The organism is Halomonas sp. AOP30-A1-24 (assembly GCF_052378165.1).
Taxonomy (GTDB): Bacteria; Pseudomonadota; Gammaproteobacteria; order Pseudomonadales; family Halomonadaceae; genus Vreelandella; species Vreelandella citrativorans.
On record NZ_JBQSXL010000030.1, the window covers coordinates 1 to 41,064 of the forward strand.

Below are 41,064 nucleotides of genomic sequence, written 5' to 3' on the forward strand. Positions count from 1 at the left end.
CTAACGCGGGCATGTCGGCTCCCTACTTGATGCAATGGGTTAATGTAGCGTGCCATACGTTCGCTTGCTAGCGCTAGACGTTGGTTGTAGAAGGGCGGTTTTGCTTTGACACGTCTGTGTTGGGTCTTTTAATCTTCAAGCGCTTGTTACCGGTAACAGTTGGTGTTCAAGCTGTAGATATCCAGTCAATCCGCTACCTGCCAGGCACCCTGACAACGGTGGTTTTGTGCCCTCGCACATCAGGCCTTTTCGGAGAAATTATCTAATGAGCCCTACTTCTTATCGTATTTTGGTGATGGGTGCCTCCGGCTGCGGCAAATCCCACATTGGCCAGCAGCTAGCAGCCGCCATGAATGCCACGTTTATTGACGGTGACGATTATCACCCGCCTGCTAACGTAGCCAAAATGGCGGGCGGGACGCCGCTTAATGATGATGATCGTCAGGAGTGGCTTGAGAAGCTGTCGTCACTGTTTGCCCACTACCAGGCTCGAAATGAAACCGCTGTGATTGCGTGTTCGGGCTTAAAGCGGCGTTATCGGGATTGTTTGCGCAAGGGCGATTCAGCACTGCAAATTCTGTACCTGGAGGGGAGCGCTGAGCTATTACGCGAGCGCCTGGCCACCAGAGAAGGGCACTTCTTTAAAGGAGATAACATGCTGGCCAGCCAGCTTGCTGATTTACAACCGCCGGGTGATGATGAGGCCGTTAGCCTGTCCATTGCGCTCTCTCCAGAGGAGATTGTGAGCCGATTTACTGGCACACTCGATGCGCGGCTACCTTCGCCATCCAGCTAATCGTTGTTACAGAGGCAGTATCCCGTTTGAAGAAAAAACGCCCAACGCTACAAACTATTGCTGACCAGGTCGGGGCAACCAAAATGACGGTGAGTCGTTGCCTAAGAGACCCGGAAACTGTTTCAGAAGGCTTGCGCGAGCGTATTCTTAGCGTGGCCGAGCAGGTCGGCTATATTCCCAACCGAGCGCCGGATCTACTTTCGCGTGCTACCAGCCACTCTATTGGAGTGCTGGTTCCTTCGCTGACGAACCAGGTCTTTGCTGATGTCATCGTGGGGATTGAGAAACGTACCGAGCCTGCCGGTTATCATCTTATGCTGTCTCACTATGGGTATAGCCCGGCCGTTGAAGAGCGAAGCTTGGCATCGGTGCTGTCTTACAACGTGGATGGGGTGATTCTTTCGGACCATCATCACACTCCCCGCACGCTGCGAATGCTGGAAACCGCCGGTATTCCTGTGGTGGAAATCATGGACACCCATCATAAGCCGTTACAGCAGGCGGTAGGCTACGACAACGTTGCCGCAGCGTTTGATATGGTGAGTGAAATGATTCGCTATGGTCGGCAGCAGATTATTTATCTGGCTGTGCGGCTGGATGAGCGCACGCTGCAACGTGAGCAGGGCTACCGCCAGGCGATGGAACAGCACGGCCTTACGCCGGTAACGCTGCATAGCAGTCAACGCTCCTCTTACAGCGTAGGCGCAGCGCTTCTAGAGCAAATTTTAAACGACTACCCTCATACGGATGGCGTATTCTGCACTAACGATGACGTGGCCGTGGGGGCGTATTTTGAGTGTCAGCGCCGCGGTATTAACGTGCCTGGGCAGATGGCGATTGCGGGTTTCCACGGCCACGACGTGGGGCAGGCAATGACGCCAAAGCTTGCGAGTGTCATCACTCCACGCCAAGCCATTGGGGAGGCTGCCGCGCAAGCACTGCTGGCCAGGATTCAGGGCGAAGCGGTGGCTGATCATACGGTCGACTTGGGCTATCGCATCGAAACAGGCGCCACGCTATAGCCGGTTTTGATCGGACTATTACCGAGAGAAGCCGCACTGGTGATAAGCGCGCTGGCTGGTTAAAGTAACCATTTTCGTTTGTATCGAGGCTACCGTGCATATCTCCGAGCTCAATATTTATCCGGTCAAATCCTTAAAGGGTATCAGTCTTACCCACAGTGAACTGCTGCCCACTGGCCTTGCGTGGGACCGCCGCTGGATGCTGGTTGATACGCAGCAGCGCTTTGTGACCCAACGCCAGCGGCCTGCGCTAGCCACGGTAGAAGTGGCCTTAACCACCGATGCCTTGGTACTTTCACACCCCCATGTTGAGCCACTTTCGATACCGCTTGCAGAACCGAATGGCAACCTGCGTATCGTTCAGGTCTGGAATGATCACTGTAAGGCGTGGCCTGAAAGCAGCGACGTTTCAAGCTGGCTGGAAGCTGCTTTAGGTGAACAGGGCAGTGGCCTAAGCCTGGTCCGCTTCGCCACGCAGTTTAAACGTCCGGTAGAAACGGCGTTTTTAAACGGGGATGACGCCGACACGCTTTTTGCGGATGGCTACCCTTTTTTGATTGCTTCAACCGGCTCACTCAACGCGCTCAACCGTGCCCTTGAGGAGAGTGGTTGCCAGGCTATTCCCATGAACCGTTTTCGGCCCAGTATTGTGGTCGAAACCGACAAGCCATGGGCTGAAGATGGTTGGCAAGCGCTACAGGCTAGTAATGGCGCATTTGAACTTATTCTGCGTAAGCCGTGTAAACGTTGCAAAATTACCACGGTAGACCAGCAAACGGCCCAGATACCTGAGCCTGCCGAGCCGCTTAAAACGTTAATAGGCCTGAATACTCAGCCTGAATTAAAAGGCGCTTATTTTGGGCAGAATGCGACACTGCATGCTGGTGCAGGAAGCATTATTCGCGTGGGGGATACGCTGGTGGCTGAGGCGCGTGGCGCTTGAGACGCAGCAGTCGGGTGAGTAGTTTGATCGGACTCGCGCACGAGCTGATTTTTAACGCCGTATGGTCGAGCGCAGGCAGCTTTCGTACACAGCCTGGTGCGGCCTGGGAAGCGCTCATCATCTGAGTTCGGCACTGTGCTAAAAATCAGCTACGCTGAACGGGGTGGTCAGTTGCTCTATACGAGTGGCCATTCAACCTTTTTTGACCATATCAGTATCCACTGATCAATCAGGTCTTTCGCTATCACTGATAAGGAGTTTTTCATGGATCGTAAAGCTAGCGCACGTTGGGAAGGTGGACTGAAGGATGGAAAAGGCACCGTTTCAACCGAAAGTGGCGTTCTCAGTGCTAATTACTCCTTCAAACAGCGTTTTGAAGACGAAAAGGGCACCAATCCGGAAGAGCTGATTGGCGCTGCGCATGCCAGCTGCTTTTCAATGGCGCTTTCCAATATTTTAGGCGAGGCCGGTTATACCGCTGATGCTATTGATACCACTGCCAGCGTTACGCTGAAGCAGGATTCAGCAGGCTTTAGCATTTCCAACATTCATCTGGATGTCACCGCTGAAGTAAGTGGTGCCGATGAAGAGAGCTTCAAAGAGGCCGCCCAAAAAGCCAAAGAAAATTGTCCCGTATCAAAAGTGCTCAATGCAGAGATAAGCATGACGGCCCAGTTAAAAGGCTAGTGCTTTAGTGATAGGCGCTACGTTTAAAACACGTAGCGCTTTTTTAATGGCCAATATTTTATAATGAATGTTAAAGTGCAGTAGTTATAAGCCACTAAAGATTTAGTGCATGCCGTTTAGCGTGTAGGTTGCTATAGCGAATAGGTAAAGAGAGTGCGCTTTTTAAGGTGTTTGAAAAATAAAGAAAGCTTGATACTGTTGGTTTGAGTCCAGCGCTTGGCGTATATGTGTAAAGGGGAAGCGTTTTTTTATATTGTAGGAAGTGCGGGTGTTAAATGCACGCTATGCTTTAATTTGTATATAAAAAAGCCTTAGCAGAAGCTAAGGCTTTTAGAGCTAGTGTACTTAGAGCTAGTATACGAAGGCTGCTTTACGCTTCTGCTTCGTCACGCTCAAATTCAGCGGCTTCTTCAAGCGCTTCTTTTGAAGCGTTAACGCGGACATCATACTCGTTACCTTCCGCATCCCAGATCAGTTCGAGTGAATCCCACTCGATGGCGACATCTTTTTCACCCATGCCAAGGAAGCCGCCAACACCGATGATCACAGCGGTCACTTGACCACTCTCATCAATAATCAGGTCGTGTATAGTACCGATGTTCTCGTCATCTTCGACGGTGCTTTTAACATGATGGCCCTTAAGGGAGTCTGAGTAGAAAACGTTTTCTGGCACACTTGTCAGGTAGGTTGCTTCAACTTCAACGGTCGTTGATGTTGTTTCTTCGGCGCTTACGTTACCTGCTGCTAGCATGAAAGCAGGAACCATTAGTGTACCAATGACGGCTGATTTGATCATCTTCATTTCTCTTGCTCCTTGATAAGGCTCAGTATCTTACGTTGATGTCTAAATCAAATAGTTAGAACTAACGATTCAGAACGATCCAGTTTATGAACCAGGCAGTGATACTTGAATCGCTGCCTTTCCTTAAAATGCAGAATATACATTAGGTGTCAAAGGCTTGATGATCAGTTGCAAAGTATGCTTTAAGCCTTGTTTGCAATTAAAAAGCCTTGTTACGGTTGTGTGAAGCTCCGTGTTTGACACAATATCAATGTAGTCGCTGTGCTCTGTTTTTCAATAGTATTGTTAACATATTTTTTAAATATCGGATTTTTAAAGACTGTTGGCAAGGCTTTACAATCAATGGCAGGTTCGTTGTGCTAGTTAACGGAAGTTGTGTCAGGGGGCATGGAAGCCTGCCTCTTTCGAGAAGACTTCTCTGGGGTATGTATGCCGCTTTGATAGGGGTTAAGTAGCAGTTTTCGTAAAGCCTAGCGGGCAGGGTCCAGTACGCCGCCTAGCGAAGCATTACGCCTAAACCAGCCAGCAATGCTGGAGCGAGGTTGGTGGGTGGGAAGCACCTCGTGAGGAACGGTTTCTGACAAAAAGCAGGCAAACGTTCCGGCTTCCGGTACAACACGGGCAACTTCCTGACTGGCATCATCAGGGTGATAGATCACCATTTCGCCGCCGCCATCACTTGGCCATTGAGGATTTAAATAGCCGACGGTAGAAATTACTCGGTTGGCGCGGCCGCGAAAGCTGTCCAAATGGCGCTGGTAAAAAGCGCCCGCCGGATAATGGGCAAAATGCGCTTCATACTCAAAAAGGCCTAAAAACAGCGCTTGGTTAAGCGACTGCTGTAGCTCGCTCATTGCATCAAGATAGTGGCGTTGGGCTTCACTTTGACGATCCAGCCAGTGAATAGCATCGCCGCGAATATCCTTGCGCAAATGATGCTGCTGACCTCGGCCAATCCCGGCTTCTTCAAGCGCATCATGCTCGGCCATGTGCGAAAGCTCACGGTGTAAGGCGTGGCAAAGATCAAGATTGATCGCCGCGCGCCCCACATACCAGCCTTGCTCCACCAGCGCATCAACAATCGCTACTTGTGCAGCGGGCGTTAGCACGGGCGACGTGGTGAAGTTTGAAAGCATCATTTGCGTATACTCTTGGGCATCGCCGGATGGTGGTCAGCGGACAGTTGGCTGGTACGTTCAGGGCTAGTACGCTCAGGATAGTGCCGTAGTATACCCGGGGGTTGTTGATATAAGTCGATGGGCATGCCAAATCCTTCGGCTAACAACTCGACCAGCATCATCGCTGAAAGCCCCCAGATCACATGGCCATCCACGTGGTAACTAGGTACGTAGTGAGGTACGCCATCGACAGGAATGACATCCGTATGGGTACGCTGGTCCTCTAAAAAGTGGCTAAGAGGGACTTCAAAGATGGCGTCTAATTCACCGAGGTCTGCGACCAAAGGCAGGTCCGGTGGAATAATGCCCACCCACGGTGTTACCCGGAGGCCATGCAGCGAAATCACATCTGAAAGTCGGCCTAGCGGCTCGACCACTGCTGGATCAAGAGCGATCTCTTCCTGAGCTTCGCGCAGCGCCGTGGCGTAAAGATCTGTATCTTCCGGCTCGCGCTTGCCGCCGGGAAACGCAACCTGACCGCTATGGGTAGTTAAGTGGCTTGCCCTGCGTGTAAACAGCAAGGTAGGCGATGCGCGATCAACCACAGGAATCAGCACAGCGGCTTCGCGCATCTGACATTGATCTAGCCTTTGTGGGTTGAGCTGTTGCAGCCGTTTGCGTAGATTCTCTAACATGGGGTATCCCGTCACTTTGTCCCTTTTTACCCAGCAGTGGTTATGTGCGTCAAGCATCGATAACGTGTGCCATTTAGCCGTAGGAATATGCCATGAATTTTTGCAGCCAGTGCGGCGATAACGTACGTTTCGCGGTCCCCGAAGGTGATGATCGGCCGCGCTACCTATGCGATGCCTGCGGTACTATTCACTACCAGAATCCGCGCATTGTCGCTGGAACGCTACCCGTCAGTGGCTCCAAAGTCTTGTTATGTAAACGTGCCATTTCACCTCGTAAAGGCTACTGGACGCTGCCTGCCGGGTATATGGAAAACGCGGAAACGACGCAACAGGCTGCCGCCCGCGAAACCCGTGAGGAAGCGCATGCCGAGGTGCTCCTGGGCGACCTTTATACCCTGATTGATTTACCGCATATTAATCAGGTGTATATGATTTTTCGCGCAGAGCTTGTCGGTGGCTTTAGCGCCGGTGTTGAAAGCCTTGAGGTCGCCTTGTTTGATGAGCATGAAATCCCCTGGGATGAGATAGCCTTTCCGACCATTGAGCGGACGTTGCATCATTTCTACCGGGACCGGCTGGACCATCACTTTCCGCTACATACGGGCACGATCACATCTGAGGATCGTGAACGTTACTTCGGTAGTGCTTAAGCGAGCAAACCCTAAAGCTCGGCAAGCTGCCAAACATCATAAGCGACTTCTTCATAAGGGTGGGCAAGCTTAAGCGCGGCGATAGCCGCGTGGATGCAGGTGTCTTGGCAAACGAGCTCCACCTTAACCTCTTCGACGTGCTCGAGTGTTCCGACTGCGCCGATATGCGGGTCAGCACCCGAAAGCGGGCGAAACTGACCGGTGCCACGGGTTTGAAAGCAACAGGCTTCATAGTTGCCGATTCGCCCGGCGCCTGTCTCGAAAACGGCTTCTTTAACGCTTTCGGCATCGTCAATGGGCACAAAAAACGCAAGCTTATACATGCCATACTCCTGTTAAAACGTGACTTTAAAAAAATGGCACTTAAAACACAGCCTGGTGACATAGTAGTGAACAACAGTAGTGAACAATAGTAGCGAACAGACGGCTTCTGGTCGCATGATTAGCTTTGTATGATGACGCTTTTGTGAATATGGTTATTGTCACGTTATCAATGAAAGGCAGGACGCCAACCGATGGATAAATTTGAGGTGAAGTTGGACCAAGCGGCCAGAGCCGCCTGGATGTCGTATGTGGGCGGCCTAACGCAGGATGAAATCGCAAGCCAGTTGGGGGTTTCCCGACCAGGCGTACAGCGTCTGTTGGCGTTTGCGCGCCAGGAAGGGTTGGTGAAGGTGCATATTGACCATCCTATTTCGAGCTGCATGACGCTGGGCCACACGCTACGTGAACATTTTGGGCTGACCTTTTGCGATGTAGTGCCCGCTGAGACGGCATCTGCGGAAAGCGCCACGTACTACCTGGGCGTTGCCGGGGCAGAGCGCATCGGCAAGTTGGTTGAGCGTAGCGAGCCGTTGACGTTATCACTGGGTAGTGGACGCTCTGTGCGGGCGGCGGTAGAAGCGCTTGATCGAACGGAGCGGCCCCAGCACCGGTTTGTGTCGCTGGTGGGGAATGTCGCCCGGGATGGCTCGGCCAACCGCTACGACGCGGTGATGCTCTTGGCGGATAAAACCGGTGGCGAACGATTTCTACTCCCCGCGCCGGTGGTGGCCGAATCGATTGACGAGAAAAACGCAATGCTTTCCCAGCGCCTGTTTCAGGCTATCGCCAATGTGGCTCGGACGTCGGAAGCCGCGTTTATTGGGGTAGGGCGAATCGACCGCCAGGCGACGTTGTTCCAGGACCACTTTATCAGTGAGCGCGAGCTTGATGAATTGTTGGGTTTGGAGGCCGTGGGGGAGCTGCTCGGCTGGCCGTTAAATAGCCAAGGCGAAGTCATTGACTGCTCCATTACTCGGCGTGTGACAAGCTTGCCGCTTGAGCATTTTGGCAAGCATCTTATGGTCGCGATTGCCGGTGGCTACGATAAAGCGTTAGGCATTCATGCGGCACTACAAGGCGGCTGGTTAAAAGGCTTAATCACCGACGAAGTGGCGGCACGGCGCATTGTTGAGCGGCTACCTTCCCGCCAAGCGTAATGCGTTAAAAAGAGGCGTAATCATAAAGTCTAAGCCGCAGGGCTTTGATTTTTTTTCCTCTACGTACGATCATTTGTTCGAAACATGATCAAAATGATCAGGCGATAATAATGCCAACATTAGCCAAAGGAGAGTTATATGCGACTCGCGCGTCACTTGCCCGTCACCACCTTAGCAGCGGCCATTGCCGTGGCAGGCCATGCTCAGGCACAAACTGAAATCACGGTCGCCACCGTTAATAATAACGACATGGTGATCATGCAGAGCTTGACCGATGCGTTTGAAGAGGCGCATCCCGATATCACCCTGGACTGGGTCGTGCTGGAGGAGAACGTTCTTCGTCAGCGCATGACCACCGATATTGCCACGGGCGGCGGCCAGTTTGATGTTATGACGATTGGCGCTTATGAAGCACCGATCTGGGCGGAGCGCGAGTGGCTTGAACCCTTGAATGACCTGCCTGATGAGTACGCCGTAGACGACTTGTTGACCTCCGTACGCGACGGGCTAAGCCTTGACGGCACGCCCTACGCGCTGCCGTTTTATGCGGAAAGCTCGATGATGTACTACCGCAAAGACCTCTTCGAGGAGGCCGGGATTGAAATGCCCGAACAGCCGACCTGGAGCGAGGTACGCGATTGGGCCGAGCAGCTCCACGGTGCGCAGGAAGGAGTGGCGGGTATCTGCCTACGTGGCAAACCCGGTTGGGGTGAAAACATGGCCTTCGTCACTACGCTGGTCAATACCTACGGTGGCCGCTGGTTTGATGAAGAGTGGAACCCCGAAATCAATTCTGAGCCCTGGATGAATGCCATTGAGTTCTATGTGGACCTGCTGGGTAACTACGGTCCTCCTGGCGCCAGCTCCAACGGCTTTAATGAAAACCTGGCGCTGTTCTCACGCGGTAACTGTGCGATGTGGGTCGACGCTACCTCCGCCGCGGGCACGCTTTATGATGGTGACGAGTCGAGCGTCGCCGACAACCTCGGTTTTGCCCCGGCGCCCGTGGCTGAAACGCCAAAAGGCTCGCACTGGTTATGGACCTGGGCACTGGCAATTCCTGCCTCCTCCGAGCATAAGGATGCTGCTAAGCAGTTTATCACCTGGGCGACATCACAAGAGTACATTGAGCTGGTGGGCGAAACCCAAGGGTGGACCAACGTACCGCCGGGCACTCGCGCATCCACCTACGCTAATGAGCAGTACACGGAGGCGGCGCCTTTCGCTGATTTTGTGCTGAACGCGATTCAAAATGCCGACCCGACCGACTCCACGCTAGAGCCGAACCCGTATACCGGCGTGCAAATTGTCAATATTCCCGAGTTCCAAGCGATTGGCACCCAGGTAGGGCAGAGCATTGCCGCTGCGTTAACCGGTGACACCACGGTAGAGCAAGCGCTAAACAGCGCTCAGCGCGCCACTGAGCGCACTATGCAGCGAGCGGGTTACAACGACTAATAAGTAAAAGCGCCTACCCGTTACGCGGGTAGGCGTGTTGTAACGGTTTCTCGTTGGTTTTTTCGCGCAGGTATTCCCATGACTAAAACACGTGCTTCTGGCCGTACGGTTGGCGGGCTAAGAACGTTATCGCTTCAAGCTCCCGCTGTGACGCTGCTGTTGTTATGGATGATCATACCGTTAGGCATGACGATATGGTTCTCCTTCCAGTACTACAACCTGCTGATGCCGGGCATGAGTGGCTTTGCCGGGGTTGAAAACTACGAGTATTTGCTAACCGACCCCGCACTTTGGAAGGCAATGGGCAATACCTTGCTGCTGGTAGGCTGGGTATTGGCGATTACCGTAGTGGGCGGCACGCTGCTGGCCGTTCTTTTTCAACAAGACTTTGCCGGGCGCGGTATTGCCCGAGTGCTGGCAATTTCACCCTTTTTTGTGATGCCCACCGTGAGTGCGCTGGTGTGGAAGAACATGATGATGCACCCCTCCAACGGAGTGTTGGCATGGTTGGCAAACTCACTTGGTTTGCCTGCCGTGGATTGGTTTTCAACGCTCCCGTTAACCTCCATCGTGATTATTGTGGCGTGGCAGTGGCTACCCTTTGCGCTGTTGATTCTGCTCACCGCCATGCAGTCCCTGGATGAAGACCAGGTGGAAGCCGCACGAATGGATGGTGCTGGGCCTATCGCGATCTTCTTCTTTATAACGCTTCCTCATCTTAAGCGAGCCATCAGCGTGGTGATCATGATTGAGATGATCTTCCTGCTGACTATTTTTGCTGAAATTTTTGTGACCACCTCGGGCGGGCCTGGGCTTGCGACCACCAATTTGGCTTATCTGATCTACATGCGGGCGCTGCTTGATTTTGATGTGGGTGTTGCCTCTGCAGGCGGGGTAATCGCGATTATTCTTGCCAACATCGTGGCGATTTTCCTGGTGCGGATGGTTGCGAAAAACCTTGAAGATTAGCGCTTTGGGCACTTGGAGAATATAAATGTCATTATTACGTTCCACTACGCCAGCGCAAAATGTGTCGGGGGCGGGCACTGCCCGCGGGTCAGCCGGCATGAAAACGCTCGTGATTACGCTGGTGGGCTGGTCGGTAGCGCTGGTGATTTTCTTCCCGATTTTATGGATGATACTCACCGGGTTTAAAACCGAAGCGGCTGCAATTGCCGACCCAAGCTTTATCTTTACGCCCACGCTTGAAAGCTACGAAGCCGTGCAGGCGCGCTCAGGCTACGCACGCTTTGCGCTCAACAGTGTTGCCGTCGCCTTTGGCTCGACGTTTCTGGCGCTGTTAATTGCTATTCCTTCTGCCTATGCCATGGCCTTTCTGCCCACTAAACGCACCAAGGGCACGTTGCTCTGGATGCTCTCTACCAAGATGCTGCCGCCTGTTGGCGTGTTGGTACCGATCTATCTTATTTTCCGCGATGTCGGACTGCTGGACACCCGCACTGGGCTGATCATTATTTACACGCTAATGAACCTGCCGATTGTGGTGTGGATGCTTTACACCTTCTTTAAGGACATGCCCAAGGACATCCTTGAAGCTGGGCGAATGGACGGTGCCTCGACGCTGCAAGAAGTGTTCTTCCTGCTCTTGCCGCTCACTCTGCCAGGCATTGCCTCTACCGGTTTGCTCTCGGTTATCTTGAGCTGGAACGAAGCGTTCTGGAGTCTCAATCTCACCTCTTCCAAGGCGGCACCGTTAACCGCTTATATCGCCTCGTTCTCAAGTCCTGAAGGGCTGTTCTGGGCCAAGCTCTCGGCGGCTTCTACCATGGCCATCGCCCCTATCCTCATTCTTGGCTGGATGACCCAAAAACAAATGGTGCGTGGCCTGACCTTTGGCGCCGTCAAGTAAAGGAGTTTTGCATGGCAACCTTACAACTTAACAATATTACCAAGCGCTTTGGCGACACCGCGGTCATCAAAGGGATCAACCTTGAAGTCAACGACCGCGAGTTTGTGGTGTTTGTGGGGCCTTCCGGCTGCGGAAAATCAACGCTGATGCGCATTATCGCGGGGCTTGAGAGCGCCACTGATGGCGATATCGTGATTGATGGCCAGCGAATGAACGATGTGGGGCCTGCCGACCGTGGCTTGGCGATGGTGTTTCAAAGCTATGCCCTGTACCCGCACATGACGGTAGAGGGCAATATGGGCTTTAGCATGCGCTTGGCCGGTGTGCCCAAAGAGGAGCGCCGCGCCAAGGTGCTGGAAACCGCTAAAATACTTCAGCTTGAGCCGCTGCTTGACCGCAAGCCCAAGGCGCTTTCCGGGGGGCAGCGTCAGCGCGTGGCGATTGGTCGAGCCATCGTGCGTAACCCGAGTATTTTCCTGTTTGATGAGCCGCTTTCCAACCTGGATGCCGCGCTGCGCGTACAGATGCGTATTGAGCTTGCCCGCCTGCACGAAAAACTCAACGCCACCATGATTTACGTGACCCACGACCAGATTGAAGCCATGACCATGGCCGACAAAATTGTCGTCTTGCATGACGGCGTGGTCGAACAGGTCGGTTCACCCATGGCGCTCTACCATCACCCGGCCAACCGCTTTGTGGCCGGGTTTATTGGCTCGCCAAAAATGAATTTCTTTGATGTTGAATTAATCAGCACCTCGCCGGAAGGTGTTCAGGTTCGCTTGCCAGGTGGTGGCGAGTGCACGGTGCCCGTCAACGCCCAAGCGCTTGAAAACGCGTCTTCTGAAAACACACCTATCGAAAGCCAGCCAGCCCTTGAATTGGGCATTCGTCCCGAGCACTTGGTGCTTGATGAGGCGGGTGCACTCAGTGGCCAAATTGAAGTGCTTGAGCGCTTGGGTGGGCAAACCTCGCTGTATGTCCGTATGGGTGATCTGTTGGTCACGCTGATGACGGATGGGGATGTGGCCTATCGCGTTCACGAGACCATACGCTTTGGCTTCGCCCCTGAGCGGGCACACTTGTTTGCGGCCGATGGCCGCGCGTTGCCCAGTCTTGCTCAGCATCCGCTGGCCGGGCTTACGCGACACGATAACCGCACATCAGGTGACGCTGAGGCGCTGGCATGAAGGCGGTTATATTTGATTGCGATGGCGTGTTGGTCGATAGCGAAGCACTGGCGGAAGGTGTGCTGGAGGAGTATCTCGGTAGGTGGCTACCCGATTTGAACATTGCCGAGCGGCTTGGCCAGGCGTTGGGAATGACCACCGGCGATATTCTTAAGCATCTGGAGCAGCACAGCGTGTATACGCTACCTGATAACGCCACTGAGCAGGTGGACTCGACTATTGAGGCGCGCCTGGCGCGTGAGCTTACCCCTGTCGCGGGCGCGCACGATGCCGTGCTGGCAATTCCCTTGGCCAAGGCGGTGGTATCCAACAGCCGCCGTCAGCGGGTTGTAGCGTCACTTGCGTGCACTCAGCTGGCCGATGCCTTTGGCAAGGACACGCCTATTTTTACGGCGGACCAGGTAGCCAACCCCAAGCCAGACCCCGCGCTTTATCTGCTGGCCGCCACGCAGCTGGGCTATCTCCCCGGTAATTGCCTGGTCATCGAAGACAGCGTGGCGGGTGTCACCGCCGCTCACGCGGCCGGTATGTGTGTCATTGGTTTTGTCGGTGCCAGCCACGTGGATGCCGAACAGCCAGCACGGCTTTTACACGCAGGCGCCTGGCGTATTTTGGAGCACATGCAGGGGCTGAACGCGCTGGTGAATGAGTGGCAAGTACGCGTTGCTAGCTAAGCAGGCGGCTGTTAGCACTCAACAACACTCAAATAAGACGGGGCGATAATGAAACTGACCGATAAAGTGGCGGTGATTACCGGGGGCGCACGGGGCATCGGCTTGGCGATTGCGAAACGCTATTTGGAAGAGGGAGCCAGGGTGGTAGTGGCAGATATTGATGCCGCGGCCATTGAGGAAGCCCTTGCCGTGCTACGCCAGCAGGCCCGTGGGCAGGAGACATTAGGGGTCGTGCTTAATGTCTGCCAGCGCGCCTCTATTGATGCCATGGTGGAAAAGGTCGTGGCGCATTTTGGCGGTATCGATATTTTGGTCAATAACGCCGCAGTTTTTGATTTGGCACCGGTGCTTGAAGTGACCGAGGAGAGTTTTGATAAGCAGTTTGCGGTGAACACCAAGGGGCTTTTCTTTACGCTACAGGCGGTTGCTCAATGGATGGTGGAGCAGGGGCGGGGAGGCAAAATTATCAATATGGCCTCCCAAGCGGGCCGACGCGGCGAGGCATTAGTGAGCGTTTACTGCGCCAGTAAAGCCGCCGTGATCAGCCTGACGCAATCCTCTGGGCTGGACTTGATCAAGCACGCGATCAACGTTAACGGTATTGCCCCGGGCGTCGTCGATACCCCGATGTGGGAAGCGGTGGATGCGCTGTTTGCCCGCTATGAAAACCGCCCCTTGGGTGAGAAAAAGCGCTTGGTCAGTGAAGCCGTGCCCTTTGGCCGCATGGGCTTGCCGGAGGATCACACCGGTGCTGCGGTCTTTTTGGCCAGTGCCGACAGCGATTACGTTGTTGCTCAGACGCTCAATGTGGATGGCGGTAACTGGATGAGCTGAGGTGGTTATGACACCCGAACTTGATAGCCTGGCCCGCCAAATTATTGGTTCAGCCGAAGGCGCTTCGCGCTATCTGGTTGCGCTCGCAGGGCCGCCCGGCGCAGGCAAGTCCTATCGTAGCGCTCTGCTTTGCGAGGCCATTAATCAGTTGCTTCCAGGCCAGGCGGGGCTCGTGCCGATGGACGGCTACCATTTCGACAATGCCGTGCTGGGCAAGCAGCAACTGCCGATAAAAGGCGCGCCTCATACCTTCGATGTGGACGGGTTGCGCAGCGCCCTTGAGCGTATTCGCCAGGCGCAGCATCCGGTCGCGGTGCCCGTCTTTGATCGGCCATTGGATTTAGCACGGGCGGGAGGGCGGCTCATCACCCTTGAGCAGCGCATTGTGATTGTCGAGGGCAACTACTTGCTGCTCGACCGATCCCCATGGCGTGAGTTACGCCCGCTGTTTGACTGGACGCTGTTTCTGGATGTCGACGATGAAATATTGGTGGACCGGCTAATCCAGCGCTGGCTGGAAATGGGCCAGGACCACGCGGGGGCGCTGGAGCGCACCCACCGAAAAGATATGCTCAACGCGCAACTCGTCAAACGCTGCTCCTTACCTCCCGATCAACACTGGCACTAATGCCAATGCGCTGCTTCATCCTCTTTTTAACCGTTTTCAAACTTACCCATCGCGCCAAGCAGGTTTTGGCTGGAGAGTACCCATGACCCGACTTAATAATCACAATCTGGGCAATTTAAACGGCGATGTTGCCATACCATGCTATGAGCGTGCGAAGCTAACGCCTGGCATTGTGCATGTCGGCGTGGGCGGTTTTCATCGGGCTCATCAGGCCATGTACCTTGATGAGCTGATGCAGCAAGGGCTGGCGCTTGATTGGGGTATCGTGGGCGTTGGCGTTATGCAGGGTGATAAACGCATGCAGCAGGCGCTTGCCGCGCAGGATTACCTTTACACTCTGGTGGTGAAGCATCCTAACGGGCAGTACGCGCCTCGGGTTATCGGCAGCATGGTCAAGTACCTGTTTGCCCCGGAAGACGCAGAGGCGGTCATTGAGCAGATGGCCGACCCGGCCATTCGGATTGTGTCACTCACCGTGACGGAAGGAGGCTATAACTTTCATCCGGTGACGGGCGAATTTAATCTGGAAAATCCCCAGGTGCGTGAGGATCTTGCGCATCCTGAAAAGCCCTCCACCAGTTTTGGCCTGATTGTCGAGGCGCTGGTACGCCGCCGTGAGCGCGGTATTGCTCCGTTTACCGTCATGTCGTGTGACAACATTCAGGGCAATGGCGACGTGGCCAAGCGTATGTTCACCGCCTATGCCCGTGCCCGTGATAGCCAACTGGGCGAGTGGCTTGCGTCAGAAGTTGCGTTTCCCAACGCCATGGTCGACCGCATCACTCCCGTTACCGCACAGGCGGATATTAACGAACTGTCTCAGCGCTTTGGGGTAGAAGACGCTTGGCCGGTGGTATGCGAGCCGTTTACGCAGTGGGTACTGGAAGATCACTTCCCGCTGGGCCGTCCGCCGTTTGAGCAGGTCGGCGTGCAGGTGGTCGAAGATGTCGAGCCCTACGAGTTAATGAAGCTGCGGCTTTTAAATGCCAGCCATCAGGCGCTCACCTACTTTGGCTATTTAGCGGGCTATCGCTATGCCCACGAAGTTTGCCAGGACCCCTTGTTTGTGGATTTTCTGCTCGGCTATATGCGTGAAGAGGGCTCGCCCACGCTGGCGCCTGTGCCCGGTGTCGACCTGGAGGCTTACCGCTTAACGCTGATTGAACGGTTTGCCAACCCCGAAATTAAGGATACGCTAGCGCGGCTGTGTGCCGAAAGTTCAGACCGTATTCCCAAGTGGCTGGTGCCGGTGATCCATCATCAGCTGGCACACGGAGGCGAGATCAAGCGCAGCGCAGCGGTAGTGGCCAGCTGGGCACGCTACGCTGAAGGGGTTGATGAGCAGGGCGAGCCCATCGAGATTGTAGATCGCTTAAAGGAAACGCTGACCGCAATCGCCGCTGAAAACCGTACCCGGCCCAGTGCGTTTATCGACAATCGTGAGCTGTTCGGCGACCTGGTCGAACATCCGCGCTTTTATGAGGCTTATGTCCAAACGCTTAATTCGCTGCATAAGCGCGGCGCACGGGCTACGCTTGAGGCGCTTGTGGCATCCAAAGGAACGCTGTGATGTATATTGGTGTGGATTGCGGTACCCAGAGTACCAAGGTCGTAGTGGTTGATGTGGAGCGCGGCGTTATCCTGGGCGAGGCAAGCCGCCCGCATCGGCTGGATGAAGGTGAAAATGGCCGCCGTGAACAGGCGCCCTCTGAATGGTTGGCCGCTTTAAAAGGTGCCTTTTTTAGTGCCCTGGAGCGCGCTGGGGTCAATGCCTCGCAGGTTCGCGGTATCGGTGTGTCAGGTCAGCAGCATGGCATGGTGGCGTTGGATGCCGATGGCGTGCCGGTTTACCCCGCCAAACTATGGTGCGATACCGAAACCAGCGCCCAAAACAGTGACCTTGTCGCCCGCTTGGGCGGTGAAGCAGGGTGCCTGGAGAAGCTGGGGCTGGTGCTACAGACCGGCTATACCGCCTCTAAAATCGCTTGGCTGCGCGAGCATCAGCCGGACGCCTACCAGCGCATCGATAGTCTGTTATTGCCCCACGATTACCTGAATTTTTGGCTGACAGGCGAGCGTGTGACCGAAGCGGGCGATGCCTCGGGCACTGGCTATTTTGATACCCGCACGCGGCGCTGGCAACTGGAGGTGTTTGCTGAAATAGCCCCTGAGCTTGACCCGCAACGCGTACTACCACGCTTGTTGGAAGCTCATGAACCGGCAGGGATGGTGCGCCCACTGATTGCCTGCGAGCTGGGGCTTGGCGATAACGTGGTGGTCTCTTCAGGCGGCGGCGACAACATGCTAGGGGCGATTGGTACCGGCAACATCACCCCAGGCCTGATAACCCTTAGCCTGGGCACCTCGGGCACCGTTTGCGCTTCTTCACCTGAGCCTATTCACTGCGATAACGCCATGGTGGCTAATTTCTGCTCAAGTGCTGGCGGGTGGTTGCCGCTTATCTGCACCATGAACGTGACTTCGGCTACCACGCGGATACGTGAACTGTTTGGTTTGGATTTAACAACGTTTAGCGACCTGGTGGCCAGCGCTCCGGTAGGTGCTGAGGGCGTTACCGTGCTGCCGTTTTTCAACGGCGAGCGCGTACCCATGCTGCCGGAGGCGTCGGCTGATTTTTTGGGCTTGAACAGTATCAATACCCACCAGGCAAACCTGTGCCGTGCGGTGGTTGAAGGGGCTACCTTCGGACTGCGCTATGGGCTTGAATTACTGGGCGATTTAACCGCAGGCGCCAGCCAAATCCGGCTGATCGGCGGCGGGGCTAATAGCCCGGTATGGCGGCAGATGGTGGCCGATATTACGGGCACGGAAGTGATATGCCCTGAGATTACCGATGCCGCTGCGCTAGGTGCGGCCATTCAAGCTGCATGGTGTGATCAACGTGCACAGGGCGTAACGCTTGACGCGTTATGTAACCGCCTCGTTCATCTTGATGCGCAATCGCTTGCTGAGCCGAACCTTGCACGCGTTGAGGCGTATCAAGAGGTCTATGCGCGCTATACACAAGCACTAAAGCAGCGCCATCAAAACGTATAGCGGCTTAAACATTTTCAAAAAATCGACGTACACAGGGGTTAGCAGGCACACTGGGGGAATACTATCCAGCGGAGACGGCGATGGATGCTACCCTGCGAAGGTTGCTCGACGCCCAAGCGATACGGCCAACCGGTGAATTAACGCCGCTTGGCGGTGGAGACAGTGCGGCGGTATATGCACTTGAAACCTGCCAGGGGCAGGTGGTCGTCAAGCATGACAAGGCCGAGCGCTTGCGCGGAGAAGCGGAAGGGCTACGTGCCCTTAGAGGAGCCTGCAAAACGCTTATTGTGCCGGACGTGCTAGGCCTGGATGAAGAGTGGTTGCTGCTTGAGTCGTTAAACACCCAACCCAGCGGGCCCACCAGTGACACCCTCTTGGGCGAAGGGCTGCGTGAGCTGCATAGCGCCATTGGCGAAGCCCACGGCTGGCATGAGGATAATGCCTGTGGGCAAACGCCACAATCCAATACGCTGCATAAGGATGGGCGCGTTTTTCAGCGCGAGCGGCGCCTATTCCCGCTTAGTGATGCCTGCTTTCAACACGGTTTGATTGATCATGCACTACGCGCCCGCATTGAACACATTGCTTATCAGCTTGAAGAGTGGCTGCCAGAGGCGCCCGCAAGCCTTTTGCATGGCGACTTATGGTCGGGCAACGTATTGATCACTACCCGTGGCTCTGCCTTGATCGACCCTGCCGTTTATCGTCATTATCCCGATGTGGATATTGCCATGCTGACGCTGTTTGGTTCGCCGGGCAGCGGCTTTTTTGATGCCTACTGGGAGAGCAGTGCCCCGGCTGATTGGCCGAGGCGTGAGGCGCTGTTTCAGCTGTACCCGCTGCTTAACCATTTACTGCTTTTTGGAGCGACCTATCGCACCGGTATTGAGCAGCGCGTAGCTCTACTTGAAACCTGCGCTCACTAAGCTGAAAGCGAAGTGGCGGTAGTAGCAGTAATAGATGTAGCAAAAGAAGTAGTAATAGAAGAATTACCCACTAAAGTACAAACAATAAAATATAAACAAAGGGGCAGGGCGATAGCGTGAAGAATAGCAGAGAAGCAGTGCTGAAAATCCTGGCGTCATGCTTTGGTCCAGGCTAACCGGATGAGGCTTGACAAGCTCTTTGTTCATACAATTTGCTAGACTTCAAGTCTAGCATACATACATGAATGTAACTATAATGCCATCTTCCATAAATAGTTTACTAATAGCATTCCCATCGTTGACACCTAGAGGCACCACCATGCGACTGGCAAACTGGGCAGTCAATGCCCCTTTACGACCCTTATTACTAGCCGTTTTCACTGCGTCTATTGCGCTGCCTGCTCAGGCGGCAGACCTGATAACGGTCGCGCGTGAAGCGCTGAGCAATAACGCCACGCTAAATTCAGCTCGTGCTCAGTACTCTGGGGTCGAAGCCGGTCGGGATGTTGCGAGAGGCGCGCTGCTGCCGCAGGTGAATGCATCAGGCAATGTGGCGCACCATGAACAATTTGAAAGTCAGTCAACGCGCACCACACCGGGCGCCGGAGGGGGAGCTGGTGTTGGAGGGGGAGATGATCGCTATAACAGCGTATCGCTGACCCTGGAAGCCACTCAAATGCTGTTTGATGAAGTGGCGCGCCAGCAATTCAATCAGGCTGATCGCGAAATCGACCAGCAGTTCTACCTGTTGGCTGCGACCGAACAACAGCTGCTTTTTGATGTTGTTAACGCCTATTTCGATATCCTTCGTGCGCATGATGTACTGACCACCCGACAGGCCCAGGAGCGTGCTATTGAACGCCAGCTGGAGCAGGCCAGTGAGCAGTTTGAAGTGGGTTTGATTGCCATTACTGACGTCGAAGAAGCACGCTCAAGCTATGATCAGTCGCGTGCTAATCGGCTCGCCGCTGAGAGCAACCTGCAGGTGGCTTTTGAGGTGCTTGAGCAGTTAACCGGTCAGCGTTACCCGAACATCAACGCGCTAGGCGATGCGATGCCGGTGGTGAAGCCTTCAAGCAATCGTGACTACTGGGTTGAACAAGCGATTGAGCTTAATCCTCAAGTCCTTGCTCAGCAGGCGGGCATCGAAATTTCACGCGTGGGTGTTGATATTGCCCGTGCCGGTCGCCTGCCCACGTTCCAGGCATTCGCCAACTATCAACATGCCGATAATGATCGCGATGCGGTTAGCGGTTATGACGCCTCCGGTCAGGTCGGGATATCGGCCAATCTGCCTATTTATACCGGTGGCAGTACCAGTGCGAGTATCCGCCAAGGCACTTACCAGTTGGAAAGTACGCAGTACGAGTTTGAGTCTCAGCGCCGTACTACGATCCAGCAAGTACGCTCGCTCTACACCCAGGTCAGCAATAACGTTGAAACGGTAGAAGCGCGTCAGCAAACTATCGTATCAGCGCGCAGTGCGCTGGAAGCCACGCAGGTAGGGTATGAAGTCGGCACACGTAATATCGTCGATGTGCTGAATGCCGAGCAGAATTATTACGACGCCATTGCTGATTATGCTGAGTCACGTTACGACTATGTCGTTAACTTCCTTGGGTTGCGCCAGCAGGCAGGGTTGTTGGATGTACCGGCGATCGAAGAAGTGAATGCCTGGCTAACGGATGATCAGGTGACCTTTGCAATACCTGATACCGATGGTGGCAGCTATGAGCGTGCCATGAATATTGGTGCGCCACCGACGCTGGATCGTTGATCACAACGAACCGTCAGCGCTTTTAAACTATGGTTTTTAAAACATGGTTTTTAAAACATGGCTTTATGAGTCGTCTGCATTCGAATAAAGCGCCATTGGACACCAGGGCAGCCGCCAGCGCCGTCAATCAACGTTTTGAAAAGATCAAGGGAACCCACGCATGAGAAAAATGATTCACTCACGCCGAGCGAGTCTAGTAACGCTGATTGCCGCGCTAGTGTTGACGGCCTGTGGCCAGGACCAATCGCAAGAGCAGCAGGCCGAGCAACCAGAGGCTCCTCCTCATAAGGTGGAAGTGACGGAAGCCGTACGTCAGGATATTCCGTTAAATAAATCGTACCCTTCGTTACTGCGTAGCGATAGTGAAGTGACGCTGGTGGCACGTGTTAACGGTTATCTTGAAGAGCGCCACTTCCAGCCTGGCCAATTGGTGGAAGAGGGTGATTCGCTGTATACCATTGAGCCTGATCTTTACCAGTCAACGGTTAACCAGCGTGAAGCTGACCTGCAAAGTGCTCGTGCCGAGTTATCCCGTGCCCAGCGTGATGCTCAGCGTTTTGAGCAGTTGCTCAACCAAAACTCTGTTAGCCGCCAGCAGTATGACCAGGCGCAGGCAGACCAGCGTGTGGCACAAGCCAATGTTGCCCAAGCTGAGGCTGCACTACGCAGTGCTAACCTGGACCTTGGCTATTCAAATGTAACGGCCCCTGTGTCAGGCATGATCAGCTTGAGCCAGGTTAACGTTGGCAACCTGGTTACGCCAGGAACCGAGCTTGCCACTATCACCCCGCTGGACCCGCTTGAAGTGCGTTTTCAACTACCTCAGCGTGATGCCTTTGAGCTACGCCGCCAGTTGCGTGAAGAGGGCGACTCGTCCATTACCGCGCTGTTAAGCGTGCCCGGCGTAAGCGGTGCCAGCGGGTCTGAACTTGAAGGTCAGCTCGACTTCCTGGGCTCCCGCGTGGATGCCGGTACCAGTACCGTTCAGGCGTCTGCCAGCTTTGCTAATCCGGATGGCGCTATCTTGCCCGGCCAATTTGTGCGCGTACGCCTTGATGGTCTGCGCCGTTTTAACGTAATGGCTGTACCTGAAATTGCGGTCACCCAAGGCTTAATGGGCCCTCGCGTATTTGTCCTGGATGAAAATGACCAGGCGCGCGAGCGTACGGTGCAATTAGGCGAAGTCGCTGGCCCTTGGCAGATCATTGTTGACGGCCTTGAAGAGGGCGACCGTGTGATTGTGGGCGACCCAGCAGGCATTGAGCCTGGTATGGCCATTGACCCACAGCCGTTTGATGGCGACGCCAATGAAGTAGTTGAGCGTGTTGAAGAGGCTGACGCTCAGGAGCAACAAGAGCAAGCCGCTGCCGCTTCCCAAATGACAGAGGGTGCTGGTGATGTGCCTGCAGGGGAAGAGGAAGAGGGTACTCAATAATGAATTTCTCCAACTTCTTTATCAGCCGGCCGATTTTCGCCACGGTACTTGCGATTATCCTCACGCTGATAGGTGCCATGGCCATGCGGATACTGCCCATTGAGCAGTATCCAAGTGTGGTGCCGCCCACCGTATCCGTACAGGCTCAATTCCCAGGCGCTGACGCTGAGACGGTCGCCCAGACGGTCGCTGCACCGCTGGCTGAGGCGATTAACGGCGTAGAGAACATGCTTTACATGACCTCTAACAGCGCTGATAACGGCATTATGAGCTTGAGTGTGGCGTTTGATATCGGCACTGATGGTGATATCAACACTATTAACGTGAATAACCGTGTTCAGGGGGCGCTTTCTCAGCTGCCCGAGCAGGTTCAGGCTCAGGGCGTTAACGTTTCACTGCGCTCTGACTCGATCCTTATGTTGATCGCCCTAACGTCCCCGAACGGCGATTACAACAACGTGTATATGCAGAACTACGCCACGCTTAATATCCTCGATGACCTACGCCAAGTGCCTGGCGTAGGTAATGCCGAGGTGCTGGGGGGTGGTGAGTTTGCCATGCGTATCTGGATGGACCCTGACAAGCTGGCGCAATACGACCTCACGCCGAGTGAGGTAGCTAATGCTATCCGTTCACAAAATACCGAAATCCCTGCCGGTAATTTAGCCGCCACGCCGCAAGGTAGCCCGCGCGCTTATACGTATACCATCACTGCCGGTGGTCGTTTATCGGATACGGATGATTTCCGTAATATCTATTTGCGCACTAACCCTGATGGCTCATCGCTACGCCTGGAAGATGTGGCACGCATTGAGTTGGGCGCATCATTCTACGGCATTGATGCACAGCTTAATGGTTCAACGATGACGCCGATCATCATCAACCAGCAGCCGGGCGCCAATGCGCTGGCCACGGCTGATGCCGTGCGTGAAACCATGGCAGATCTGTCCAACCGTTTCCCGCCAGGGCTTGAGTATGTTACGCCGTACGACACCACGCAGTTTATCGATGCGTCGGTAGAAACGGTATTGCATACCTTTATTGAAGCTTTCCTGATCGTTATCGTGATCCTGTTTATCTTCCTGCAGAACTGGCGCTTTACCGTGATTGCCATGTCGGTGGTGCCGGTGTCGGTGATTGGTACCTTTGCAGGCTTTTACCTGTTTGATTTTTCTATCAACCTGCTAACGCTATTCGCCCTGGTGCTCTCAATCGGGATAGTGGTGGATGATGCGATATTGGTGGTGGAGAACGTTGAGCGTGTATTAGGCGAAGATGACGAGGTTACCGTTAGAGAAGCAACGATTCGTGCCATGCGCGAGGTTGGCGGGCCAGTTATTGCCACCTCACTGATCATGGCCGCTGTTTTCGTACCGGTTGCGTTTATGGGCGGCTTTACTGGGCAGATCTATCAGCAGTTCGCGATTACTGTCGCGATCTCGGTAGCGCTGTCAGCGCTAATGGCGTTGACGTTTACACCGGCGCTGTCTGCCATCTTCATCAAGCATAATTTGCACCATTCGCGCCAGTCAGCTTTCAAGCGGGCGATTACTACACCTCTGCGTCTATTTGATCGCTTGTTTGCAGGTATCACCGCGGTTTATATGTGGTTTGTGGTGCGCCTGGTACGCTTTTGGGTGCTCGCCTTGGCGCTAACGATCGCAACCGGTGCCGGCTCCTACTGGTTGTACGCCAATACGCCCTCAACATTGGTGCCGGAAACCGACCAGGGCATCGTGCTGGTCAGCGTGTCGCTACCCGATGCCGCCTCGCTTGACCGTACCGAGAACTACATGGCAAAGCTTAGCTCCGCTATTGAGGATATTCCCGGGGTGCAATACTCCTCGGCAATAGCGGGCTACGATATTCTTGCAGGCTCGGTCAATACGGCGCGCGGGATTATCTTTGTCAATATGGTGCCCTGGGGAGACCGTGATCTAACGGCAGCGAGCCTGGTGGGGCAAATTATGCAGCTGGGGGCCAGTATTGATGGCGGTACTGCCATGGCCTTTAACGTACCGCCGATTATGGGGCTTTCTACCACCGGCGGGTTCACCGGCTATCTGCAGTCGTTTGACGGCGCCTCACCTCGCGAGCTTTACGAAGCCTCACTACAGATTATGGGCGCGGCGAATCAGCACCCAGCGTTAAATCAGGTCTTTACCACCTTTAACGTGAACGTGCCTTCCTATCGAGCTGAAATCGACCAGCAGAAAGCGCTTAGCTATGGCGTGGCACTGGAGAATATCAACTCGGCGTTATCCAACACCTTTGGTAATGGCTTTGTGAACTTCTTTAGTTACCAAAACCGTAACTTCCAGGTGTACCTGCAAAACGAGGATCAATTCCGTAAAACGCCTGACGACTTAAATAGTGTCTTCGTGCGAGGGGGCAATGGTGAGCGTATCCCGCTCTCTGAGTTTGTCACGCTGGAGCGTCAGGTAGGTCCATCGGTCGTATCACGCTTTGGCGTGTACACCGGTGCGCAGTTCCAGGGCGGCGCGGCGCCTGGCTATAGCTCTACCCAAGCCATTGAAGCCATGAATGAAGTCGTCATGGATACGCTCGGGCCTAACTGGGGCATGGGCTGGACCGGTACGGCTTACCAGGAAGCAAACATGGGTAATACAGCGATGCTTGCCATTGTGTTTGGTATCTTGATGGTCTTCCTGATCCTGGCGGCCCAGTATGAAAGCTGGTCGTTGCCCCTGGCGGTACTTACCGCAACGCCGTTTGCCTTCCTGGGCGGGATTGGAGGCATCGCGTTGCGAGGCCTGGATACCAGTGTGTATGTGCAGATTGGTATGTTGGTGGTCGTGGGGCTTGCGGCGAAGAACGCTATCTTGATCGTAGAGTTTGCCGAACTGCAGCGTAAAGAGCAGGGCAAAACGATTCGAGAAGCTGCGATTACGGCCGCTGAGCTGCGTTTCCGTCCTATCGTCATGACATCGCTTGCGTTTATCTTTGGTACCTTGCCACTGGCCTTGGCGACCGGCGCCAGTGATGTAAGTAGCCACCATATCGGGACAACCGTTGCGGTGGGCATGGCCTCTGTGGCCGTTTTGGGAAGCGTGTTTATTCCCAGCTTCTACGCCATGATTGCCACGGTGTCCGACTGGCTCTATCGTAAACGTCATCCGAATCACGATAACCAGAAACCGGCACTGGAGCACGACCAGTCGTAACCGCGTTTCACCACTAATGAGCGGGCACTACCGAAAGGGAGTGCCCGTTTTTTTATGCTGTAATGATTCGCATCAAGGCAGCCAAGGGCAAAAAAGAATAGTTTGGACTATGCTAAAAGAGACCACACGTTTTTAGCCTGGACCCATCATATACGCCCAGGCGGAAACTGCACCGGACGAAATGTCTGGAGGAGGACACGCCATGCAACCTGTTATTTCTGCTGCGCTACAGTTTCCAACCATTGTGTTTACGTTTCTAATGGGGCTGTTAGCGCTGTATTGGATGTTGGTGCTGCTTCGAATAGCCCCTCTTGAGTTATTTGAGCGCGACAGCCTGCGCGATGATCACATGGCCAGTACGCTGGTGTCGTTAGGGTTTGCAGGTGTGCCGGCGACGCTTGCGCTGACGTTTCTTGTCGTGATTGCGGGGAGTTTGGCATTAGTGGTAGAGCTTTTAGTGTTGCGTTGGCTATCGCTGGGCATGTTGCGCGTGCCGGTAGGCGTGCTGATCCTGTGGGTATCCTTTGCTGTTGCTTCACCCATTGCCGCCGTCTTATGCCATCGCTTACACCGGGGCTTGCATCGCTATCAGCCCTTTACGCGGCGCTGCCTGTTGGGTTCGACGGTTATCGTGTCCGGGCGTCAGGGCGATGGATTTGCCATGGCAGTGATTGAAGATGAGCCTAATAGCCATGTCAGGCTGCACTGTAAAGAAGGGGATTGCCCACAAGAGGGCGAGCGTCGCGTTCTGGTGAAATACCTCGCTGGTGAGAGCGCTTATCGCAGCGTAATGGAACAAACCTATCTGGATACTCGGGTACGTTTAAATAAGTTGCGTCTTCGCTATCACCACCAGGGTGAAGGCTACTCAACCTAACGTTATCAGCGATTAACGTTCACTACTCGCACCCGCGCCGCCACTGTCTTGTTAGCCATTGTCTTGTTAGTCATTGCCTTATGGATGACGTGTCAGTGGCGGTGTGGCTTTATCCATCGGTGTTGAATGCTTGCCACTAATCACCACAATGGTGGGGTATCCCAGTAGAGGCAGGTTGCTGCATTGCAGCGAATGGCGTGGATTAGCGTTGCATAATGCGTATCAATGTATCAATCAGTTCGCCGCCGCGTTGGTGTATGGAGAACGCATCCGGTGTGCGTAGCCAGTCGTGGAAAAGGCCTCCCAGTGCCGACTGCAACATGCGCGTCGCCACCTCTGGCGTTACATCTTCACGCAGCAACTGCTGATGCTCCGCTTCTTTGAACACAATCAGCATTTCTGAATAACACTCTTCACCAATATCATCCTGCATGGCAAGTGGGTTGATATCGCTAAAAAACTCGCAGCGGTGGAGCAAAATGGAAAGAATCCGCTGGTGAGAAGGTTGCTCAAGACGCGCCAGACCTGCATGGCAGGCAAGCCGGATGGCTTCCATCGGGGAGATAGTTTCATCGGCCTTGCTGACAGCTTCCATTAGCGACTGGAACGGCATGCGTACGCGCTCCACCAGTGCCATAAACAGGTCGCCCTTGTTTTTAAAATGCCAGTAGACCGCGCCACGGGTTAATCCCGCATGGCGAGCAACCTGCTCAAGAGACGTGCGTGCAACACCCTTTGCAAAAAATACCTCTTCGGCCGCATCCAGCAATGCTTCTCGGGTAGCAGCGGCTTCCGCTTTGGTCTTTCTCGCCATGGAAACGCAACCTCATTAATGACACAAGATGAACATATTTTATCCGATATGGTGTAATTTTTACATTCAAAACTGTATGGATAGATGATTAAACGCATGGCTTGTGTTATCAAAACCTCATGTCTCGAAACCGCTGGGGCTCACTGCGTGCGGTAGGCGCATCGCCATGCCCTCATTAATGCCATTTGCTTAGTGGTTATCACGCTGAAAAAAAGGAGACTCAGGATGGCGCGAGCACCTTTTCAACTTGCCGGGCACACCATACTGCCTGGCCAACGTTCCCAAATTGATGTGCCGGTGGCGCGTCTTTATACCCATACACCCCTGCATATTACGGTCGAAGTGGTACACGGACGTAAAGAGGGGCCCGTTATATTGGTGTGTGGTGGCATTCACGGGGATGAGATCAATGGCGTTGAAATTGTACGTCGCTTATTACGCTCAAAGGCCATCAAAAGCCTAAGAGGTACCTTGATTGCCGTGCCGGTGGTTAACGTTTTTGGCTTCCTGCAGCAAACGCGCTACCTGCCTGACCGGCGCGATCTCAACCGCTGTTTCCCGGGCAGTGAAAATGGCTCTCTCGGGGGGCGAATCGCGGCGCTATTTTGCGAGCAGATTGTCGATCAGGCGACGCATATTATTGATCTTCACACCGGCGCAATTCATCGCACGAACCTTCCCCAAATACGCGCGCAGTTAAGTCCTGGCAGTGAAACCGAGCGCATGGCCGATGCCTTCGGCGCGCCGGTGATTCTGAATGCAGAGCTGCGCGAAGGTAGCCTGCGTCACTATGCACAAACACGTGGCATTCCGGTACTGACTTATGAGGCGGGGGAAGCGCTGCGCTTTGATGAGTGGGCCATTGCCCCCGGTGTACGCGGTGTACTGCGTGTAATGCGCCGCCTGGATATGCTGACCGGCGAACAACGCCGCCGCTCGCCAGCGCCTGCCGAGCTTGCCAATGGGTCCAGTTGGGCGCGTGCACCTATCGACGGTATTTTAAGGCCCAAAGTGCGCCTGGGCGCGCGTGTCGCCAAGGGGGAAGTGCTCGGTATAGTGGCCGACCCATTTGGCAATCAAGAAAGCGAGGTCAAGTCGATGGCCGATGGCATTGTGATTGGCATGAGCCGTCTGCCGTTAGCCAATGAAGGTGAGGCGCTTTATCACATTGCTCGTTTTGATGAGATAGAAGAGGCCGAAACGGCGATTGAGAGCTTTCAATCAAGCCTGACACCGCCCCCGGACGCGCTCTATTAAATGTTTGATAAGCGCCATAAAAAAAGCTTATTAGCGCAATAGCCAAGCAGTACATGAGATAGCTGGCGGGAAGCAGTTCCTTTGACTATACCTATGAGAGAGTAGTTATCCTAAATTAAAAATAATAAGTACAAATGTATGATTTGTTTTTATAAAGCGGTGCCTTGAGTGCCGCGCGAGCCGTGACATGGAGAAAAAGCGATGACGAGCGATAAACCCAAGTATACGACGACAGGGGCTGGCATTCCGGTATCCAGCGATGAACACTCTCTTTCGGTAGGCCCGGATGGCCCGATTGTACTGCACGATCATTTTCTGATGGAGCAAATGGCGGCTTTCAACCGCGAGATGATCCCCGACCGCCAACCACATGCCAAGGGTAGCGGCGCTTTTGGCCACTTTGAAGTCACCCATGATATCAGTAAGTACACCAAAGCCAAGTTTCTGAAAAAAGGCACAAAAACAGACGTACTCATTCGCTTCTCAACGGTCGCAGGGGAAAGCGGCAGCCCGGATACTTGGCGTGATCCACGCGGGTTTGCGGTGAAGTTCTATACCGAAGAGGGCAACTTCGACATGGTGGGTAACAATACCCCTGTGTTCTTTGTCCGCGATCCGATGAAGTTCCAACACTTTATCCACTCGCAAAAACGCCGCGCCGATAACGGCCTGCGTGACCACGATATGCAGTGGGATTTCTGGACGCTGGTGCCGGAGTCCGCCCACCAGGTGGCCTGGCTAATGGGCGACCGCGGTGTGCCCGCTACGTGGCGGCACATGAACGGTTACTCCAGCCATACCTATATGTGGGTGAACGATGAAGGTGAGCGGTTCTGGGTGAAGTACCACTTCAAAACCGACCAGGGCATCAAGTGCATGACCCAGGAGCAGGCCGACCAGATGGCTGGTAGCGATGCGGATTACCACCGCCGTGACCTGTTTGAAGCCATCAAACGCGGCGAGTATCCCACTTGGACACTGCAGATGCAGATCATGCCCTTCGAGGACGCCAAAACGTATCGCTATAACCCCTTTGATCTTACCAAAGTGTGGCCTCACAGTGACTACCCGCTGATGGAAGTGGGCAAGCTAACCCTTAATGAAAACCCCTCCGACTTCCATAGCCAAATCAATCAGGCCGCCTTCGAGCCTAACAATATGGTGCCGGGCACTGGGCTTTCACCCGACAAGATGCTGCTGGCGCGCTCAATTTCCTATGCCGATGCGCACCGGGCTCGCTTGGGTGTGAACTACAAGCATATCCCGGTCAATACACCCAAGAGCCCGGTCAATAGCTATACCCAGGGCGGGGCGATGCGGGTGCATAACGCAACGGACCCGGTATATGCGCCGAACAGCAAAGGCGGCCCTAAAGCCGATGGCGAGCGCTTCCCGGAAGATGCCGTATGGGCGACCAGCGGTGAGCTTGTACGTACTGCCTACACGCTGCGTAAAGACGATGACGACTGGAGCCAACCGCATACGTTGGTGCGTGAAGTAATGGATGACGCCGCACGTGACCGGCTGGTATCCAACGTGGTGGGGCACTTGTCGGGTGGCGTAACAGAGCCAGTACTGGAGCGTGCCTTCGAGTACTGGCGTAATATCGACCAAGAAGTTGGTGAGCGTATCGAAAAAGGCGTACGCGGCAACTAAACCCGCAAACGTGGATTAATCGCCGTCCACCACAGCCCGCTACGTTAAGACGTGGCGGGCTGTTCTTGTTCTGGCATCGGCGCTTGTGATGGCTCGTTAACTAACCCGATAGCATCATCAAACAAGCGTAACCCGGCGCCTTCTTTATGTGCGTGCTCCGATAGAAGACGCCGAAAACGCCGACCGCCAGGGCAACCCTGAAAAAGCCCCAACAGATGGCGGGTAATATGGTTAAGTTTCGCGCCTTCATCCAACCGCTGCTGAATATACGGGCGAAATGCCCGGGCCGCCTCAACCCGGCTAGCGGCTGGGCCGGGCACGCCATAAAGCAACGTATCTACCTCAGCCAGTAACCAGGGGTTTTGGTACGCTTCACGGCCAATCATCACGCTATCCACACGCTCAAGCTGTGCCTGACACTCTTCAAGCGTTTTAATCCCACCGTTGATACCGATATGCAGCTCAGGGCGGTCCTGCTTTAAACGATGCACACGCGGATAATTGAGCGGCGGCACGTCGCGGTTCTCTTTGGGCGATAGGCCTTTCAGCCACGCCTTGCGCGCATGCACGGTAAAAATTTCACAACCGGCATCTGCGACTATGTCGATAAAGCGCGCCAAGTCGGCGTCTTCATCCTGCTCATCAATCCCGATACGGCACTTCACCGTAACCGGAATCGAGACGGCCGCCTGCATAGCGCGCACGGCATCGGCGACTTTTTCCGGGTAGCCCATCAGGCAAGCGCCAATCATGTTGTTCTGCACCCGGTCGCTTGGGCAACCTACATTCAGGTTAACCTCGTCATACCCCCACGCCTCAGCAATCGCCGCGCACTCGGCAAGCTCCCCGGCATCGCTACCACCAAGCTGTAAGGCAATGGGATGCTCCACATCGCTATAGCCCAAAAACCGCTCACGCGGTGAGCCATGCAAAATAGCGCCCGTCGTCACCATCTCGGTATACAGCAGCGCCCGCTTGGTTAACGTACGTGCGAATGCCCGGTAATCGCGGGTTGTCCAGTCCATCATGGGCGCGACGGAGAAAGTTCTATCCAGCGCAGGGCGGGCGGTGCCAGACTTCATGCGGGTTTGCTGTGTTGTGCTATCATTCATAACTGTTCATATTTACAGTGGTTTGACCACGTTTTAAGCAAATTAGTGTCACAAATTTGGCACCACATGGCACTTTTATTTGTCACATTTTCGAGGCTGTAATGGCGACGATCGTGAAGCGTCCAAAAAGGGACGGCAGTTTCTCATACCTGGCGCGTATTCGCATTGCGCGTACGGGTCAACCTGACTACTCAGAGTCCAAAACATTCCCTAAAAAGGCAATGGCCGTTGAGTGGGCGAAGCGTCGGGAACTGGAGTTGGCCGCGCCAGGTGGTGTGCTGGCTGCTAAATGGAAGGGCGTTACTTTACACGATGCCATTGAGCGGTACCTACATGAATTTGCTGACGGTGCTGGCCGTAGCAAGCGGGCCACCATTGAGCAGCTGCAGCGTTTCCCCATTGCTCGCGTCAAAATTACCGAGCTTAGTAGCGAGCAGATTATTGACCATGCGCAAATGCGGCGGCGTAGCGGCGTTAAGCCTTCAACTACGTCGCAAGATATCACTTGGCTGGGCATCATTTTGAAAACGGCGGTCGCTGCCTGGCGTATGCCGGTAGATCTTAATGAGTTTGAATCGGCGAAGCTGCTTTTGCGTAGTAAAGGCTTGATCAGCCGCCCGGACTCGCGGGATCGTCGGCCAACGCTTGAGGAGATCGAGCAGGTTCGCGCTTATTTCCAGCGTTCGCAGAAGATCCGGCCGAGCGCGATTATTCCTATGGAAGACATTATGGACTTTGCTATCGCCTCAGCGCGTCGCCAGGGGGAGATTACCCGGCTCTCATGGGACGATCTGGATGTAAGCGCCATGACGTGCTGGGTTCGTGATGCTAAGCACCCACGCAAAAAGTGGGGTAACCACAAGCGCTTCAAACTGACAAAAGAAGCGATGGCCATTATCCAACGACAACCGCGCTTGCTGGGTGAGCCGCGTATTTTTCCATACAGTAGTAAATCTATAGGTACTCGTTGGCAAGCCGCGACAGCATCCAAAGGCATTGAAGATTTAACTTTTCATGACCTACGCCATGAGGCGACATCCAGACTATTCGAGGCAGGGTATGAAATTGTAGAGGTGCAGCAGTTCACGCTCCATGAGAGTTGGGATGTGTTGAAGCGGTACACGCACTTAAGGCCAGAAACGCTGCAGCTACGTTAGTCTTATACCGTTATTTTAAGATGGGTAAAAACCGCCTAAAAAGGCGGCTTACTTAGTCAGGGTACCCGTTCCTCTCGCACTTTTTTACCCGGGCGCGGCAATCGCCCAGCTGTTTCTCCAGCTCCTTGATACGCCTTACCAATACATCTTCTGGGGGTAATTGGTTGCTTTCCAAGGCGCGTATTGAGGCACTTAGGCGTTTGATCTCCTCGGGGTGGAGTGCACGCTGACTAGCCACTTCGAGGAGACGCTCAATATTTCTGTTCATGTCAGGTTTCCTCTTGATGGGAATACGGGAGGCTATCCACAGCGGGCGTGTAGATATGATCAGTTCCGTTCCACTTCTCTAATGGCTCCGTCGGCATGCCCAGAGCATTGTTCACCTGACGTAGCGCGCAATGGATATTGAAGCGCTCACGTGGGTGCTCACAGCTTGCCAGTTGTCGGGCAAGAGTCAGGCTCTGCTCCTGCAGGATCAGAAAGTAGCGAAATTTAGGCGTGTCCTTGATGAGTTTACGCACCTGCTCAATAGGTTGCACTTCGGTAGCCTGCTGTTGCAGCAGCTCGATAGCCTGGCGTTCGCGCTGGATAAAGTAGCGCCGAACGCGACGGCCCATGGCGTTGTTTTCGATCATGGCGAGTTCTTTGGCCATATCGAGAGTTAAGTGGTACTCAATGCGACCCTGTTGGCCGAAGTTTTCAGCGTAAGTGATTGATTCTAGGGCTTCCCCGTTTTGGGAGGAGGTTTTATGACCTATTCCAGGCTGCATGTTATGCGAGATGAAGTCTAAACCTTCTTCAAATTCGTACTGTTCGATACGTTCTTTAATCCAAGTCGTGAAGCGTCGCCCCACTTCCAAGAAGGCGTGCAGGTCGCGGGCGTTGCAAAGCAGCTGCTGATCATTGGCTTGGAAAACGGGGATAAGGCTTTGGTCCATGGTTGGCTCCGTAGGGCGATGCGGATGAAGGGAAGTTAAGGAAATGGTGCAGGCAGGTGGGGCAGAGGTAAAGGCCAGCCGGCTACAGGTTTAGCCGGCGCAACCCTCAATCATTCACTAGCTTCCACTGCTCTAGCGCCTCGGCCCGCTTCTTATCGATGTACTGCGCCAGGTCGATTGCACTCACCAGCCATGGGCTTTTCTGAGAATCCCCAGCACGATAAGCCGGTACCGGCAGGGCCTGCGCACCGGCCCGAAAGGCAGCGGTGCGGGGGCTGATGCCGAAGAAGCGCGGGGCAACCTCTTCTAGCGGTAGCTCGGTACGGCCGTTGAACTCAGCCAGTAATCCAAAATAGGTATTCATTGTGGCCTCCCTTGCTGTTGCTTCCAGGTGAAAAAGCGTTTCTGAATACGGTGGAACGTAGCCGCCGCGACTGAGTTATGGTCTAGTTCGGCTCGGCTCTTAATCTGGCAAGCAGCGCAGATCCAATCCCGGGCGTCTTCGGCATTGTGGGTGCCATCGGGTAGGGCGTTTTCCTCAATGCCAAACTTGGCGCGCCGGCGGCGGTCCAGGTAGAGCTGAAACATGGCATCCTGACAGAGCATCGCGGCTTGCCGGGCAAGCTGGCCGCCCTTGATCTGTTCAGCGCACATGCCGCCCCCTACGCTCGCGAAGGCTTTGGCATTCCACGCACGTCGTCGCCCAAGGCAATGCATTGCGGCGGGGCTTGGGGATCTCGTTACCGCAGTCCTCGCAGTCCTCGCAGTCCGGGTCATGGTTTGGAATGCGCAGGGAAAGCCGACTGCTAAGCGCGGCTTCCATGCGGCGCTCCATCAGTTCGGCGGCGATGTCGGCGTTGTCTGCCATGGTTACTGCTCCTCTTTTTCAATGGCAGCAAAGCGCTGCATGAACTGACTGCCGCCCATGACGTAATCGTGGGGCTCTTCAAGGGAGTGAATACTCCACTCGATCACGGTCAGCGCGTCGGCTTGCAGCTCGCGGTCGATCACGCGCAGGCACGTCGGGTCGAGCGGCCAGGCGGCGCCGTTGTAGAGTGAGAGCAGGATGCGCCGGCAGTGGTGGCTCTGGCCGGTGTCGCCTCTTGCAACCGCCGCCAGGCGATCCCAGGCCTCAGGGCCTTTGAGCTCAAGCTCACTGGTCTTCTGGTCGGCTTCTTTCTCGGCGGCGATCATGGCTTCCAATGCCTGGCGGTTGCGCTCACGAATACGCTGAACCACCAGGGGCATACTGGGTTGAGTGGTCATCACAGGCTCCTTCATGCTTGAAACACCCAGCACTTCACGCTGCCGCCATGTAAGCGGACGCGGGAGTTCACGGTGCGGTTGGAATCGATAAACTTGCGGGTCTTGCTGCTTTTCAGATAACGCTTCAGCTCGCGCACCTCCGGGGTGCGCAGCTTGTATTCGGCGCAGGTGCGCTCGAAGTCCTTCAGGTTGATCGCGATCAGGTCGCTGCCCTTGCCGTAGTGGTTCAGCATCGGGTCGTCGCGTAGGCCCTCGATATAATCAAAGGCCTCCCAGAATTCGGCGACCAAGGGGTGGTCAGCATTGATGGATTGTTGCCGTTCACGGGCCATGCTCACTATGTGGCCCAAGGCGGTATCCAGCGTTTGTTCATCAAACAGGCCCAGCCCTTCCGGCCCCAGGCACTCCACCAAGGCCATTAACTGGCCGTGACACTTGGCGATACGCAGCACCTTAATATCCGGGTCATCAGCAAGCTGGTCGGCATAGTGCCGGGCGCGCTGAGTGATCAACGCCATCAACGCGGCTTCACGCTGGGCAACCTGCAGGCTGAATTGGCTAACCTGCTCGATCTCGGTGCGCTCCAACGCCTCGGCCAGTATCTTGGTCTCCTTGTTCTGGCCTTCCCGGGTAAAGTGCAGGTGGCAGATACGCGTTTGAATCGCCTCGCCTGCCTGCACTGGCGCGTTCTGGCTGATGACGATGCTGCCGCGAAAGGGCGGCTCGTAGGTGTCGTTACCGCTGTTCTTCACGCCCCGGGCGCGGATCGAACGGCCGTTAAACGCCGTTTTCAGCTCGTCCCAATCGAACTGCTTCTGCTTGGCGCCGCCTTCCTGCTCGCGGTCGGATTCGATCAACACCACCGGCAGGTTGCTCACCTGGGCAAAGTTGCGAGAGCGCGCTGGCATGGTCGCCTTGCTGGGGTCGAAGCCCTCATAGTCGCGCCGGCCGCACAGCTTCCACAGGAACTCGATCAGCGTGGATTTACCCGCGCCGGCTTCGCCCACAATCTCCAAAAATGGAAAGCTGCCCATTTCGGCGCGGATCTGCTCGGCCAGCAGGCTGCCCAGCCAGTAGCTGAGTGCCACCACGCCCTTGGTGCCAAAGGCGCCCAGTAGCCGCTTCGTCCACTCGGTGCTGAATGCCTTGCGGTCCGCATTGATGGAAAGCGACACCGACTGGCTAAGGGTCTTTAACTGGCGGCGGGGGCCAAGCTCGAAGAAGTCCTCGCTGTTGATCGGCACCACCTTGCCACCGGCCACGGCCAAATCACCGAACACATAGGCGCCGTGTTCCTTGCTGTAGCCGATGAAGTCGATGGTCTCGACGGTTTTGATGTTGCCGATCTGGTCCTGCAGCAGGTTATCCAGCTGTTGGCTGGTACCCGTCCACACTGCGCCCGGGGCTACGCCCAGCAGACGCTTCTTGTATTCAGATGCAGACGCCAGTTGGCCACCACTGAATGTGTTCTTGATCGGCGGACGGCCGTCCGGAAACTCCACGCGGTAGTAGTACCAACTCTCATCCGTGACCGCGTTGGCCTGGTAGTAGAGCGCCGTGGGGTAACAAGTGCAGATCCGCTTCACGCTGCCGGATTGCTCTAAAGCCGCATCGCGCAAGGCCGGGTCAATTTGCCGCTGGTCTTCACCATCTAGCCCATCGGCGCGCAAGGCGCGATCAAACGCATCCATGTCCAGCTTCCACCACCACAGCTGGCGTTTGAACTCGAACCAGAACTCCCGCTGCTCGCGGCGCTTGTACATCAGCAGCGCCTTGGCCATGGCCGTGGGGGCCAGTAACAGGTCACCGTGGTAACGGTAGGTTTCCTGGTGTTTCTCGGTTAGCTCACTGCGCTGGTGAGCATCGTTCCAATCGTGGCCACCGCTGGGGATCTGCGCCGCATGGCACTCCCAGTCTGCTGCCCGGGCGCGCCTTACGTGTTTGTGGATGGCGTTATGGCCAGCGCGGTTGTTATCCAGCGCCCACACCAGCGCAGGGCGGCAGGTGCCCGCTTTATGTGCTGCATCGGAAAGGGCGTTTAACGCCTCATCCGGGTAGTTACCGCAGCTCATGGCAGAGACCGCCGCAATGCCATGATGGTAAAGGGCGATGGCATCGAAGATGCCCTCGACGATCCAAACTTCCTCAGCCGCTACCAGGTCGCCTAGGGTGAGTGCTGGCGGGCACCACCACCGACCCTTGTAGCGCCCTACAAAGTTGGCCTTCTGCTTGTCAAAGCGTTCCGGGTTATCCAGCAGGCGCTCCCAATAAGCGCCGCCGGGCAGCGGAAAGCGAACGGTGGCGGTGCCACCGATCTCAGGCTTCCAGTAGCTTTCTTGTGTGTACCAGCCCTGAATGCGGGAAAGCTCAAAGCCCCGGCCATCGCGCAGGTAGCCATCCGCCACTGGCGTGGTGGACGTGGGCTTCTCGTTACCCTTGGGGCTGTAGCGTTCGCTCCAGGAGCGGAACAGGTCAGGAAACAGCGCCTTAACATGAAGTTGCGCGCCGCAGTTGTTCTCCCGCCCGCACTTCAGCATCCACGGCGCTTCGGCGTTGATGTACGCCTCACGCTTACCGCACTCCGGGCAGCGCACCCGTTGCAGGTAGGGGCCGCGCTCAATCGCCTCAAAATCGCTGATTAAGCGCGCAACAATGTCCTGGCGCAGCGATAAATTCACGCTCGCCTCCTTGATGTCACAGTAAGTAGCGGTGCCGTTTAGGCGTTCACGATGACCTTTGCGCCTGCTTGATCGCTTGGCTAAGCAACGAGGGCGCAAACGGCAGGTCGACCATTGGGTTGGGGATGTCGCTGGGCGTCAGCGTGTTGCACAACTCGAACCGAGCCTTACCCCGAAAGCCACAGTCGTCGTTGCGGCATTCCACGATCGCCTCCCTGTACACCGGTGTTAGCCCCTGGCTTTTGCGAATGCGCAGGTTCTGGTTGCAGTGCGGGCAAGGAATGCGGTGTTTGCTAGTCGTCATCAGTTCTTTCTCTCAATGGGGTAAAGAGCGCGGCCGCGGCCGGTGAGTCCTTGGGTGCCTTTGCGTAAGCGCCGACGAAGTAGCCACTCGGCGGCGTCATCCAGGCGTTGAAAATCCTGCTGTTCGCATACCTGCTGCAGCACGGCCTCTAACTGGTCATCCAGCGGAAGGCGTAGATCGCTGCGGGCGGGTTGGTCAGCCATACTTCAGTGCTCCTTGAGGTCCTCAAAAGGGCCTGCGTTTACGACGCCTGCTGGGGCATAGTGCTAACAGAGAGATCAGCAACGCCCAGCGTCTCCAGTGCTTCTTTCAGCACCAGTTGACGCAGCAGCGACGCCCGCTCGATGCCGGTGTAGTCCACCAATGCATCAATCAGTTGGGCCTCGTACTGATCCAAATTGAGAGCGGCGTAACGGGTGCGCACACGTTTGGGGTCCTGGTACATGGCAAACATCCTTATGCAAGGCAGGTCATTCGGCGTTCAGAGTGTCTTGGTCGTACTCAGCGATGCCGCGAAGCAGCAACATGCGGCCGGCGGCCGACATCGAACGCATTTCCAGCTCCTGAATACGCTTCAGCGCTTCCCGTTCGCTTTCAGTGAGGTGAATCATGACGGGGCAGTTACACCCTTTTGGGGCATAAATTGGCTTTGGGGTAATGGTGTTAGCGGTGGCCATGAGTTAGGCTTCCTTAATAGAGTGAAAGACTTTGAACGAGACCTTGAGCAAAGCGCGTTAGCGCTCGTAAAGGCGCACCAGCTTGCGCTGCAGGAAGTGTTCATCCATGTAGGTGCGCAGTTCGCAAAGGGCGTCTTCTACTTCATCGCTAGAGGCGTTATGGGCCAGCATCGTGGCAGCGAGTTGGCCCACGGCCTCGGCGGTGGTGCGTTCTTCCAGCGCTTCAAGATCCGCCAGTGGGTTAGGCGTATTGGTGCCGCGCTTCAGCGCGATTTCGATGTTGCGGCGGGTGTGTTCAGAGCAGCGGTCGAGCTCGACCTCAATACCGCGAAACAGCGTGGTTTGAGTGGTCGGTATAAGAATGGTGGCAATGATGGTGACCATGGCAGTGGTTTCCTTTGGTTGTAGAAATAGGGTTAACGAGTGCTGGAGCGACGACGGCACGCCTGGATTTCAGCCATGCAACCAGTCGCCCATTCGAGGGGATTAACGATTTGTTGGATGTGAGCGCGGTAATTGGAGAAGTAAGCGGGCGCATGATTGAGCTGCTTAAAATTGCGGAGCAATTGAAGGCACTCAGCCCAGCTTTCTCTAGCAAGCAGCGGAAGGTTCTTGCTGAGCGCCTTGAGGCAGAGCTCAATGGTTTGAAAGTCAGCGTAGGTGAAGCGGAGCTGAGCGCTCTTAAGCTGGAGAAGGCGCAGATAGAGCTTGACGATGAGATAAAGCGCCTTAAGCAGTGGCACGAAGAGAAGGCTGGCTACGAGGAATACATAACCCCCGCGGGTGGCGCCACGTACCGACGTAAGCACCACGGCAGCGAGCGTGGTAGCGGACATCACCTTTGCGCAACCTGCTTCGAGAACGATAAAAAATCGGTATTGCAGCGAATCCCGGGTGACGGTGTCGTTCAGTTTAAGTGCCATCAGTGCGGTACCCCCGTGATGATGGAAACGCTCAGGGGCTTTATGGATATCCAAAGCCCTGAGTGGGAGCGGTGAAATAGAAGCAGGTGTGACCATGGCAGTGGCTCCCTTTGCGATGTGTAGTGAAGTGAAAGACATTATTAGGATGGAATCAAATGATTTCATTGTCAATGGAGAATGAAATTAAATGAGTTCTTTAGGGATGCGTTTGCGTGAAGAGCGGGTAAGGCTAGGCTTCTCTCAAACGGAGCTTGGTGACATCGCAGGCATCACGAAAAACACTCAGATGCTCTATGAAAGTGAGAAGCGTAGCCCCAAGGCTGATTACCTTTCGGCTTTGCATGCTGTCGGTGTGAACACTCATTACGTGCTTACAGGGAATCGTTCGATTTCATCGAATGTAAAGCCAGTAGATTTATCTGAAGGGTTAACACCGATACCCATGTACGACATCGAAGCTGCTGCCGGTGCAGGTCGCAGCTTTGAAGGCGAGCCGGTGCAAACCGTTCTGCAATTTCCCAAAAGCGAGCTAGCCGAGCAGGGGCTGGACCCAGCGCAGATCGTAGGCGTAAAGGTGCGCGGTGATTCCATGTTGGGCACCCTGGAAGATGGGGATTGGGTACTGGTGAACCGTGGCAATCGTGACCCTAAGCAGGAAGGGGTGTTTTTACTGTTAGTGAGTGGTGAAAGGCGAATCAAGCGAGTGCAGCGTTTAGCAGGGGGCGCGCTGTATTTGATTAGTGATAACGAGCTGTACCAGCCCGAAATGATCAAGCCGCAGGATATGGGGGACTTGGAGATTTTGGGACGGTGTGAGATTCGGATTGGGCGGGTTGTTTGATGATCAACGGTTGGGTTCGGGCAGGGGGCGTTTTATGGGTGGCCATGCTGTGGGTGTTGGCATTTCCCGCGAACGCCCAAGACATACCTGAGTTGAATATCGAGGCCGAATGCCGCGAAGCGGATGATATCTTTGACACCGACCTTTTCGACTCGTGTATGAAGTATCAACAGTCTCTCCATCAACAACTGCGTGACGGATGGGATGAGATCGACCCGGCGATCCTCGATCACTGTGTGAGCGGCATAGAGCGTGAGAACTTTAATAGCTATGAATTACTGCTGGGTTGTATTGAGATTGGGCAAGAATCGCGCTCTAAGTGATTATTTTCCGTTGAGTGGCGGAGCCGCTGGGTCAGCGGGTTTGGGGATTCTGGGGCGGTGTGAGATTTGGATTGGAAGGGTGGTTTAACTGTAAAACTGTGAATGCATCAAGGCAGCTTTGAGACTGCATAGAAAGACAAAACAGGGGCAGGGGATGGAAGGCGTTTTGAAATTTGATTATGGAGACGCGCAGGGGAATGTCAGCACGCGAGAAGTTAGCCAGTGGAAGGATGATGGTTGGCTGTTAACAGGCATTTGTTCAAGCGATAACCGCCGGAAAACGTTCAGGCGAGACCGTATCCAGGTGACTCATGAGGGGGGCGATGGTCTCAAGCCCATCTCCATGCCTCAGCACCTTGTCGATCGTTCGATTACGGCTAGCAAAAAGCGGTCAGACTCACTGGAAATTCTCTTTACTGGTTTTGCAAAAGCGCGCCGGGCAGAGCTAGAAGCTGCTGCTGCCGAGTCAGGCATGCGCGTCTGTCAGACGGTCACCATGGGCCTCTCTTTCGTTTGTGGTGGACCTACGGCGGGGCCGACCAAGCTGCGGAATGCTCAGGCGAAAGGTGTTCCGGTGTTGGATGAGGCTGACTTTTTGAAGCTGTTGGAAACTGGTGAGATGCCCGAGTAATTAAAAAATTATTTTTTACATCATAAATTTCAAGGGGGCACGCATGGGTTACGAAAAATGGGAGACTAAAAGTCTGTCACCACTAAGAATTCAATTAGATTCAGAGAACCCTCGACTTCCGGGCTTAAAGGAAGGAGCGAGTCAAGATGAGATAAGGTCTGAGCTTTTTGATACGAGCAAAATAAGGGAAATGATCCGCTCAGTTGCTAAGTCAGGTTTCTTTCCTGATCAGAGAGTTGTAGTTGTAAAGAAAGAAAATGGTCGTGGTTATTATGTTGTTGAAGGAAATAGGCGTGTATGTGCTTGTCAAGCGCTTTTGAAGCCAGAGTTAGCACCTGAAAAGCATGCTAGGGTAGTAAAAAAGTGGGCAATATCTGCAGAC

General features: G+C 54.8%; 46 protein-coding genes. 27 read left to right on the forward strand and 19 right to left on the reverse strand.

All coding sequences use genetic code 11. From position 1 onward, the window contains the following. Nucleotides 1-265 precede the first annotated feature (265 nt). The 4 genes from ACT3TJ_RS15025 (at nt 266) to ACT3TJ_RS15040 (ending at nt 3,448) form a co-directional block, all read left to right on the forward strand. A complete protein-coding gene (locus ACT3TJ_RS15025; RefSeq protein ID WP_444622470.1) occupies nt 266-796 on the forward strand; it encodes a gluconokinase in 531 nt (176 codons plus the stop codon). Nucleotides 797-822: 26 nt separating this feature from the next. Next, a complete protein-coding gene (gene gntR / locus ACT3TJ_RS15030; protein ID WP_444622469.1) occupies nt 823-1,818 on the forward strand; it encodes a gluconate operon transcriptional repressor GntR in 996 nt (331 codons plus the stop codon). A 94-nt stretch (nt 1,819-1,912) separates the two neighbouring features. Continuing rightward, nucleotides 1,913-2,761, forward strand: coding sequence for an MOSC domain-containing protein (locus ACT3TJ_RS15035; protein WP_444622468.1), 849 nt, complete (start codon nt 1,913-1,915; stop codon nt 2,759-2,761). Nucleotides 2,762-3,025: 264 nt separating this feature from the next. Next, complete coding sequence (locus ACT3TJ_RS15040) at nt 3,026-3,448, forward strand: OsmC family protein (RefSeq protein WP_172115999.1); 423 nt, start codon at nt 3,026-3,028, stop codon at nt 3,446-3,448. Between the two features lie 370 nt (nt 3,449-3,818). Here ACT3TJ_RS15040 and ACT3TJ_RS15045 read toward each other — a convergent pair whose 3' ends face one another. The 3 genes from ACT3TJ_RS15045 to ACT3TJ_RS15055 all read right to left on the reverse strand — a co-directional run bounded on the left by ACT3TJ_RS15045 (nt 3,819) and on the right by ACT3TJ_RS15055 (nt 6,063). Next, the gene (locus ACT3TJ_RS15045) at nt 3,819-4,250 is read right to left on the reverse strand and encodes a PRC-barrel domain-containing protein (RefSeq protein WP_172116000.1); all 432 of its coding nucleotides are present in this window, start codon (nt 4,248-4,250) and stop codon (nt 3,819-3,821) included. Nucleotides 4,251-4,720: 470 nt separating this feature from the next. Beyond that, nucleotides 4,721-5,389 carry a 2OG-Fe(II) oxygenase gene (locus tag ACT3TJ_RS15050; RefSeq protein WP_444622467.1) on the reverse strand — a complete coding sequence of 223 codons (669 nt, stop codon included), beginning with the start codon at nt 5,387-5,389 and terminating at the stop codon, nt 4,721-4,723. Beyond that, entirely contained in the window at nt 5,386-6,063 is a 678-nt protein-coding gene (locus ACT3TJ_RS15055; protein WP_172116002.1) for a CoA pyrophosphatase, read from the reverse strand. The genes ACT3TJ_RS15050 and ACT3TJ_RS15055 overlap by 4 nt, the downstream gene beginning before the upstream one ends. 92 nt (nt 6,064-6,155) lie before the next feature. Here ACT3TJ_RS15055 and ACT3TJ_RS15060 point away from each other — a divergent pair, with 92 nt between their 5' ends. After that, nucleotides 6,156-6,713, forward strand: a complete 558-nt coding sequence (locus tag ACT3TJ_RS15060) for an NUDIX hydrolase (protein ID WP_193053972.1) — start codon at nt 6,156-6,158, stop codon at nt 6,711-6,713. A gap of 11 nt (nt 6,714-6,724) precedes the next feature. Here ACT3TJ_RS15060 and ACT3TJ_RS15065 read toward each other — a convergent pair whose 3' ends face one another. Beyond that, nucleotides 6,725-7,036 (reverse strand): NGG1p interacting factor NIF3, encoded by a 312-nt coding sequence (locus ACT3TJ_RS15065; protein WP_444622466.1) that lies wholly within the window; start codon nt 7,034-7,036, stop codon nt 6,725-6,727. Between the two features lie 192 nt (nt 7,037-7,228). Here ACT3TJ_RS15065 and ACT3TJ_RS15070 point away from each other — a divergent pair, with 192 nt between their 5' ends. The 15 genes from ACT3TJ_RS15070 to ACT3TJ_RS15140 all read left to right on the forward strand — a co-directional run bounded on the left by ACT3TJ_RS15070 (nt 7,229) and on the right by ACT3TJ_RS15140 (nt 26,105). Then, nucleotides 7,229-8,194, forward strand: a complete 966-nt coding sequence (locus tag ACT3TJ_RS15070) for a sugar-binding transcriptional regulator (RefSeq protein ID WP_193053970.1) — start codon at nt 7,229-7,231, stop codon at nt 8,192-8,194. Between the two features lie 138 nt (nt 8,195-8,332). Beyond that, nucleotides 8,333-9,652 (forward strand): ABC transporter substrate-binding protein, encoded by a 1,320-nt coding sequence (locus ACT3TJ_RS15075; protein WP_444622465.1) that lies wholly within the window; start codon nt 8,333-8,335, stop codon nt 9,650-9,652. A 78-nt stretch (nt 9,653-9,730) separates the two neighbouring features. Further along, entirely contained in the window at nt 9,731-10,621 is an 891-nt protein-coding gene (locus ACT3TJ_RS15080; RefSeq protein WP_441679405.1) for a carbohydrate ABC transporter permease, read from the forward strand. Between the two features lie 25 nt (nt 10,622-10,646). After that, nucleotides 10,647-11,522: a carbohydrate ABC transporter permease gene (locus tag ACT3TJ_RS15085; RefSeq protein ID WP_193053967.1), complete on the forward strand. Its 876-nt coding sequence runs from the start codon at nt 10,647-10,649 to the stop codon at nt 11,520-11,522. 11 nt (nt 11,523-11,533) lie between these two features. Then, nucleotides 11,534-12,712 carry an ABC transporter ATP-binding protein gene (locus ACT3TJ_RS15090; RefSeq protein WP_441679404.1) on the forward strand — a complete coding sequence of 393 codons (1,179 nt, stop codon included), beginning with the start codon at nt 11,534-11,536 and terminating at the stop codon, nt 12,710-12,712. Next, on the forward strand, nt 12,709-13,386 hold the full coding sequence (locus ACT3TJ_RS15095) for an HAD family hydrolase (RefSeq protein ID WP_444622464.1): 678 nt from the start codon (nt 12,709-12,711) through the stop codon (nt 13,384-13,386). Before ACT3TJ_RS15090 ends, ACT3TJ_RS15095 begins: the two co-directional genes overlap by 4 nt. 48 nt (nt 13,387-13,434) lie before the next feature. After that, nucleotides 13,435-14,220 (forward strand): L-iditol 2-dehydrogenase, encoded by a 786-nt coding sequence (locus ACT3TJ_RS15100; RefSeq protein ID WP_444622463.1) that lies wholly within the window; start codon nt 13,435-13,437, stop codon nt 14,218-14,220. A 7-nt stretch (nt 14,221-14,227) separates the two neighbouring features. Then, nucleotides 14,228-14,848 carry a nucleoside/nucleotide kinase family protein gene (locus tag ACT3TJ_RS15105; protein ID WP_444622462.1) on the forward strand — a complete coding sequence of 207 codons (621 nt, stop codon included), beginning with the start codon at nt 14,228-14,230 and terminating at the stop codon, nt 14,846-14,848. 82 nt (nt 14,849-14,930) lie between these two features. Then, nucleotides 14,931-16,418: a mannitol dehydrogenase family protein gene (locus tag ACT3TJ_RS15110; RefSeq protein ID WP_444622461.1), complete on the forward strand. Its 1,488-nt coding sequence runs from the start codon at nt 14,931-14,933 to the stop codon at nt 16,416-16,418. Then, a complete protein-coding gene (gene xylB / locus ACT3TJ_RS15115) occupies nt 16,418-17,905 on the forward strand; it encodes a xylulokinase (protein ID WP_444622460.1) in 1,488 nt (495 codons plus the stop codon). The genes ACT3TJ_RS15110 and xylB overlap by 1 nt, the downstream gene beginning before the upstream one ends. A gap of 80 nt (nt 17,906-17,985) precedes the next feature. Next, nucleotides 17,986-18,831, forward strand: a complete 846-nt coding sequence (locus ACT3TJ_RS15120; protein ID WP_444622459.1) for a fructosamine kinase family protein — start codon at nt 17,986-17,988, stop codon at nt 18,829-18,831. A 319-nt stretch (nt 18,832-19,150) separates the two neighbouring features. Continuing rightward, nucleotides 19,151-20,608, forward strand: coding sequence for a TolC family outer membrane protein (locus ACT3TJ_RS15125; RefSeq protein ID WP_444622458.1), 1,458 nt, complete (start codon nt 19,151-19,153; stop codon nt 20,606-20,608). Nucleotides 20,609-20,768: 160 nt separating this feature from the next. Further along, nucleotides 20,769-22,043: an efflux RND transporter periplasmic adaptor subunit gene (locus ACT3TJ_RS15130; RefSeq protein ID WP_444622457.1), complete on the forward strand. Its 1,275-nt coding sequence runs from the start codon at nt 20,769-20,771 to the stop codon at nt 22,041-22,043. Then, nucleotides 22,043-25,228 (forward strand): efflux RND transporter permease subunit, encoded by a 3,186-nt coding sequence (locus ACT3TJ_RS15135; protein WP_444622456.1) that lies wholly within the window; start codon nt 22,043-22,045, stop codon nt 25,226-25,228. Before ACT3TJ_RS15130 ends, ACT3TJ_RS15135 begins: the two co-directional genes overlap by 1 nt. Before the next feature lie 202 nt (nt 25,229-25,430). Continuing rightward, nucleotides 25,431-26,105 carry a hypothetical protein gene (locus ACT3TJ_RS15140; protein WP_444665975.1) on the forward strand — a complete coding sequence of 225 codons (675 nt, stop codon included), beginning with the start codon at nt 25,431-25,433 and terminating at the stop codon, nt 26,103-26,105. Nucleotides 26,106-26,307: 202 nt separating this feature from the next. Here ACT3TJ_RS15140 and ACT3TJ_RS15145 read toward each other — a convergent pair whose 3' ends face one another. Next, entirely contained in the window at nt 26,308-26,919 is a 612-nt protein-coding gene (locus tag ACT3TJ_RS15145) for a TetR family transcriptional regulator (RefSeq protein ID WP_444665977.1), read from the reverse strand. A gap of 225 nt (nt 26,920-27,144) precedes the next feature. On the opposite strand from ACT3TJ_RS15145, the gene ACT3TJ_RS15150 reads away from it, so the two are divergent. Beyond that, a complete protein-coding gene (locus ACT3TJ_RS15150; RefSeq protein WP_444665978.1) occupies nt 27,145-28,176 on the forward strand; it encodes a succinylglutamate desuccinylase/aspartoacylase family protein in 1,032 nt (343 codons plus the stop codon). Nucleotides 28,177-28,377: 201 nt separating this feature from the next. Beyond that, nucleotides 28,378-29,832: a catalase gene (locus ACT3TJ_RS15155; RefSeq protein ID WP_444665980.1), complete on the forward strand. Its 1,455-nt coding sequence runs from the start codon at nt 28,378-28,380 to the stop codon at nt 29,830-29,832. Between the two features lie 44 nt (nt 29,833-29,876). Here the strand turns inward: ACT3TJ_RS15155 and dusA are convergent, their stop codons facing one another. Then, entirely contained in the window at nt 29,877-30,944 is a 1,068-nt protein-coding gene (gene dusA / locus ACT3TJ_RS15160) for a tRNA dihydrouridine(20/20a) synthase DusA (protein ID WP_444665982.1), read from the reverse strand. A 113-nt stretch (nt 30,945-31,057) separates the two neighbouring features. Between dusA and ACT3TJ_RS15165 the strand changes: the two genes are divergently transcribed. Further along, nucleotides 31,058-32,101: a tyrosine-type recombinase/integrase gene (locus tag ACT3TJ_RS15165; RefSeq protein WP_444628773.1), complete on the forward strand. Its 1,044-nt coding sequence runs from the start codon at nt 31,058-31,060 to the stop codon at nt 32,099-32,101. 52 nt (nt 32,102-32,153) lie between these two features. Here ACT3TJ_RS15165 and ACT3TJ_RS15170 read toward each other — a convergent pair whose 3' ends face one another. The 13 genes from ACT3TJ_RS15170 to ACT3TJ_RS15230 all read right to left on the reverse strand — a co-directional run bounded on the left by ACT3TJ_RS15170 (nt 32,154) and on the right by ACT3TJ_RS15230 (nt 38,983). Next, nucleotides 32,154-32,369, reverse strand: coding sequence for a hypothetical protein (locus ACT3TJ_RS15170; protein ID WP_444628771.1), 216 nt, complete (start codon nt 32,367-32,369; stop codon nt 32,154-32,156). 1 nt (nt 32,370) lies between these two features. Continuing rightward, a complete protein-coding gene (locus ACT3TJ_RS15175) occupies nt 32,371-33,039 on the reverse strand; it encodes an antA/AntB antirepressor family protein (protein WP_444628769.1) in 669 nt (222 codons plus the stop codon). Nucleotides 33,040-33,145: 106 nt separating this feature from the next. Continuing rightward, the gene (locus ACT3TJ_RS15180; protein ID WP_444665984.1) at nt 33,146-33,403 is read right to left on the reverse strand and encodes a pyocin activator PrtN family protein; all 258 of its coding nucleotides are present in this window, start codon (nt 33,401-33,403) and stop codon (nt 33,146-33,148) included. Beyond that, nucleotides 33,400-33,693, reverse strand: coding sequence for a hypothetical protein (locus tag ACT3TJ_RS15185; protein WP_444665986.1), 294 nt, complete (start codon nt 33,691-33,693; stop codon nt 33,400-33,402). The genes ACT3TJ_RS15180 and ACT3TJ_RS15185 overlap by 4 nt, the downstream gene beginning before the upstream one ends. Next, nucleotides 33,683-33,907, reverse strand: coding sequence for a TraR/DksA family transcriptional regulator (locus ACT3TJ_RS15190; RefSeq protein WP_444665987.1), 225 nt, complete (start codon nt 33,905-33,907; stop codon nt 33,683-33,685). The genes ACT3TJ_RS15185 and ACT3TJ_RS15190 overlap by 11 nt, the downstream gene beginning before the upstream one ends. A gap of 2 nt (nt 33,908-33,909) precedes the next feature. Continuing rightward, the gene (locus ACT3TJ_RS15195) at nt 33,910-34,305 is read right to left on the reverse strand and encodes a DUF7673 family protein (protein WP_444665989.1); all 396 of its coding nucleotides are present in this window, start codon (nt 34,303-34,305) and stop codon (nt 33,910-33,912) included. Nucleotides 34,306-34,316: 11 nt separating this feature from the next. After that, nucleotides 34,317-36,983 carry a toprim domain-containing protein gene (locus ACT3TJ_RS15200; RefSeq protein WP_444665991.1) on the reverse strand — a complete coding sequence of 889 codons (2,667 nt, stop codon included), beginning with the start codon at nt 36,981-36,983 and terminating at the stop codon, nt 34,317-34,319. A gap of 46 nt (nt 36,984-37,029) precedes the next feature. Then, nucleotides 37,030-37,287, reverse strand: coding sequence for an ogr/Delta-like zinc finger family protein (locus ACT3TJ_RS15205; protein WP_444665993.1), 258 nt, complete (start codon nt 37,285-37,287; stop codon nt 37,030-37,032). Then, nucleotides 37,287-37,490 carry a hypothetical protein gene (locus tag ACT3TJ_RS15210; RefSeq protein WP_441680147.1) on the reverse strand — a complete coding sequence of 68 codons (204 nt, stop codon included), beginning with the start codon at nt 37,488-37,490 and terminating at the stop codon, nt 37,287-37,289. The genes ACT3TJ_RS15205 and ACT3TJ_RS15210 overlap by 1 nt, the downstream gene beginning before the upstream one ends. Before the next feature lie 38 nt (nt 37,491-37,528). Continuing rightward, nucleotides 37,529-37,732: a hypothetical protein gene (locus ACT3TJ_RS15215; RefSeq protein WP_159176371.1), complete on the reverse strand. Its 204-nt coding sequence runs from the start codon at nt 37,730-37,732 to the stop codon at nt 37,529-37,531. 25 nt (nt 37,733-37,757) lie between these two features. After that, a complete protein-coding gene (locus ACT3TJ_RS15220) occupies nt 37,758-37,964 on the reverse strand; it encodes a hypothetical protein (RefSeq protein ID WP_192528469.1) in 207 nt (68 codons plus the stop codon). Nucleotides 37,965-38,021: 57 nt separating this feature from the next. Next, entirely contained in the window at nt 38,022-38,348 is a 327-nt protein-coding gene (locus ACT3TJ_RS15225; protein ID WP_444665995.1) for a hypothetical protein, read from the reverse strand. Between the two features lie 32 nt (nt 38,349-38,380). Next, a complete protein-coding gene (locus tag ACT3TJ_RS15230) occupies nt 38,381-38,983 on the reverse strand; it encodes a hypothetical protein (protein WP_444665997.1) in 603 nt (200 codons plus the stop codon). Nucleotides 38,984-39,074: 91 nt separating this feature from the next. Between ACT3TJ_RS15230 and ACT3TJ_RS15235 the strand changes: the two genes are divergently transcribed. The 4 genes from ACT3TJ_RS15235 to ACT3TJ_RS15250 form a co-directional block, all read left to right on the forward strand. Continuing rightward, nucleotides 39,075-39,728: an XRE family transcriptional regulator gene (locus ACT3TJ_RS15235; protein ID WP_444665999.1), complete on the forward strand. Its 654-nt coding sequence runs from the start codon at nt 39,075-39,077 to the stop codon at nt 39,726-39,728. Next, the gene (locus tag ACT3TJ_RS15240) at nt 39,728-40,051 is read left to right on the forward strand and encodes a hypothetical protein (RefSeq protein ID WP_444666000.1); all 324 of its coding nucleotides are present in this window, start codon (nt 39,728-39,730) and stop codon (nt 40,049-40,051) included. Before ACT3TJ_RS15235 ends, ACT3TJ_RS15240 begins: the two co-directional genes overlap by 1 nt. A 166-nt stretch (nt 40,052-40,217) precedes the next feature. Continuing rightward, entirely contained in the window at nt 40,218-40,682 is a 465-nt protein-coding gene (locus tag ACT3TJ_RS15245) for a hypothetical protein (RefSeq protein WP_444666002.1), read from the forward strand. Nucleotides 40,683-40,725: 43 nt separating this feature from the next. Next, a partial coding sequence (locus ACT3TJ_RS15250; protein WP_444666004.1) for a ParB/Srx family N-terminal domain-containing protein occupies nt 40,726-41,064 on the forward strand: 339 nt, incomplete at its 3' end.

Coding starts and splice junctions, on each gene's coding strand:
- ACT3TJ_RS15025 (WP_444622470.1), top strand. CDS start 266: ATGAGCCCTACTTCTTATCGTATTTTGGTGATGGGTGCCTCCGGCTGC.
- ACT3TJ_RS15040 (WP_172115999.1), top strand. CDS start 3,026: ATGGATCGTAAAGCTAGCGCACGTTGGGAAGGTGGACTGAAGGATGGA.
- ACT3TJ_RS15045 (WP_172116000.1), bottom strand. CDS start 4,250: ATGAAGATGATCAAATCAGCCGTCATTGGTACACTAATGGTTCCTGCT.
- ACT3TJ_RS15050 (WP_444622467.1), bottom strand. CDS start 5,389: ATGATGCTTTCAAACTTCACCACGTCGCCCGTGCTAACGCCCGCTGCA.
- ACT3TJ_RS15055 (WP_172116002.1), bottom strand. CDS start 6,063: ATGTTAGAGAATCTACGCAAACGGCTGCAACAGCTCAACCCACAAAGG.
- ACT3TJ_RS15060 (WP_193053972.1), top strand. CDS start 6,156: ATGAATTTTTGCAGCCAGTGCGGCGATAACGTACGTTTCGCGGTCCCC.
- ACT3TJ_RS15065 (WP_444622466.1), bottom strand. CDS start 7,036: ATGTATAAGCTTGCGTTTTTTGTGCCCATTGACGATGCCGAAAGCGTT.
- ACT3TJ_RS15070 (WP_193053970.1), top strand. CDS start 7,229: ATGGATAAATTTGAGGTGAAGTTGGACCAAGCGGCCAGAGCCGCCTGG.
- ACT3TJ_RS15075 (WP_444622465.1), top strand. CDS start 8,333: ATGCGACTCGCGCGTCACTTGCCCGTCACCACCTTAGCAGCGGCCATT.
- ACT3TJ_RS15080 (WP_441679405.1), top strand. CDS start 9,731: ATGACTAAAACACGTGCTTCTGGCCGTACGGTTGGCGGGCTAAGAACG.
- ACT3TJ_RS15085 (WP_193053967.1), top strand. CDS start 10,647: ATGTCATTATTACGTTCCACTACGCCAGCGCAAAATGTGTCGGGGGCG.
- ACT3TJ_RS15090 (WP_441679404.1), top strand. CDS start 11,534: ATGGCAACCTTACAACTTAACAATATTACCAAGCGCTTTGGCGACACC.
- ACT3TJ_RS15095 (WP_444622464.1), top strand. CDS start 12,709: ATGAAGGCGGTTATATTTGATTGCGATGGCGTGTTGGTCGATAGCGAA.
- ACT3TJ_RS15100 (WP_444622463.1), top strand. CDS start 13,435: ATGAAACTGACCGATAAAGTGGCGGTGATTACCGGGGGCGCACGGGGC.
- ACT3TJ_RS15105 (WP_444622462.1), top strand. CDS start 14,228: ATGACACCCGAACTTGATAGCCTGGCCCGCCAAATTATTGGTTCAGCC.
- ACT3TJ_RS15110 (WP_444622461.1), top strand. CDS start 14,931: ATGACCCGACTTAATAATCACAATCTGGGCAATTTAAACGGCGATGTT.
- xylB (WP_444622460.1), top strand. CDS start 16,418: ATGTATATTGGTGTGGATTGCGGTACCCAGAGTACCAAGGTCGTAGTG.
- ACT3TJ_RS15120 (WP_444622459.1), top strand. CDS start 17,986: ATGGATGCTACCCTGCGAAGGTTGCTCGACGCCCAAGCGATACGGCCA.
- ACT3TJ_RS15125 (WP_444622458.1), top strand. CDS start 19,151: ATGCGACTGGCAAACTGGGCAGTCAATGCCCCTTTACGACCCTTATTA.
- ACT3TJ_RS15130 (WP_444622457.1), top strand. CDS start 20,769: ATGAGAAAAATGATTCACTCACGCCGAGCGAGTCTAGTAACGCTGATT.
- ACT3TJ_RS15135 (WP_444622456.1), top strand. CDS start 22,043: ATGAATTTCTCCAACTTCTTTATCAGCCGGCCGATTTTCGCCACGGTA.
- ACT3TJ_RS15140 (WP_444665975.1), top strand. CDS start 25,431: ATGCAACCTGTTATTTCTGCTGCGCTACAGTTTCCAACCATTGTGTTT.
- ACT3TJ_RS15145 (WP_444665977.1), bottom strand. CDS start 26,919: ATGGCGAGAAAGACCAAAGCGGAAGCCGCTGCTACCCGAGAAGCATTG.
- ACT3TJ_RS15150 (WP_444665978.1), top strand. CDS start 27,145: ATGGCGCGAGCACCTTTTCAACTTGCCGGGCACACCATACTGCCTGGC.
- ACT3TJ_RS15155 (WP_444665980.1), top strand. CDS start 28,378: ATGACGAGCGATAAACCCAAGTATACGACGACAGGGGCTGGCATTCCG.
- dusA (WP_444665982.1), bottom strand. CDS start 30,944: ATGAATGATAGCACAACACAGCAAACCCGCATGAAGTCTGGCACCGCC.
- ACT3TJ_RS15170 (WP_444628771.1), bottom strand. CDS start 32,369: ATGAACAGAAATATTGAGCGTCTCCTCGAAGTGGCTAGTCAGCGTGCA.
- ACT3TJ_RS15175 (WP_444628769.1), bottom strand. CDS start 33,039: ATGGACCAAAGCCTTATCCCCGTTTTCCAAGCCAATGATCAGCAGCTG.
- ACT3TJ_RS15180 (WP_444665984.1), bottom strand. CDS start 33,403: ATGAATACCTATTTTGGATTACTGGCTGAGTTCAACGGCCGTACCGAG.
- ACT3TJ_RS15185 (WP_444665986.1), bottom strand. CDS start 33,693: ATGTGCGCTGAACAGATCAAGGGCGGCCAGCTTGCCCGGCAAGCCGCG.
- ACT3TJ_RS15190 (WP_444665987.1), bottom strand. CDS start 33,907: ATGGCAGACAACGCCGACATCGCCGCCGAACTGATGGAGCGCCGCATG.
- ACT3TJ_RS15195 (WP_444665989.1), bottom strand. CDS start 34,305: ATGACCACTCAACCCAGTATGCCCCTGGTGGTTCAGCGTATTCGTGAG.
- ACT3TJ_RS15205 (WP_444665993.1), bottom strand. CDS start 37,287: ATGACGACTAGCAAACACCGCATTCCTTGCCCGCACTGCAACCAGAAC.
- ACT3TJ_RS15210 (WP_441680147.1), bottom strand. CDS start 37,490: ATGGCTGACCAACCCGCCCGCAGCGATCTACGCCTTCCGCTGGATGAC.
- ACT3TJ_RS15215 (WP_159176371.1), bottom strand. CDS start 37,732: ATGTACCAGGACCCCAAACGTGTGCGCACCCGTTACGCCGCTCTCAAT.
- ACT3TJ_RS15220 (WP_192528469.1), bottom strand. CDS start 37,964: ATGGCCACCGCTAACACCATTACCCCAAAGCCAATTTATGCCCCAAAA.
- ACT3TJ_RS15225 (WP_444665995.1), bottom strand. CDS start 38,348: ATGGTCACCATCATTGCCACCATTCTTATACCGACCACTCAAACCACG.
- ACT3TJ_RS15230 (WP_444665997.1), bottom strand. CDS start 38,983: ATGGTCACACCTGCTTCTATTTCACCGCTCCCACTCAGGGCTTTGGAT.
- ACT3TJ_RS15235 (WP_444665999.1), top strand. CDS start 39,075: ATGAGTTCTTTAGGGATGCGTTTGCGTGAAGAGCGGGTAAGGCTAGGC.
- ACT3TJ_RS15240 (WP_444666000.1), top strand. CDS start 39,728: ATGATCAACGGTTGGGTTCGGGCAGGGGGCGTTTTATGGGTGGCCATG.